Origin of the sequence: Spirillospora sp. NPDC049024 (genome assembly GCF_040649235.1) — a bacterium.
GTDB lineage: Bacteria > Actinomycetota > Actinomycetes > Streptosporangiales > Streptosporangiaceae > Spirillospora.
In genome coordinates this window covers 279380-335873 of the sequence record NZ_JBEZFD010000008.1, presented here as the reverse complement: position 1 = coordinate 335873, position 56494 = coordinate 279380, and the positions used below count along the sequence as shown (strand labels likewise).

Here is a 56494-nt window from a genome sequence, read left to right as displayed (position 1 = left end):
ACGCCCGCCACCACGTGACCGCGCGCGTCTGCCAGATGGAGCTGGCCGGCCTGACGGCCGAGCACTACGACGAGATCCTGGAGCTGCGCCACCGCACCAACGGGTTCTTCCGTGACGCGGTCGCCCGCGGAATCAGCGACGGGTCGTTCGCGGACATCGACGTGAAGCGGGTCACCCGCGCGATGCTGTCGCTGAGCATCGACCTCGTCCGCTGGTACCGGCTCGACGGTCCCGACTCTCCGGAAAGGCTCGGTGAGTTCTACGCCGAACTCGCGCTGAAGCTGGTCGCGGAGTAGCCCCTGCCCCCGTTCCTTCTCACCTGTCGACAAGCGATCGCCACCCTGACTATGCGCTTAGTAAGCACAGTTCCCGCCGCGATGCCGGAGGTTCCATGCACGGTCTCATGCAGGAGCGGTCTCTCGACGTCTCGGTGCTCATGCGCCGCGCCGAGCAGATGTTCGGCCACAAACGGGTCGTCACCGCCACGGCGGACGGTGAGGTTGCGACGACCTGGCGACACGTCGTCTCCCGCGCGCGCCGGCTCGCGGCCGTCCTCGACGTCCTCGACGTGCCACCGCACGCCCGCGTGGGTACGTTCGGCTGGAACTCCCAGCGCCATGTCGAGCTCTACCTCGCGGTACCGAGCGGCGGCCGCGTGCTCCACACCCTCAACCACCGGCTGTTCGCCGCCGAACTGACCTACATCCTCCACGACGCCGAGGACGACGTCCTGTTCGTCGACCGCTCCCTCGTCGCCACAGTGTGGCCCCTGGTGGAAGAGGCCCCGACCGTGCGGCACGTCGTCATCATGGACGATGGCGGCACGGAGGAGATACCGGACGACCCCCGGATCGTCGACTACGAGTCGCTGCTCGCCGAGGCGCCCGACGCCGCACCGCCCATCGCGATCGACGAGAACGACGCGGCCGGCCTCTGCTACACCTCGGGCACGACCGGGGCGCCCAAGGGCGTCCTCTACAGCCACCGCTCGACCGTCCTGCACGCCCTGCTGCTCCTCGGCGCCGACAGCTTCGCGATCAGCGAGCGCGACGTCGTGATGCCGATCGTGCCGATGTTCCACGTCAACGCGTGGGGCCTCCCCTACGCGGCGATGCTCGCCGGTGCCGACCTCGTGCTGCCGGGGCCCGCGATGAACCCGGCGGCGCTGGCCCGCCAGATGTCCCGGCACCGCGTGACGTTCACGGCCGGGGTTCCGGCGATCTGGCGCTCGCTCATCCCGCTGCTCGGGGAGGTCGACGTCTCGTCCCTGCGCAAGGTCGTGTCCGGGGGCAGCCCCGTGCCGGACGCGCTCGCACGGGAGTGGCACGAGGCCGCCGGCGTCCCGCTCAGCAGTTCGTGGGGCATGACCGAGACCAGCCCGCTGGTGGCCGCGTCCCGGCTCGGGACCGTACACGACGGGCTCGGCGCCGACGCCCGGCGCGCGGTCCTCGCCACTCCCGGCCCGTCCGTTCCGCTCACCGAACTGCGGCTGGTCGACGCGGACGGCGACGTCGTCGACCACGACGGCGTGACACCCGGCGAGCTCCAGGTGGCCGGGCCCACGATCGCGTCCCGCTACTTCGGCGCCGATGCCGGCGAGTCGCAGTTCACCGAGGACGGCTGGCTGCGCACCGGCGACGTCGCCACCATCGACCGGTACGGCTACGTCCGCATCGTCGACCGCACCAAGGACCTCGTGAAGTCGGGCGGTGAATGGATCTCCTCCGGAGCCCTCGAAAACGAGATCATGGCCCATCCCGACGTCGTGGAGGCGGCGGTCATCGGCATACCCGACCCCCGATGGGGCGAGCGCCCGCTCGCCTGCGTCGTCCTCGCCCCCGGGCGCAGCCTCGATGAGACGGGCCTGCGGGCCCACCTGACCGGCCGGGTCGCCTCCTGGTGGATCCCCGAGCGGCTCTGGACCATGCCCGCGATCCCCAGGACCGCGACCGGCAAGTTCTCCAAGAAGGCCCTCAGAGAGCAGTTCGCCGCGCACCAGAAGGAGCGGAGCTCCGACGCCGGCCAGTAGCCCTCCCGGCGTCGGACCGCACGATCGGCAGCGGCCCGCCCTCGTGCTCGGGGTCAGGCCAGGCTGTCCACAGGCTCCTCGGTGTCGGCCGCCGCCTCGCCGGACGCGGCCTTGCGCCGGGATGACAGCAGGTGGCGGGCCGTGCCCCAGATGCCCCGGCGGAACAGCAGGACGATCACGATGAAGATCGAGCCCGTGACGATCCCGGTCTCCTGGAACCCGGCGGTCGCCAGGAAGTCCTGGAGCTGGACGACCAGGGCCGCGCCGATGGCACCGCCCCAGAGCGTGCCGATGCCACCGAGGATCACCATCATCACGGCCTGCCCGGAGGTCGTCCAGTAGACGCCTTCGAGCGAGGCGAAGCCGTGGCCGATCGCGAACACTCCCCCGGCCAGTCCGGAGAGCCCGGCGGACAGGACGAAGGCGAGCAGCCGGTAGCGGTCGACGGGATAGCCGAGGGCGCGGGCCCGGGCCGGGTTGTCGCGGATGGACACCAGCACGCGGCCGAACGGCGAGCGGACGATGCGCCACGCGGCGAACAGTCCGGCCAGCACGAACGGCAGGCCCGCGTAGTAGAAGTAGAACGGCTCGGACAGGTCGAGGCCGAACAGCTCCCGCGGGATGCCCTGCAGCCCGTTCTCCCCGCCCGTGACGTCCCGCCACTGGTTGGCGACGTAGTAGATCATCTGGGCGAAGGCCAGGGTGACCATGGCGAAGTAGATGCCGGTCAGCCGGACCGAGAGGAAACCGATCGGCAGCGCCAGCAGCGCCGCGAACGCCGCGCCGCCCAGGATCGCGACCGGGAACGGCATCGCGGTGTGCAGCGCGATCAGGCCCGTGCAGTAGGCCGACCCGCCCCAGAAGGCGGCGTGCCCGAACGACAGCAGCCCGGTGAAGCCGAGCAGCAGGTCGACGGCGGCGGCGAACAGCGCCCAGCAGGCGATGTCCAGCGCGACCGGCGGGTAGATCATCCAGGGCAGGGCCAGGGCGGCCAGGAGCCCGATCACCAGCAGCAGCGGCCCGCCCCGGCCCGAGCGGGCCAGCCTGGCGAGGATCATCGCAGCGCCTCCTCGCGTCCGAACAGGCCGGCGGGACGCCACAGCAGCACGGCGGCCATCAGGATGAACACCAGCGTCTGCGACAGCGACGGGATGTAGTAGTTGCCGAGCGCCGACAGCAGCCCGACGGCGAAGCCCGCGGCGACCGAGCCGAACACCGAGCCGAGGCCGCCGATCACCACCACCGCGAACACCGTGATGATCAGGTCGGCGCCCATCAGCGGGTTGACCGCCCGCATCGGCGCGGCCAGCACGCCCGCGAACGCGGCCAGCGCGATCCCGAACCCGAACACCGGCGCCACCCACCGGCCGACATCGATCCCCAGCGCCCGGGTCAGCTCGGGCCGCTCGGTCGCCGCCCGCACGATCACGCCCATGCGGGTGCGGGTCAGGACGACCCACACCACGGCGCACATGAGCACCGACACCGCCAGCACGAACACCTGGTAGGCCGGGTAGGTGAACAACCCCAGGTCGACCGTCCCGCCCAGTTGCGACGGCCGGGGGTACGGCTGGGAGTTCACGCCGTATCGCCGCTTCACCAGGTCCTGCAGGATGAGCGCCAGGCCGAACGTGAACAGGAAGTTGTAGAGCGGGTCCAACGGCGTCAGCCGCCGGACGAACAACCGCTCCAGGACGACCCCGGCCGCACCCAGCAGCGGCGGGACCAGCACCAGGGACACCCAGAAGTTCAGGCCGAAGGAGTCAAGGGCGATGAAGGCCCCGAAGGCGCCGAGCATGTAGAACGCGCCGTGGGCGAGGTTGACCACGCCCAGCATCCCGAAGATGACGGCCAGGCCGAGGGCGAGCAGGGCGTAGAACGCCCCGCCCACCAGCCCGTTGAACGCCTGCTGGAGCACGCCGGCCGCCTACAGCCTGCAGGACGGGTCGGCCTGCTGCTGGAACGCCTCCGCGGCCGGGATCGTCTTGAGGACCTTCACGTAGTCCCAGGGCTCCTTGACCTCGCTGGAGGGCTTCACCTGCGACAGGTACGAGTCGTGCAGCAGCAGGTGGTCCTGGGCGCGGATGGTGCCGTTGCGGGCGAACATGTCGTCGATCTTGGCGCCCTCCAGCTGCTTCACCACCTCGTCGGGCCTGTCGGTGCCGCCGCGCTGCACGGCCTCCAAGTACTGCAGGGCGGCGGAGTAGTTGGCGCCCATGTTGGCGGTGGGACGCTTGCCGGTCTTGGCCTGGAACCTGTCGGCCCAGGCGCGGCTCTTGGCGTCGAGGTTCCAGTACCACATGTCGGTGTAGCGGGTCCCGGCCAGCGCGTCCGGTCCGAGCGAGTGGATGTCGCTGAGGGCGAGCAGGCCGACCGCCAGACCGACGCCCTTGTCGCGCAGCTTGTACTCGTTGTACTGCTTCACCAGGTTGACCAGGTCACCGCCGGCCTGCATGGTGCCGAGCACCTGCGGCTTGGGGCTCAGGCCGGGCGCCTTCAGCAGGAACGTGGAGAAGTTGTCGTTCGGGAAGGGCGTCGGGTCGCTCTTGACGACCTGCCCGCCGGCCGCCTTGATCGCGGTGCCGAACGTCTTCTGCATGTCCTGCCCGAACGCGTAGTCCGGGTAGACGATGTACCAGCTCTTGGCACCGTCCTTGGTGACCTCAGTCCCGGTGCCGTGCGCCAGCATGTAGCTGTTGTAGCCGTAGTGGAAGGTGTACTTGTTGCACTGCTTGCCTTCCAGCTCCGTGCTGGCGGCACCGACGTCGATGAACACCTTCTTCTTGTTCTTGGCGACGGTGGCGACGGCGAACGCGGCGGACGAGGTGGGCACGTCCACGATCAGGTCGGCCTGCTTGCGGTCGTAGAGCTCCTGCGCCTTGGAGTTGGCGATCTCGGGCTTGTTCTGGTGGTCGGCGGCCTCCACCTCGATCTTCTCCGCCACCGCCCTGTCGCCGTACTCGGCCTTGAAGTCGGCCACCGCCATCTTCACCGCCTCGACCGTGGAACGGCCGGAGGTGTCGGCGTAGATGCCCGACGCGTCGTTCAGCACGGCCAGCACCACCTTGCCGTCGCTGATCTTCCCACCGCCGCCGCCAGGACCGCCCCCGCACCCGGCCAGCAGCAGCCCCGCGGCGACCAGGCCACCGCTCCAGCCCATGACTCTCATTCCGGCGTCTCCTCTGGTCTCCAAGAACCCGGCCGTCGTCAGATGCCGAGGTAGTCGAGCAGCTCGTGCTCGCGTTCGCGGACTTGGTCGTTGTCCAGCGATTCGACGATCCGCCCCTCGGCGAGCAGATAGTGGCGGTCGGCGACGGTGGCGGCGAAGTGCACGTTCTGCTCCACCAGCAGAACGGTGACCCCGGCCGCCTTGACCTCGCGGAGGATGTCGCCGATCTGCTGGACGATCAGCGGCGACAGGCCCTCGGTGGGCTCGTCGCACAGGAGCAGGCGGGCGCCGGTCCGCAGCACCCGGGCGAGCGCGAGCATCTGCTGCTCGCCGCCCGACAGCTTCGTCCCGGGGAACCGGCGCCGCTTCCGCAGCATCGGGAACGTCTCGTACACCCGCTCCAGCGACCACGGATCGGCCCCCATCTCGGGAGGCAGCGTGAGGTTCTCCTCGACGGAGAGCGAGGCGAAGACGCCGCGGTCGTCCGGGATGTAACCGAGCCCGCGGCGAGCCCTCCGGTGGGGGGCCAGGCCGGTGATGCCGTCGTCGAAGAGCGAGACCGTCCCCGCGGTCCTGCCGTACGCGCCGTGCAGGCCCATGAGGCAGCGCAGCAGCGTGGTCTTGCCGGCGCCGTTGCGTCCGACGAGCGTGACGATCTCCCCCTCGTCGACGTGCAGCGACACCTCGCGCAGAGCCCGCGCCTCGCCGTACCAGGCGGACAGTCCGTCAATGCGCAGCATCGGAGTCTCCGAGGTAGGCGGTGACGACGCGCGGGTCGTGGCGGATCTCGGCGTACGGGCCCTCGACCAGCACCTTGCCGTGCTGCAGGACGGTCACCCGGTCGGCGAGGCTCGCGACCACGTTCATGTTGTGCTCGACCAGCACCACGGTGCGGCCCGCGCGAATCCCGCGTACGAGCTCGATGGTCCGGTCCACGTCCTCCACGCCCATTCCGGCGGTCGGCTCGTCGAGCAGCAGCACCTTGGGGTCCAGGGCCAGTGCGAGCGCCAGCTCCAGCGCCCGCTTGCTCCCGTAGGACAGCGAGCCCGCCGGGACGTCGGCGCGGTCTGCCAGCCCGACCTCGTCGAGCAGTTCCCCCGCACGCCCCGCGAAGCGGCCGAGGGCCTTCTCCGAACGCCAGAACCGCCAGCCCAGGCCGGTGGGGCTCGCCAGCGCGAGCTCCACGTGCCGGCGCGGGGTCAGCTCGGCGAACAGGCTGGTGATCTGGAAGGAGCGCGCGATCCCCAGGCGGGTGATCGATTCGGGAGCGCGTCCGGCGAGTTCGCGCCCGCCGAGCCGGACGCTGCCCGCGGTCGGCTTCAGGAACCCGGTGAGCAGGTTGAACAGCGTGGTCTTGCCCGCGCCGTTCGGGCCCACCAGCGCGTGGACGCCGCCCTCGGCCACGTCGAGGTCCACATCGTCCACGGCCCGGAAGCCGCGGAACTCCCGGACCAGGCCTCGCGCCTGGAGGACGGGGGCGGCCCGCTCCGGGGCGGCGTTCTCGGAAGCGGCACCGTGCCCGCTCCCTGCGAAACCCCCTCCCATGCACCCTCCTCACGCGTCAGGGCGTGACCCGGGCCACATCGGGGACGCCGTGACCGTGAACGCTAGGCGGGAGCCGGCCCGGCGAACCAGGTGACTTCGACACACAATGTGGCGGCCCGCTATGAGCCGGCGCACACCGCCCGATGAAGCCACCACAGGAAGCGGCTGAAGAGTGTGCTCGCCGACGTGGCTCGTCCCGCCACCGGTCGATCAGCATGGCGAGTCCCACGGGTCTGACCGATGAATCCCGTTCCCACCCCAGGGAGCCGCACATGCCCTTCTTCCGCAGATCCCCCGTCCTCCCGGCCCTGCTGGGGTCGCTCCTGGCGCTTCCGCTGGCCATGGCGGTACCGCCGGCCCAGGCGGACACCCGCTGCGCCCACATGAACCGGGTCGACGTCCCCGGAGCGGAGCACCAGGTCGCCGCCTGCCTGGACGATCTGACCACGGCCGGCACCGTCGCCTCGGGCCACACCGTCAAGTCCGACTGGGACGGGCTGCATTCGGCGGCCACCCGGAACCCGAGCGGAGTGCCGGGAATCCAGATCGACGGCTACTTCCAGGACGACTCCACGTTCAACACGACCCACGGCTGGAACCACGACTCCCAGTTCGTGATCCGCCTCCCGGAGCGGTGGAACGGCGGTCTGGTGGTCTCCGGGGCGCCGGGGACGCGCCGCCAGTACGCCAACGACTTCACCATCTCCGACTGGGTGCTGGCGAAGGGATACGCCTTCGCCTCGACCGACAAGGGCAGCAACGGCAACCAGTTCTACCGGGACGGCGAGCGCCCCGGCGACGCCATCGCGGAGTGGTACCGCCGGATGATCCAGGTGACCGCGGCCGCCAAGGCGACGGTGGCCCGCCACTACGGCGGCCGCCTGCGCAGGACGTACGCGATGGGCATCTCCAACGGTGGCCAGATGGTGCGCTGGGCCCTGGAGAACCACCCCGAACTGTACGACGGCGGCGTGGACTCCGAAGGCACGTACTGGCCGCGGGACGACGGGAACAACGCGCTGGTCTACCTGCCGGAGGCACTGCGCAACTATCCCCGGTACGCGGCGACGGGCGACCCCGAGGCGCATGCCGCGATGCTGAGGGCCGGCTTCGCCCCCGGCTCGGAGTTCCTGTGGGACTTCAACTACCGGATCCTCTGGGACGGCACGCAGCGCATCTACCGTGAGGAACTCGACCCGGCCTACGACGGCGACCTGGAGGCGGGCGTTCCCTACTGCGAGAGCGGTACGCCGAACTGCGACACCGACTACCGCTACTACTCGCGTCCCGCGAGCGTTCACCGGACGGTGAGGCGGCTGGGCATGACCGGCCGCATCGGCAAGCCGATGATCACGGTGCAGGGCACGCTGGACACACTCCTGCCGATCAAGGTCCACGGCGACGCCTACGCCCGGAAGATCCGCGCGCAGGGCCGGGGCGGGCTGCACCGCTACTACCGGATCGAGGGCGCGTCCCATCTCGACCTCGAATACGACATGTTCCCCGGCAGGATGCGGCCGCTGCTCCCCTGCATGCGAACGGCCTTCGAGGCCCTCGAACGCTGGACTGCTCCGCGCGGCGGGCAGGCGCCCCCGCGCAGCGCCACCATCCCCCGCCCGGCCACCGGCGACGTCGTGAACACCTGCTCCATCAGCTGACCGGGGCGGGCCGGCCCCCGGCCGCCGACACCTCCCGTCCGGCCGGCTCGTCGGCCTCGGCCCTGACGAGCCGCCGGACGATGAGGGCGGACCGCGAGGGCCGGCCGTCCCACCGCCGGGTCGGGCACAGGTGGACGGGAGGCGCGTCGCGCAGCGGGAGCCGAACCAGGTCGGCGATGCCGGCCGAGGCGCCCTCGCGGACGGTGAACCGCAGCCCCGGGCGCCGCTCCCGCAGCCGGCCCACGGCTTCAGCCCAGCAGGTGGCTGAGGATGGCATCCGCACGATTGTCGCCGGGGGCGTAGCGCCGGCCCTCACCCACGCTCAGCGGCCTGTCCGCGTCTTGCAGCACGGCCGGCACTCGGGTCCGGCCTCAGCTCAGTGGGGGGCTCGCGCGCCACCAGGTGCTGCCCGGGGACGACATCGGCGCTCGCAACGACCTGCGGCGCCGGCTCAAATTCCCAGAGGGAGCCGGGTACGACGCTGTGGCCGGCCTGTCTCGCCGCTGGTGGCCCTACGGCGGGCTGGTCTACATCAGTTGTAGAAATCTCTCCCGGAGAGACCATCCGAACGAGCCGACCGCACCAGTAGACACTGGTGTTTTTTTAAAGTTCGTTGGATAGTGCTCGCATGAAACGTGCCATCACGGCCGCCATCGCCGTCGCCATCGCGTCTCTTCCCGCACCCGCCCTCGCGGCCGCCCCCGAACTGCGCCCGGTCTCCCTGCCCTTCCTGTGGCCGACGGCGCGGCTCTACGACGTCACCGCCGACGGCGCGGGCGGAGTCTGGGTCGGCGGCGTGCAGGGCAAGTACTGCCTGCGCTGGGGTGATCTGTGCCCCGTGTACAACGACGGGAACCCGGTCGTGCGGCGCTGGGCGGGCTCGTCGTGGCAGGAGTATCCGCTCAACGGCTGGACGGGCCAGGGCGAGATCGCGCGCATCGCCTCGGGCGCGGGCGAGACCTGGATCGCCGGCGGACTCGGCGCCGGCGGGGGTTCGAGCACCTACGTGGCACGCTTCGACGGCTCGGCGTTCCAAAAGGTCGCGGCTCCGGCCAAGTACATCACCATGCTCGCCACCGGCCCGGCGGGCACCTTCGCCGGCGCCTGGGAGCTGGGCGGGAGCGGGCTGTTCAAGCGCACCGGCGACACATGGACCGCCGTCGACGTGCCCGGGATCGACTACGTCGCCGACCTCGAGGCGCTCACCGCGTCCGACGCATGGGCGGTCGGTTACAAAGACGGCCTGCAGCAGGTGCCCGCCGCCGCGCACTTCGACGGCGCGGTCTGGAAGAACGTCCCGCTGCCCGAGGTCAACGACTGGTTCCGCAAGGTCGTCCCGGTCACCGCGAACGACGTCTGGGGGATCACGGCCAAGCGTTTGGCGCACTGGAACGGCACCGCATGGAGCTACATCGCGCCCCCGGCGGGGTACCCCGACCTCGGCGACCTGACCGTGGACGCGTCCGGGAACCCCTGGGTCGCGCCGGAGGCGTCCGCGCCGCCGGAGAAGCCCCCGTACCGCTACAGCGGCGGCCAATGGGAGCCCGTGACGATCCCGGCCGGGACCGCGGTGTACGACCTGGCCGCCGTACCCGGTGGCATCTGGGGAGTCGGAAGGCAAGGAGAGGACGACCCGGCGGCCCTCAACGGCTCCTAACGGCCCCTGAGTGGGGCCGTCACCGAGGACACACCGCGCCGGACGACCAGCCCCCCCAGCCTCTCGTGCGCGTTGGAAGGTCGGGTGGAGGGCAGGCTGCGCGCCGCGGGCGCATGGGACGGGCGGTGGACGTTCTTGGCAGGCGGAGCCCGGACGTCGGTCGGCACGGGAGGCGATATCGCCTGGCCGACCCGGATCCCCGCGCGGTACGGCGAACACGTCCTTCGTTGCGCGCCAGCAGCGGCTCGGCGCCCAGGTCGGCGGCGAGGGCGCGTGCCTCGCGCAATCGGGACCGGGCGCCGGGACGGTTGTTCGACGCGAGCGCGACGGCCGCGGCCTCCGCCAGCACCACGGCGGTCTCGTGGCCGTTGCCGAGGTCGCGCCAGGCCGCGGCCGCCTCGTCCCAGGCGGGCAGTTCGCCGCTCCCCGTCAGCGCGCGGAACGTGAGGCGGACGGCATCGATCACCGGTGTGGTGGTGCGCACTGAGCCGAGCATGCGGGCGAGGTCCACGAGCCGGTCCGCGGTCTCGGCCTGGACCCGCCGGTTCCGCGGCGCGGCCGCGCGCCGGGCCCGTTGCGCGCGTGCGCCGAGCACCGCGAGCCGTGCCGTCTCCTGCGGCGGCCAGGCGTCGGGTGCCGTCGCCATGTGCTCGCCCACGATGTGGTCCGCCGCGTCGGGGTCGTCCCCGTCGAGCGCGCGGGCGATGCGCAGGAGGGTCAGCCAGGACTTCGCCTCCGCCGCGCCGACGGTGTGCACGGCGAACTCGGTGATCTGGCGCAGGAGCGTCCCGGCCGGTTCGGTCTGACCGCGCCGCAACGCGATCTCGGCGGCGATCAGGCGCAGGAACGCCGCGTAGAGCGGGGGCGGCGCCAGGGCGAGGGCCTCGTCGACGACGCGCAGGGCCTCATCCCAGCGCCCCAGGAACAGCAAGGGGACACAGCGGGCGTGGGCGAGCATGCTGCCGCGGGACCGGGCCTGGCCGAGCCGTTCGGCGGCCGACTCCCCGGTGCGGGCGAGTTCGACGGCCTCTTCGTACCGCCCGCTGTCGCTCAGGAAGGTCGACTCCCACTGGAAGGTGGTCAGGAATGTGTGCGCGTCACCGGCCGCATCGGCGGCGCGGCGGGCCTCGGCGAAGGCGTCGGCCGCGGAGTCCAGGTCCCCGCGCGTGCCGTGGAGCGCGCCCAGCACCAGCAGGGCGGGCGCGCGCAGGGCGTCGTCGCCGATGCGGTCGGCGATGTCCAGGGCCTGAGCGGCGTGCTCCTGGCAGTCGTCGAGGTCGAGCGCCATGAACTCCACGAACGCCAGGGCCGACAGCAGCCGGGCGCGCAAGTCCTGCGACGCCCCGGGCGGCGCCAGCGCGACCGCCCGCCGAAGGTCGTCGCGTCCCCCGCCGTCGATGCGGCTCTGCAGCCGGCCGCGCAGGCCGAGCAGCCGGGCCGCCCGCTCCGGTTCCACCGCCGGATCCACCTCGTCCAGCGCCGCGGTGCCGTACCCCACGCCGGCGGCCGACCTGCCCGCGTTGAACGCCGCCGTGGCGGCGGTTTCCAGCACGACCGTCCGGTCGACGCCGATGGTCTCGACCGGCTCCGGCACTTTCGGCCAGTGGTCCAGGACGAGTTCCAGCTGGTGGAGCTGCTCGTCGTAGGCGTTCTGGCCGCCGGCGCGGCAGGCGGCGCGCCATGCGGCGGGCAGCGCCCGCTCGAACTCGCCCGCCGCCGTCCAGTGCTGGGCCAGGGCGGTGGCGCTCGCGGTGGGATCGGCGGACGCGGCGCGGTCGGCGAGAGCGGCGGCGTACCGGGCGTGCATGCGCCGCCGCCGGGGCGGCGGTAACGCGTCGTACAGCGCCTCGCGGAGGAGGTCGTGGCGGATCGCGTACCCGTTCTCCCGCGCCACCACCAACTCCCGCGCGGTCAGGTCGCCGAGGGCGTCCCCGAGCTCGCGGGCAGGGCCGCCGGCGACCGCGCGGACGAGTTCGTCGTCGAGTTCGGCCCCCGCCACCGCCAGGGCCTCCAGCGCCTCGCGGGCCAGGTCCGGCAGGTCGGTGACCCGGGCGAGCAGGAGCGTGCGCAGGTCCCCCGGCGGCGTCTCGCCCGCGGCGCTCAGCGCCTCGACGAACAGCGGGTTCCCGCCGCTGCGCCGGTAGACCCGGGCGCTGCGCGCCGGGTCGGGCGGCCGACCGTCCACGGCCGCCAGGAGCGCGGTGACGTGCCGGTGCTCCAGCGGGCCGAGGTCGATGCGCGACACCGCGCCGCCGCGGCCCAACTCGGCCAGCATCCGCGAGTTCGGATGCCGGGCGGCCAGTTCGCCGGTTCGGACGGTGCCGACCAGCAGCACCGCGGCGCCCGTCAGGTTGCGGGCCAGGTAGGCGAACAGCTCCCGGCTCGACGCGTCCGCCCAGTGGAGGTCCTCGACCAGCACGACGACGGGCTGCGCCTCCGCCGCCCGGGCCAGCAGCGTCAGCATCTCCTCCAGCAGCCTGGCCGGTCCGTACCGCGCGGGCGCCGGACCCAGGTCGGGCAGCAGGTCGCCGAGCGCGGCCCCGCCCGGCGGAAGCAGCGCCGCCACCCGGTCGCGGCCGAGGCGGCGCACCAGATCGCGCAGCACGGCGACGAACGGTACGTACGGGGCGCCCTCCGAGCCGAGTTCCAGACATCCTCCGGACAGCACCAGCGGATCGCCTGGCAACGTAGGCCGCCCGCAGCACGGCGATCTCTACGACATGAGCTGGATCGTTCCCCACGCCATGTCGTCCGCGTCCCGCGACCACATGGTGGCGGTCACCGGCACGGCCACCACCGCCCTGCTCGGCCGCAAGAACTTCGAGGGTTTCGCCGGGTTCTGGCCCGCCGTCGCCGACGACGAGAGCGCCGACCCGCGGGACCGGGAGTTCTCCCGCTGGCTGAACGAGGTCGAGAAGGTCGTCTTCTCCACCACGCTCACGGAGGCCGCCTGGGACAACGCGCGCATCGCCGGCACCGACCCCGTCACGGCGGTCAAGCAACTGCGCGAGCAGGAGGGCGGCGACATCACCGTCCTGGCCAGCTCCAGCGTGATCCGCAGCCTCCTTCAGGCCGGGGAGGTGGATCGGCTGAGCATCACGCTGTGCCCCGAACTCGTCGGCGGCGGCGCCCGGCTGTTCCCCGACGGCCTGTCCGCGTCGTGGACGCTGGCCTCCAGCCAGGTCACCGAAAGCGGCGCGATCTGCCTCCGCTACGACCGGGCCGAACGCTGAACCGCCTCGAACCACACCAACACCAATAAGCAGGGGTTTCACGCCCACGCCGTCTCAGTGGACGGCTAGATAAGGCTCGACCTGCTGCCCGGACTGCGGAACGGCCCCGGTGAGGACCCCTACCTCGCCATCGCCCAGCTCACAGGCGGCACCGGTTTCACGCCGGAGTTCGAGGTCGCGGGGGCGGTCGCCGACTACGTCGCCTGGCGCCCCGCCACCCCCCGCTGACGACAGGCCCAGCGGCACCCGGCCCGCACCTCGCATAGGACGGGTCGGGTGCCGCCTGGTGGGCTCACAGACCGCGTCAGGGCATCTGCACCCGAGGGCCGCGCTGCGAGAAGAATCTCGCCGGGAACGACCGCGGGCCGCACCTATGCGCAGATCGGCGCCGAGCTGGAGGCGGTGAAGGCGGACGGCCTCGACGAGAAGCCGGCCGACCTCCAGCGGACCGCTTTCACCGGCGAGATGCTTCGGGCGTCGTTGATGTCGGCCTGTCAGGCGTGGCAGGTCACCCTGCTGGCCGGTGGTCTGGGCGTCCTGTTCACCGGACTCGGTGCGGCGCTGCCGTCCGCCAGAGGCTCCGCGGGCCCGCGGCTGGGATGACCTCGGCGTGCGGGCTTTGGTCCCCGCACGGTGGGACCTTCGTCCCTGGGACGCCCTGTCGAATGACCGGAAGTGTGGCGCTGACAGCGGCAGCATCTGGAGGAGGGCCCATGCCTCACCCCTTTGCGACGCACGCGGGGGTCCGGCGCCTGGTGACGGCGGCCGTCGCGGCTCCGTCGGTGCACAACACCCAACCGTGGCGCTTCCGGCTCAACGGCGCGGCGGCCATGGAACTGCACGCCGACCTGGACCGCAGGTTGACCGTGATCGACCCGCGCGGCCAGGCCCTGCACATCAGTTGCGGGGCCGCCCTGCTGAATCTGCGGCTGGCGATCCGCATGACCGGTCATCGGTCGCAGATCGAGTTCTTCCCGGAGGCTCTGGGCCCGCTGCTGGCGTCCGTCCGGGCCGTGGACGCGCCCATGCCATCACTGGACCAGGCGGAACTGTACGCGGCGATTCCGCATCGGCGCACCAACCGGCACCCGTTCAGCAAGCGCATGGTGCCGCAGCCGGTCCGCCGGGAGATGGTGTCCGCCGTGCGGACCGAGGGAGCGGCGCTGGCCCTGCCGGGCCCGCAGACCACGGCATACCTGCTCAGCCTGGTCGCCGCCGCGGACGAGCGGCTGGCCTCCGCTGACGGGTACGTCGCCGAGCTGGCCCGGTGGACGCCGGACCGCGCCTGCGGGGACGGTGTCCCCCGGTACGCCTTCGGGCCTCGCCCGAGCGGGCGCGGTGTCCCCATGCGGGACTTCGGCCTGGCCGGGCCGGTGCCCAGACGGAAGGCCGAGCACTTCACCGCCCGGCCGCAGCTCGGCGTGCTGCTCACGAAGGGCGATGGCCCCGCGGACTGGCTGCGGGCCGGGCAGGCGTTGCAGCGGGTTCTGCTGACCGCCGAGCGGCACGGGGTGTCGACCTCGTTGCTGTCCCAGCCCCTGGACATGCGCGTTGGGGCGTCCACCGCCACGGCCCCGGCATCGCATGGCCACATACAGGCGATCATCCGGTTCGGGTACGGGCCGCCGGTCCCCGGCACGCCGCGCCGACCGTTCCCCGAAGTGCTGACCCGCACCTGACCGCCACAGCACCCGAAGACCCGCACGACCCGAACACTCGCGATCCAGAAAGGCGGACCATGACCGTCGTGGATGAATTCACCGAGGCGCTCCGCACCGAGCACCGCGGTGTCCGTGACCTGCTCCTCGACCTGGTGGAGGCTCGGGGCCGTGATGTCTGAGCAGCCTTACCCTCTCATCATCCAAGGCGGCATGGGCGCGGGCGTGTCGGGATGGCGGCTGGCACGCGCCGTGGCCCGGACGGGTCAGCTCGGTGTGGTCTCCGGAGTGGCACTGGACGCCCTGCTGGCACGCGGGCTCCAAGCCGGAGACGAGGGCGGCCACCTGCGCCGCGCGCTCGCCTCCTTCCCGCTGCCGGACGTGACCGAGCGGATCCTGCGGCGCTACTACGTTCCGGGTGGGATCGAGCCGGGCCAGCGTTTCCGGCCCGTACCGAAACTCGGCCTCAACCCGAACAGGATCCGCGACGAACTGACCGTCGCAGGGAACTTCGCCGAGGTCTGGCTGGCCAAGCAGGGACATGACGGCCCGATCGGAATCAACTACCTGGAGAAGATCCAGCTCGCCACCCCAGCCGCCGCCTACGGGGCGATGCTGGCCGGGGTGGACTACGTCCTGATGGGGGCGGGCATCCCCAGCGAGATCCCCGCGCTCCTGGACGCCCTGGCCGCCGGCTCCCCCGGCCACCTGACGATCAGCGTCGCCGGCGCCGACGACGGCCGCACCCTCACCTTCGATCCGGGGTCACTGGCCGGCCCCGCACGGGCTCGGCCACGCCTGCTCGCCATCGTCTCTTCGTCCGTTCTCGCGATGTACCTGCACCGGACGCCGACCACCCGACCGGACGGGTTCGTCCTGGAGACGGCGATCGCGGGCGGACACAGCGCGCCGCCTCGCGGACGGATGCGCCTGGACGACGACGGCGAGCCGATCTACGGGCGGCGTGACCGGATCGATCTCGAAAAGGTCGGCGCGCTCGGCCTGCCGTTCTGGGTGGCCGGAGGATACGCACGGCCCGGCACGCCGGCGGAGGCCCGCTCGGCCGGGGCCGCGGGCATCCAGGCCGGCAGCATCTTCGCGCTGAGCCGAGATTCCGGCCTCGACCCCGGACTGCGGCGACGGCTGGTCCAGGAGGCTCTGAACGGTACGCTCCGGATCCGCAACGATCCCTACGCCTCCCCGACCGGGTTCCCGTTCAAGGTCGCCGCGCTGCCGGGAACCCTCACCGACGACGACGTCTACGAGAAGCGGCCCAGGTTGTGCGACCTGAGCTACCTGCGGACCCCTTATCTGAAACAGAACGGCGCGGTCGGCTACCGATGCCCCGCCGAACCCGTTGACGCCCACATCCGCAAGGGCGGGACGCTCGAAGACACCGTCGGCCGCCGCTGCCTCTGCAACGCGCTCGTCGCCGACGTCGGCCTCGCACAGCACCGGCCGGACGGCTACGTCGAACCGCCCCTCCTGACGCTCGGCCAGGATCTCGGATTCCTGCCCGGACTCGTTCACAAGGTCGGCGCCGACTACGCCGCCGCCGCCGCCGTCGACTACCTGCTGAGCTCATGAAACAGATCCGCACCCCTCGCCAAGATCCCGCCGACCGGCCGTTCATCGTGATCTGGGAGGCCACCCAGGCGTGCCCGCTGGCCTGCCGGCACTGCCGCGCCGAGGCCCGACCCGACCGCGATCCGGGCGAACTCACCACCGTCGAGGCCTGCGGCCTGATGGCCCAGGTGGCCGAGTTCGGGTCCCCGCCGCCGCTGTTCGTCATCACCGGGGGCGACCCGTTCCAGCGGCCGGACCTGTACGAACTCGTCCAGCACGGCACCCGCCTCGGCCTGCCGGTCGCGGTCTCGCCGTCCGGCACACCCACGCTCACCAAAGACGGTCTCACCGGGCTGAGGGAGGCCGGCGCGCGAGCCATCTCCCTCAGCCTGGACGGCTCGGACGCGCGCATCCACGATGCCTTCCGCGCCACACCCGGCGTCTTCCGCTGGACACTGGACGCGTGGCAGGCAGCCCTCGACCTCGGGCTCAAGGTGCAGATCAACACCACCGTCAGCGGGCACAACCTGACCGACCTGCCGGAGATCGTCCGCATCGTCCAGCAGATGGGAGCGCTTACCTGGAGCGCGTTCCTGCTCGTCCCGACCGGGCGAGGAAAGCTGCTGCCCGGGCTCGACCCGCACCAGGTCGAAGACGTCCTCAACTTCGTCTACGACGCCGGCGCCTTCGTCCCCGCCCGCACCACCGAGGCGCACCACTTCCGCCGCGTCGCCGTCCAGCGGGAGGTCCTTGAGCGGCACGGTGCTGACCACGTGGCCGTTCTCGGCCTGGGAACGCTCTACCGGACCCTTCTCGATCGGCTGACCGAACTCGATCTCCCTCTGCGGCGGGCACGCCGCCCACCCATGGACGTCAACTCCGCGCGCGGGTTCGTCTTCGTCTCCCACAGGGGCACGGTGCACCCCAGCGGCTTCCTGCCCACCCCGGCGGGCAGCGTCCGCCACGACCGGCTGACCGAGATCTACCGGACCTCTCCCCTGTTCACCGGCCTGCGCGACCCCGGCAACCTGACCGGACGCTGCGGCGCCTGCGAGTTCAGGACGATCTGCGGCGGCTCGCGCTCACGTGCCCTGGCCACCTCGGGCGACCCGTACGCGGAGGAGCCCTGGTGCGCCTATAAGCCCGGCTCCTTCCCATACCAGGACGACCTCGTCTCCTACGGACTGAAAACGATCGCTTCCTAGGGCCGGACAGCAGATCAACGAGGCCCCGCGCTGGAACGGGCCTCGGAGCTGACCGGCCAAGGGCCCGCTGGTACTGCTGACCGGCTCCCGTGCCGTGCTGCGCGAGATCGGCATCGACGGCCTGATCTTGGTGGTACTCATCGAGGACCGGTCTCGCCGCCGTCCGTCCGCCGAGGTGATCTTCAGCATGCCCGGCATCGGGGTTCTGCGCCGGACGCGGGACTCCTCGCCGCCACCGGCGGTCACTGGGCCTCCTCCGGCTCCGCCGCCGCGATGGGCCGGGACGCGGCCGCAGGCGGAACGGCAGGGCGGCGGGACCCCGCACCCGCCCCGGCGGTGCATTCCGGCAACGTCCAGGTCGGTTCGAAGCGGAGGATGTCGGCGGTGGCGGCGCCCTGGGTGATGAACGGGTCGGACGCGACGGCCGCCTCGATCGCCGACGGTTCGCCCTCCGCGATGATCAACCCGCCGGTGCGGGGCTCCAGCGGGCCCGCGAAGCGCACCATCCCCTTGGCGAACACGCCGGCGGGGTTGGCGTAGTGGTCGTCCTTAAGGGCATCGATGACGTCCAGGGGCGCGTGGTACTTGAGCACGATCACATACATGCCGCAAGTCAACGGCAGGCGGCCCCGGCAGGGCCAAGACCGGCTTGCCGGCCCTCTATAGGCTGGCGCCTATGGACGCTGATCAGAGTGGGTGAGCCGGGCGGCGACGAGCTTTCCGGCGTGGAGTTGCGCCACCTCCGGTACTTCGCCACCGTCGCCAAGGCCGGCACCGTCACCGAGGCGGCCCGGCGCCTGCGCATCTCCCAGCCCAGCCTCAGCCAGCAGATCCGGATGCTGGAGCGACGCATCGGCACACGGCTTTTCCTGCGCCTGCCCCAGGGGATGGAACTGACCGAGGCGGGACGCGTCCTGCTGGACGGCGTCCACCGGGCGCTGGGTGAGTTGAGTTCGTCCATCTCGGCAGCACGCGCCGAAGTGCCGACGGCGACCCTCGGCGTGTGCCGGGGCGTGCCGCAGACCGTGCTGGCCACAGCCGAGCAGGCCATCGCGCCCGACCACCGGTTGCGACTCGCCTACCGGCGGATCGACTCCCACCTCCAACGCGATCTACTACTCGCGGGCACCCTGGCCTTCGGAATCCTGCGCATGCCCGCGGACACCTCGGGTCTCCGGCTGCACACGGTCGGCAATGAGCCGCTAGGCGTGGTACTGCACGGCCGCCACCCCCTCGCCGAGCGGCCGACGCTGACCTGGTCCGACCTGCAGGGTCAGCGATTGCTGTGGTTTCCGGCGGAACGCGCCCCCGGGTACGCGGCCGCCGTCCTCACAAGCCTGGGCGAGCACGGCTGGACACCTGACACGGTTTCCGATGATCACGACAGCCATACGCTGTTCCGCCACCGGCTGATCGGCGATGACGCTCTGGTCGCTCTCCGAACCCGGAGCAGCTCAGCCGGTGATCCGGACCTCGTCTGGCGCCCGGTCGGACCGGAACCGCCCAAGGAACACCTGGTGCTGTCCGCGGCCGCCGGCACCTCCTGGGCCCGGCGTCTGGCGGCACAGAGCGACCGCACCGCGACCTGATCGTTCTGCGGTGGCGGCAGCCCGCTGTTCACTCTGCGGCGGAGCTCACGTTGACCAGCGGAAGTCGTGTGAGGCCGGCTCGCTCCTCCATGAGGATCTCGGCGCGGCGGTGCGCGCCCAGCTTGGTGTTCCGGACCTTGTCGTGCAGTTTGACGATGGCGTCGAGCAGCATCTCCGGGCGAGGCGGGCAGCCGGGCAGGTAGACGTCGACCGGCACGATGTGGTCGACGCCCTGCACGACGGCGTAGTTGTTGAACATGCCGCCGGACGAGGCGCACACGCCCATCGCGATGACCCATTTGGGGGCGGCCATCTGGTCGTACAGCCGCCGCAGTACGGGGGCCATCTTCTGGCTCACCCTCCCCGCGACGATCATCAGGTCTGCCTGGCGGGGTGTTGCCGAGGCACGCTCCATGCCGAACCGCGAGAAGTCGTGGCGCGGGTCGCCGACGGCCATCAGCTCCATGCCGCAGCAGGCCAGGCCGAAGGTCATCGGCCACATCGACGACTCGCGCGCCCAGTCGGCCATCGTCTCGACGGTCGTGAGCAGGAAGCCGCCGGGAAGGTGTTCTTCGAGTCCCATAGTTCCTCCAGGCTGGTTGTGCGCGGAGAGGTGATCAATGCCGGATCGCGCCATGATCGTTAAGTGGGGCGACACAATGAGCACATGGAGATACGCGAGATAGAGGCGTTTTTGCAGGTCGCCCGGGAGTTGCATTTCAGCCGCGCGGCCAGGCGACTGGGCGTGTCCACCCCTCGCGTGAGCCAGGCGGTGCGTGCGCTGGAACGCCGGGTCGGCGCTCCGCTGTTCGAGCGGACGAGTCGGCAGGTCCGGCTGACGCCGCTGGGCGAACGTCTGCTCGCTGAACTTCGGCCCGCATACGAGCGGATGGAACGAGCGCTGGAGGAGGCACGAGACAGCGCGAGTACGCAGGTACTGCGCGTCGGGGTGGCGACCAGCCTGCTGAGCGCCGTGGCCGACGGGCCGATCCAGACCTTCGAACGGGCACGTCCGCACTGCGCCGTGGTGCGTTCCGCGCATCCCAACAGCGACCCGTCGTACTGGGGGGAGGACTGGCCGGTAGACGTCTTCGTCGGCTGGCTGCCCGCCGAGCCTGCGGAAGTGAAGGCCATGGGGTTGAGCATCGGTCCGGCGTGGCTGGTCCAGGAGCGGGCGGCGCTGGTGCCGACCGGGCACCCGCTGGGGCGGCGCACCACCATCGACGCTGAGGAACTGGCCGATCACGACATCTTGTATCCGAGCACCATGCGGCGGCAACTCGCCGATCTGTGGATACCCCCCGCCACTCCTGGTGGTGTCCCGCTGCGGCGGGTGCCCCGGAACAGGTCCGCGTCACTTGAGGAGGCGATCGTCCTGGTCGCCAAAGGCGATGTGATCCACCTGACGCTCGCCGGGGTGCGCCCGGACAACCCGCACGTCGTCACAGTGCCGGTGTCGGGCCTGCCACCGATGATCTGTGCCCCCGTCTGGTCCGCCGGCACCGACAGCGCCATGATCCGCGACTTCGCGCAGATCGCGGAAACGAGCGGCTGTGCAGCCCTATCGGCTATGGACCGTATACGTCGCGAAATGTGGCCAGGCCCTGGGAAGGCTGCCCCTTTCCCGCCACGCGTCCCGCTTGAATAATGATCAATATGCTCGCCCGACAGTACGGATACGCCGTCACTCCTCGGCCTGCCGCCGAGGCAGCCCCATGGGCCGCCGCCGACCTTCCGTCATCACGCTGGATGCCTGTTCCGCCGACGGTCGCGTTCCTGCCCATCCCCCCGCTGCTCGTGCTCGTCGTGGCCGGCTGGGCCTGGTCTGTGGGCGGCGCGGGCGGCAGCCTCTTCCTTGCCCTCGTCGCCTACATCGGGCCTATTCTGCTGCTGATTACCAGTTTCTTTGTCTGGACATCGGCTCTCGCGAACAAGCGACTCACACGCGAGATGCAGGAATTGCTCCAGCGGGAACCGTGGCAGGCGTGGCCGTGCCGCGTTGAACGCCAGGATGAAGGCGGGACGACCCGCATCGACGTCATCGTGTCCCTGCTGGCCCCGGACCATAGCGTGGCCGGTCAGCACAAGGCCGTCGTCCGCCCCGAGACGTGGCGAGCGATGACCGATGGGTACGGTGTGCTGTTGTTCGCGGGCGACTTGCGCTTCAACGGCGTCATCGCCGACCCCCGAACGGAGACCGCCTACCTCGCCGTCCCGGTAACAAATCAGGATTTGCAGCAGAACCAGAGGAACTCGGCTGTTGAGGACGAACTGACCCGCCAAGCGATCGGCTGGTTCTTCTCCCAGTGATGGCCAGCCCGGCTTGCGCCCGCGTCCTGCTGGGCGCCGCGGAGGCCGGGTTCTCGCCGGAATGCTCTACTTCGTGTCGCGGTGGTTCCCGCGGCGCGAGCGCGGGCGGGCGATGGCGTGGATCGTCGCGTTCATCTGCCAGTCAATCGTCCGAGGTGCCTCGCGCGTCGTGGTCACAGCCCCCCGTCCTTCGCCCGCCGGTCAGGTCGTGGACCGTGCCGCGCAGCGGTCCCGACACCACAGCCCGGCCTGGACGGCGCACCAGGCGGGCGCTCTTCCAGTTCATCTGCCGCCGAGGCTGTTAATGCAAAGAATTTCGCGTTACTCTGTGACGTGGGCCACAGGGAAGGGGTGCCGCATGGATGGGGAGCCGCGCGCGGCGGGGGCCGTGCGGCCCGGCGGCCGCACGGCGCGCACCCGTGCGGCGGTGTTGGCGGCGGCCCGGGAGGAACTGGAGGCCGCCGGGTACGCCGGGCTCACCTTGGAGAAGGTGGCCGAGCGTTCGGGCGTGCATCTGGCCACGCTGTACCGGCGATGGCGGACGGTCGAGGGACTCGTCGTCGACCTGCTGGGCGAACTGGGCAAGACCGAGATCCCGATACCGGACACCGGCTCGTTGAACGACGACCTCCGGGCGCTCGCGCTGGAGATCGCCGCCCTGTACCAGCAGCCCAGGGCCCGGGCGCTGGTCGAGGGCGTCGTGGCCGCCGCCGTCCGGTCCCCCGAGGCGTCCACCGCCTGGGCGACAGTGATCGCTGAGCGCAACCGCCTCGCGTCCCGGATCGTCGAACGGGCCATCGGACGCGGCGAACTGCCGCCGGGGACCGACGGCATCGCGGTCATCAGCGCCGTCGGCGCCCCCATCTACTACCGCCTGCTCGTCGCTCGCGGGCCTGTGGACGACGCGATCGCCGAGAGCGCCGCCGCTGCCGCGCACGCCGCTGCCCTCAGCGGCGCCTTCACCCCCGGTGACTCCCCCGACCCTCCATAGGCCGCGGCGTACACCCGCCGCACCAGCGAAAGGACCCGCAAATGCGCCAGGACATCGAGTTCGTCTCGGCCGGGACGACCCTCCGCGGATGGTTCTACACCCCCGACGGCACCTCTGGCCCGCACCCGGCCGTGGTCGTCACCCACGGGCTCGGGGCGGTCAAGGAGCAGTACACCGACGACATCGCCGAAGCGCTCGCCGCGGCCGGGCTGGCGGTCGTCCTCTACGACCACGCCTCGTTCGGCGCGAGCGACGGCGAGCCGCGCCAGGAGGTCGACCCCTGGACGCAGATCCAGGGATACCGGGACGCCATCACCTTCCTGTGCACGCGTCCCGAGGTGGACGCCGAGCGCATCGGGGTGTTCGGGTCGAGCTTCTCAGGCGGGCACGTGCTGGTCGCCGGGGCCGTCGACCGGCGGGTCAAGGCCGTCTACTCGCAGGTGCCGGTCATCAGCGGCGGGACGACCCTGTCGCGGTTCATCCCCAGCGAGGCGCTCGCCGAGGTACGCAAGAGCTTCGACGCCGACCGGCTCGCCCGGTTCAACGGCGAGGCGCCGGCGATGATCCCCCTCGTCACCGCGACCCCCGGGGAGCCCGCCGCGATGGCCGACCGGGAAACCTACGAGTGGTACCAGACGATCGAGCCGGAGCGCCTGGCGACGTGGCGCAACGAGGTCACGCTCCGGTCGGTGGAGGCGATCGCCGGCTACGAGCCGGGCGACTACATCGCCCGCATCTCCCCTACACCGCTCATGCTCGTCGTCGCCCAGCACGACATCCTCACTCACAGCGACCTGGCCTTCGCCGCCTACGAACGGGCCCTGCACCCCAAGCAGCTCGTCACCCTGCCCGGCGGCCACTTCGTCGTCTACAACCAGGAGTTCAAGAACACGCTCGCCCTCATGACCGGGTTCTTCCTCCAGCATCTCGCCCCCCGGATGGCCGCCTGACCGACCCCATCGGCACGCGGTGACACTGGCCGGCGCCAATATCGGTCAGAGCGCTGGTTCTGCGGTTGGCGTGCGGTCGGGCGATGGCTGACCGCGTCGATGCGTTTGGTCCGCCTGCCTCAGCTCGTTCCGCAGCGCGGCGAGTGACACGGCTCCGACGAGGACGGTCCCGTCCGGAAACCGGAAGACCGGCACTCGCGGGGCGGACACGCGAGCCGATCGCGCAGGTTCCGCGCGGGGCCACTCGCCCTCCTTCTCGCTGTTCCATCTGACGCCGATCGCGGAGGCCAAGGCCCGCAGGACGTTCGCGTCCCCGATGTCCATACCGTCGCTGAAGTAGGCGCGGTACAGGCGGGCGGCCATGTCCTCGGCGACGCCCTGCGCGGCCGCCAGCGCGATGAGCCGGTGCGCGTGGACGGTGTGGGCGGGCACGATTCGGTCGAGGTCCACCACCAGGCCGTCGACCGCCGCCGCCCGTGCGATCTGCTCGACCCGCACGGCGGGGACGAGTTGGACAGGGCCGGAGCCCGGCGACGTTCCCGCTGACGAGCCCGCCGTCTGGTACGGCCTGAAGACGACTTCCAGTTCGCCGCCACCTGCCCGGTGCTCCTCGGCGGCCCGCTGGAAGCGGGCATAGCCGAGCGCCGACCACACGCAGGCGATGTCGTGGGTGAACTCAACTTTCATGGGTCGTCCTTCTGAGACGGCACGGACCGTTCCGTGTCGCCTCAGCATGCCCGGCGGCATGGCTCTCGTCAATACGGAACGTTCCGTGCCGCCTGGGGGCTATGCTGTCCGCATGTCACCCAGACGTCCCGAGCGCCGAAGTGAAGAGGCCGCCAACGCCGTCATCAAGGCCGCGATGGACCTGTGCCAGGAGGTCGGGTACCGCAAACTCAGCATCGAGGGCATCGCCGCCCGCGCCGGCGTCGGCAAGAACACCATCTACCGCTGGTGGCCGTCCAAGGCCGCCGTGCTGCTGGACGGCCTGCTGTCCACATGGAAGATGGACGCGACCTTCCCCGATACCGGTGACTTCATCGCCGACATCAAGGCACAGATGGCGGCGGCCTCTCGCATCCTCGGCGACCCGGACGTCTTTCCGCATTACCGAGCACTGATCGGCGAAGCCCAGCACGACCCCGACCTCCACCGGGCCCTGTGGGACAACTTCATCGGCCACCTGGCGGGCGCCGCCGCCGAACGCATAAGGACGGCGCAGCGCGAAGGCCAGATCCGCTCCGACGCCGACCCGGTCCTCGTCACCGAGCTGCTCTACGGCGCCGCCTACTACCGCCGGCTGCTCACCCCGCGCATAGCCGACACCGACCACATCAACGCCATCGTCGACCTCGCGTTCACCGGCCTCGCCCCGTCAGCCGACAAAGCCGCCCGGTAGCAGGCTCACCGGTTCCCGCCGCCCCTGCGCTGCCGAATTCACCTCCCTCACGGTGAGAGGCCTACACGCGGGCTCGATTCTTCAAGGCCGAGTAGCGGACTCGCCGGCTTGAACCGGATGCCAGTCATGGACGACTCAGCTGGCGGTGATGCCCCGGATGTGTGGAATTCCCGCCGGGGGTGAAGGGGCCCCGTTCGAGGGACGGCCAGGTCAACGTCCTTGGTAGGGGCGAGGGAGGCTTCCGGTGCGGGCCTTGAGGTGGTTGAGGTAGGCGGGCCCGAGGACCGCAGCGCACATCGCGAACTACCGAGTGACCATCAACCCAGCTCGCGGATCCACGGGTCCAGGAGCGCGACCGCGCCGTCTCGCGCACCGCCGCCGACCGGGTTGCCGTAGTGGTCCGCGGCGATGCCGGCGATCTGCTTGTCCGAGCTGCCGATGGCCGCGACGATGCCTTCGAAGTCGCTCGGGAAGACGCAGTTGTCGGCGGTGTACGTGACGAGCAGGGTCGGCAGGACCATCTCCGGACCGGCCTTCTCGATCGTCGCATTGGACGACAGCGCGGACCAGGTCGACAGCCATGCGTCAGGGGTGGCGAGCCGACCGAACCCGACGATGCCGTAGTTCGTCTTCTCCGGGTCGGCGCCGTAGACCGAACCGTAGGCGCGGTCGGACTTGTCCAGGCTCTGATCCATCGCGCGGAGGTCGGCGTCCGTGCGCCACACCGTGATCAGCCGTGCGGTGCCCGCGCGTCTGCGGTCCTCGGCGGTTCCGTCCCCGTGCTTGATCGCCGTGCGGGCGGCCGCGGCGTCCGCGACGCATGCCCGTGCCTTCTCGTCGATCCGGGCGATCCGCTCCAACTGGGCCGCGCGGTAGCGGGTCACGAACTCCGGGGGGTAGGCCGAGCTCTCCGGGGCCGGCCGGTAGCCGTTCTCCTCTGCGAAGGGATCGAGCGCGGGGTCGACGGAGAACGCGTCCTCCTCGTCGGTGACCGACGGGTCGATGCACCGCGCGAGGAGAGGGCCCTGTCCTGGATGCGGAGCGAGGTAGGCCAACGCGTCGAGTTCGGGCAGGACCGCCTTGTCGAGCGCGCTCGGCCGTCCGGCCGGGGTCCTGGCGACCCGGTTCTCCGGCGCGCGCAGTGACTGCTGCACGTAGTAGGTCAGGAGTCCGCCGCCCCCGGAGTTGCCGACCCCGACCGTTCGCCGGAAGCCCACGCCGTGGAGCCATTCCAGGCCGGCGGCCAGGTCCAGCAACGTCTGCTCGTGGACCAGGCGCAGGTCGTTGCCCGCGTCCCTGGCCTGCTGGGCGAACACCGCGTGACCGGCCTCGATCAGCGCCGGGATCAGGTAATGCCGGGAGAAGTCCACCCGCGGATGCATCAGCACGACAACGGTCGTTTCACGCGGCTCGCGACCCGTCGGCGTGTACAGCGTGCCCTTCGCCGCGTTGCCGTCGGCCGTCACGGCTGTCCGTTGGAGAATGCCGGTGCCTGTGGGCAGGGAGGCCGGATGCCAGTCGACGTTGAGACCCGGATTCTTCCTGGTCGCGGCGGCCATCAGACGGCACCCAGTGTCGCGTCGCGATTGAGCAGCCGCCCCGCGCCCGGCAGGGCGACCGGCAGGCCCAGCTCTTCTAGCAGGGTGAACGCGCCGGCGGTCGCGGCGGAGAGCACGGGAAGCCCGAACTCGTCCTCGGCGGCCTGGACGAGCGGCAGCGACGGCATCTGCACGCACGCCGAGATGATCAGTGCGTCCGCTTGGCTCAGATCCAGTGACCGCGCCGCGCCGAGCACCCTGTCGCCCGGGATGCAGCCGACCTCGGCGTTGTCGCCGACCTCCAGTGCCCGCCAGTCGGCGACCGTGACGCCTTCCGCCTCAAGGTAGGCGACGACGTGTTCCGCGACCGGCCGAAGGTACGGCATCACCACGGCGACCCGGGTCGCGCCGGCGGCCCGCAGCGCGTGGACCAGGGCACCGGCACTGGACGTGACCCGCGGGGTGAGGCCGCGTTCGGCGAGCTGATCCCGCACCGCTTGTTCGGCCGTGATGTGCTCGGCGATGCCGTCCGTATGTCCCTGCGCCATCAGCGCGACGAGGCAGGCGTACAGAATCGCGTCGACACCCGCGTCGCCGATCTCATCGACGCAGCGGCCGCGCTGGGCGTTCATCGCGCGGAGCTCCTCCGGCGACACCGTGTGCATCCGCATCCGGGTCGAGTGGAAGGAGAACGTCGCGTCGCGGTGCCGCTGGAGCAGCGCCGGCATCTCGGTCTCCACGGTGATGTTCGAACTGGGCACCACCAGCCCGATCCTGTAGTGGGCCCTCTGGCTCGCGGCCGTCGCTCTGCTCATCGTTGCTCCTCACCCCTCAGACGTTCGAATTGATTCGGGCGCGGCGTCAGCCAGGGACGACGCGCAGGGCGTTCTTGTCGTGCTGGACGATCCGGGCGCCCTGCAGGCCGGCGATGGCCGAGTACCACACCGCGTGCCGGCAGGCGGTCGCGCGCCGGTCGATGACGATCTCGCCGGTGGTGCTGCTGTGCCCGGCCCCGAGAGGCTCGTCGCCTGAATCGCCGGCGCTCTCCCCCGTGGCAGAGATGCGGAAGTAGGGGCCGACCTCGTCCACGGTCAGCAGCGGGTCCTGCCCGGCCACCTCGATCACGCCGCGGTTCTCCGGGACGTCGAGGACGAACACGGCGGTCACGGCGCTACCGTCTCGGTGCCGGGCGCAGCCGTCCGGGCGCGCTCCCATGCCTCGGCACGCTCCACGATCAGCTCCGCCTTGCGGGTGAGCAGCTTCTCCAGCGTGGCCTCGGGACCGGACGCCACCTCGCAGAGCGCGTCGACCGTGAGCGCGGCGTCCAGATCCTCCTGCGGCGTGACCGGACGCAGCGCCCGGGTCAGCTCGATCATGTAGCCGTTCGGGTCGTGGGTGTAGATCGATTCGATCGTCTCGTGCATGACCTGCATCTCGCAGGGCCACTCGCTCTCGTCCAGGCGGCGGCGGTATTCGAGCAGGTCCTCTTCGGAGTCGACGTGGATCGCAAGGTGCCGGGAGTTGGCGAAGAACTCCGGCGTCCCCTCGGGGAGCCGGGCCCAGGCGTCGCCGCGGGCATCCGGGGCGCCGGCCGGTTCGTGACCGAAGTAGTAGAAGAAGGCGATCCGGTCGTCGTTGCCGATGTCGAAGAAGAAGTGGATGAAGTCGGGGTGCCGGTCGGGTCCCCAGCCCGCCGCGCAGATCGAGTGCACTACCGGGAACTTCAGCACGTCCCGGTAGAATCGCACGGTCGCGGCCGGGTCGAAGGTCGGGAACGCGGCGTGGTCGACGCCCCGGGCCCGGTGCTCTTCCTTGATCATCTCAACTCCGCATCTCTTCGGGTTCGCGGCGCGGGTCCCAGGTCGCGCCGTCCTTGTCGTGGCCGGATCTCACGTTCGTGCCGTGATGAGGCACGCGAGGTCCGCGCGGCCGGAGGCGATGCCTGCGGCCAGGTCGTCCGTGCAGGACGGCGGGCCGTCGACCACCACGAGCGCACCGGTCTCGTTGCGCAGCCGTTCGCCGATCTCGAGCCTGGTCAGAAGGGGGCCGCGGTCCTGCGGTCCGGTCAGCCAGCAGCCCTGCCAGCCCTTCTGCACGAGATCGTGCGCCCGTTTGACGAGCGCGTCGCCGTGCCCGTCCCACGGATCGGTGAGGACGATCTCCATGCGGGCGAGGTCGGCGACGCCGGCCGGCCCGCCGTCACCCGGCACGGCGGAGAGGGTCTCGCGGGAGCCGGCGTCGAGCAGCCGGGAGTCCCAGCGGCGAGTGCCGTGCGCGAACGGTCGCGCGAGCACCCAGTCGACGACTCCGTCGACGGGGACACCGCTCGGGTCGACGCCCGCGAACTGGGCGAGCCCGCGGCGGACGACCTCGGGGTTCGTCCCGGCGAAGCGTTGGAGCGCGACGTTGCCGGTGCGGGTCATGTAGGCGACCATCAGCTGGTCGACCGGAAGATGCATGCGGTGCGGGAACGAGTCCCACCACAGCCTGCTGCGCCGGGCGAGTTCCTGCAGCCGCTCCACCTGCGGTCGGCGGGCCCGCTCGTAGGCGGCCAGCGCGGTCGGCAGGTCCGGTGCCGCGGTGACGGCGTCCCGCAGGGCGATGGCGTCCTCCATCGCGAGCTTGGTGCCGGAGCCGACGGAGTAGTGCGCGGTGTGCGCGGCGTCGCCGAGGAGCACGGCGTTGCCGTGCGTCCACCGCTCGCAGTGGACGGTGCGGAAGCGCAGCCAGCGGGTCCGGTTGCCGATCAGCCGGTGCCCGCCGAGGTGCTCGGCGAACGTGTCGGCGAGGTAGTCCAGGGCCGCGGTGTCGGACTCCTCGGGCGGGGTCGCCTCGGACGTGGCGTCGAAGCCGGCCGCGCGCCAGGTCTCCTCGTCGGTCTCGATGAGGAAGGTGCTGCGGTCGGGCGAGTACGGGTAGGCGTGGGTGACGAAGGTCCCGTGCGCCGTCGTCGCCGGAGCGAAGATCGCCGTGTCGAGCGCGAAGTCCGCGCCGGCCCACAGGTACAGGCCGCCGGCGACGTCGACGTGCGCACCGAACTCGGCGGCGAGTCCGGTGCGGGTCTGGCTGCTCACCCCGTCCGCCACGATCACCAGTTCCGCGTCGAGATCCGCGAGGGACGCCCGGGACCCGTACCGGATGTCGACACCCGCGGCTTCGGCGTGCCGGCTGAGGATCGCCAGCAGTTCCGGCCGGGCGATGCCGATGAGCGCCCCGTTGTGCACCCGCGCGGCCCGGCCGCCGACCAGCATCCGCATGTCGTGCGGCCGCCCCGCGGCGATGATGTCGGCCTGCGTCACCGGATCGGCGGCCTCCAGGTTGCGCTGCGTCCGCGCGGCGACGGCGACGCCGAACCCGAAGGTCCGCTCCGGCCTGCTCTGCTCGTGGACGGTGACGGTCGCCCCGGGATTCGCGAGCTTGAACAACCGGGCCGCGTAGAGGCCGCCGGGGCCGCCGCCGAGGACCGCGATGCTGTCGAGCCTCATGTGGGAGCGTTCTCCTTCTCGATCTTGCGTTCTATGTCGGCCCGGAGGTCCTTCTTGGACACCTTGCCGACGTGGGTCAGCGGGAACGCGTCGACGATCTCGAGGCGCTCCGGCAGCTTGAACCTCGCGAGGCCCTGGTCGAGCAGGAAGGAGTTGACGGTGCCGAGGGTGGGCGCCTCGGTACCGGCCTTCGGGACCACGTACGCGCAGATCCGCTCGCCCAGGACCCGGTCCGGCATCGCCACCAGGGCCGCGCCGTCCACCGCCGGATGGCGGCCGAGCAGCTCCTCGACCTCCTCGGCGTGGATCTTCTCCGCGCCGCGGTTGATGACGTCCTTGATGCGGCCGTCGATCGAGTAGAAGTCCCTGCCGCCGACCACGTGCCGGGTGACCAGGTCGCCGGTCCGGTAGAAGCCGTCCGAGGTGAAGGCGGAGGAGTTGTGCGCGGCCGCGCGGTGGTAGCCGGGGATCGTGTACGGCCCGCGGCAGGCGAGTTCGCCGAGCTCCCCGTCCGGCACCTCCTCCCCGGAGGCGATGTCGAGCACGCGCACCTCGTCGGCGGAGCAGATGCGCGTTCCCACCGTGCCGCGCCGCACCCACTCCGGCGAGTCCGGCGGCGTGTACAGGAACATCCCCTCGGCCATGCCGAACATCTGCTGCGTCGGAACGCCGAGTTCGGTCTCCAGGCGCTCGACCAGGTCCGCGGAGGGACGCTGCCCGCCGAGGACGAACCGGGTGAGGCTGCTCAGGTCCAGCTCGCGGGCGGCGGGATGCTCCAGCATCCGGATCGCCACCGCCGGCGGGACGACCGGCATCGTGGTGACCCGCTCGCGTGCGATCAGCTCCAGCACCGGACCGGCGTCAGCGGCCGGCGCGAGCACGAAGGCGCCGCCCACGAGATGGGCCGGTTGCAGGGCGGCGGCGGTGCCGGCGTTGTGCATGATCGGCAGCGGATGCAGGACCACGGCGTTCTCGTCGAGCCCCAGCGCCTCGGCCCACAGCCTGGAGTTGCAGGCGTATTCGGCGTGCCGCCGGGGAGCCACCTTGGGCAGGCCCGTCGTCCCGCCGGAGAGCTGGAAGGCGACGATCCCGTCCGGGTCGATCTCCAGCGAGCGCAGCCGCGCACCGGCGTCCGCGTCCGACCCGGCGTCGAGGACGTCGTCGAACGAGAGCGCGCCGGGAGGCGCCTCACCGCGAGCGACGATCAGTGTGTCGAGGACGGGGACGGCCTTGCCGAGGCGGCCGCCCAGCCCCACCAGGTCCCGGTTGCGGAAGTCCGCCTGGACGATGTGCCCACGGGCCCCGGTGTGCTCCGCGAGCTGGCCGATCTCGCGCTCGCCGTGCTGGGGAAGGGTGCAGACGGGGATGATCCCGGCCTTGACGGCGCCGTAGTACGCGACGACGGTCTCGGCGACGTTGCCGAGCTGGAACATCATCCGGTCACCGGGACGCAGGGTGGTCGCGGCGAGGAGCCCCGCCGCGAAGGCGTCGCTGCGCTCGTCGAGCTCGCGGTGGGTCCATCTGATCTCGGTGGTGACCAGGGCGAGGTGCTCGGGACGGCGGGCCATGGCGCGCCGCAGCACGTCCCCGAGCGGCTCTCGCCGCCACAGGCCCTCGCGGATGTAGGCATCGGCCCGATCGGGCGGGAAGGGCGGCGACGGAAGGGCGGCCTCATCGGCCACGGCTGCCTCCTCTGAACATAAACGTAGGATAATCGACAGTTCTGTCAGCGCCAAGCGTGCGCGACCGACGTCGGGTAGCACGTCGGTGGGATTCGTCGAACGGCGGTGGAGTGGCCGGAGGTCAGTCGGATTCGGCCGGCAGGGCCCGCCGCATCGCGCTCTCCAGGTGGGCGATGTCTTCCTTGAGAAGATCGAGGGCCGCCCACGGGCCGGGGGCGAGGGTGCGGTCGTCCGCCCGGCGGACGCCGGTCATCGCGACGTCGACGAGGACGTCCGCCACGGCCTCGGCATCGCCGCCCGTCTCGGGCCGGTACCACCAGGCGATCCAGTTGACCATGCCGAGCATCCCGAGCGCGACCGTCCGAGCCGGAAGCGGGCGGAAGACTCCGGCCGACTCGGCGTCCTCGATCAGGCCGGTCAGCAACTCGAGCACCCGGTGCCGGGCCCGGCGGTGCATCTCCGCGATCTCCGCCGGAAGATCCGGTTCGCTGCGGTCGAGCAGCCGGAAGCGCGTGGTGTTGCGGGCGTTGTTGACCGCGATCTCGCGCAGCGCGGTCTCGACCCGCGCGTCCGGGGCGAGGTCCTCGCGACCGCTGATCCGCTCCAGGATCTCCACGACGCGTTCCAGGACATCGCGCACCAGCGCGGCGAGGAGCTCTTCCTTGTTGCTGACGTAGTGGTAGAGCGCCGGGCGGCTGATCCCCATCGCGTCGGCGATGTCCTGCAGACTGGTGTTGGCGAAGCCCTGCTCCGCGAACAGCCGAGCGGAGTGCTCGAGCAATTCGTTGGACACCAGGCGCCGGCGGGTCGGCTGCCGGGCCATCGCCACCTCGCCTCGGTCTAGGGTCCGCGGACGCGCCTCATTCTGCCGCATGGCCGCCGTCACGCGGGCACCCCGTCCCCGGCCGCCGGGGAGGCGAGCACCTTCGCGGGAACGGTCCCACTGACGGGGCGTGGGACGAATGCGCACGCGACCGCACCGACGACCGCGACAGCGGCGAACACCGCGACGTTTCCACCGAGGCCCACGCCGGCCGAGAGCAGGGCGCCGCCGAGCGTGGGGCCCGTGACGGAGCCGAGCCGGCCGACGCCGCTGCTCACGCCGAGGGCGGTCGCCCGGTTCCCGGCGGTGTAGTGCGCGGCCACGTAGCCGTAGATGACGATCTGGTTCCCGGTCGTCGCCGCACCGGCGATGAAGGCCAGGGCGTACAGCACCGCGGTCGGCAGCGGCACGGCGATCAGGCCGAGCGAGACGACGGCGACGACGAACAGCGTGGTCGCGACCCAGCGGCTGCCGTAGCGGTCGGCGAGAGAAGAGCCGACGAGGCCGCCGACGACCGCCCCCACGTTGAGCAGAAGCAGGAACACGAGCGCGGACGACAACTCGTAGCCGGCCTTGCGCATCAGCTGCGGCAGCCAGGTGTTGAGCCCGAAGACCAGCAGCATTCCGCAGAAGTTCGCCACGACGAACAGGACGGTGGCCACCGCGGCGCGGCCGGTCAGCAGCCCGCGCAACTCCCGGCGGACGGCGGCCCGGGTCGAGCGCGCGAAGTCCGGCGACTCGGGGAGCAGCCAGATCGCCAGCGGGACGAGCGTGACGAGCGGGAGCGCACCGAAGGCGAACAGCACGCGGAACCCCGCCGGCTCCAGGAGCACGAGCGCGAGGACCGAGGCGAGGATGCCTCCAGCGGGGAAGCCGCACAGCATCAGGCCGTTGACCACGTGCCGGCGGCGCTCCGGCGCCACTTCCATGACCAGGGCGATGGCCGTCGGCGGGATTCCGCCGAACCCGAGGCCCGCCAGGAACCGGAACAGCCCCAGCGACCACGGGTTGGGGGCGAGGGCGACGAACAGCATCATCAAGGAGAACCAGGCGAGCGAGACGATGAAGAGCCGTCGCCGCCCGAGAAGGTCGGTCAGGGACCCGGACGCTATGGCGCCCAGGAACGCCCCGACGAGGGCGTAGCTCCCGATCGCCCCGACCTCTGCCGGCGACAGCGCCCACTCCTTGTGGGCCAGCAGCGCGGGCACGGCGGAGCCGTAGACGATCAGGTCGTAGCCGTCGAACACGATCGCCCCGAAGCCGATCGCCACGGCCGCGACGGCGGCCAGTGGGCTCACGGGACGGGGGTGGGCGGGCATCGTCATCCGAGCCTCCTCACTCTTCCGGTCACCCGCTCCAGCGGGTGTGGCGAAGAACATACGAAGGCGCTGACATCACTGTCAAGCTTTCGACATCGATGAAAAATCAGCCCTGGCGTGCGGCGATGCACCGGGCGCTCGACTTCGGCGGGCCGATCAGGGGGCCCGTAGCAGCAGGACGGCGAGGGCGGGCGTCACATCTGGCCGGGCGGGTCCTGGGCGCCCCTCAGCGGCCACCGGTGCGGCGCCGCGCAGCGGCAGTCCGCGACCGTGTCAATGGTCAACGGGGCCAATGTGGCAGACGACACAGACCCGGAAGCGAAGTTCCTGAAATGCTGCCATGCGACCTGTTGGCACGGTTCATTCTCCGTAATGGAGGCACCCGAAATGATCACTCGGAGCCCTTCCACGAGCACCTGAGCAGCGAGGGGTCATCGTCGTGGCGGAACGCAAGCCGGCGGCTCCGTGGCAGCGCGGGCGACTCGTCTTCGGCGGGCTGCTTTCGGTCGGGCTCGGAACAATGACCGTAGTGGCCGGATTGGGAGGCATTCCCGGACGGCTCGCCCTGCTCGTCACCCTCGTCGGCGTTATTCTCACCCTGGTCATCGACGCTTTCTTCCGCCGCGAGGAGAGCATCCACCACGACCAGAGCCGGCTCGCAGAGATCTCCGCCGCGCTGGCCATCACCAAATCGCTGACCGACGCCCCCTCCGAGTGCCAGGCATTCGTCCGGGAGATCGCGGAGCAGTGGATCCGGATCGACGACCGCAACAGCGCGATCCTGCTGAAACTGCGCGAGGCGCGGCAGCGAGCGTTCGCCGAGGACATGCGCGACCTCGCCAACGGGCAGTCGTCACTCGGACGCCGCCAGGAGTTCCGTCCCGGAATCCTGCCCGAACTGACGAAGATGACCGCCCTCAGCGCGACCGGCAACGATTACTGGTGGACCGGACGCGATACCACCTATCTAGCGGCGGAACGGTCCGCGGTCACCGATGGCGGCCTGACGCTGCACCGGATCCTGGTGCTGTCGAATTCCGAGATCGACGACGCCATGCTCGAGGTCCTGCGGGAGCAACTGGACGCGGGAATCGTGCTGGACGTGGTCATCCGGGAGGAGGTGTCGCCGCTGGACCAGAGATGTCTGACCGGTGACCGCGCCCTGGTCACCGACAAGGGCGGCATCGTCGGTGTGGTCATCCCCGGAAACGACGGGGACGACGCCATGGTCGACGCGGGCCATTTCACCATCAACGAGGACAGGATCGAGAACACCCGGGACATCCTGCAGACCCTCGCCCCCTATAGGACTCCCGCCGCCGACCTCCTGAAAAAGGCACGCGGACCCCGGCCACCGCTGCCGCCACCCCCGCCGGAGGCCGGCAGGCCGGAGGAGCTCACGGCGAGAGGCGCCGATCACACGCCCACAGATGGCGTTCATCCGCCGCGTCCGCAGCAAACCCCCTGACGTCCGTAGCCCTTGTCTGCCGCACTCCCCAGGTTCCCGCCTCCCTGACTCCTCAAGGCGGTCGGCGGAAGCAGTCCGGCCCCCGCGCATCTCCGAATCCGAACACACCTGTACAGTTTCTGTCGGCGGCGGCCCTCCCTCTCATCGCCGCGACGGAGTGCCCGTTGCCCTACCCCTCCCCAGCGCTGCACGCCGGACACGACGTCGGCTCCGGCCTTCACCGCAATGCCGCCGATGATGGAGAAACAACGATGGAACTGGGCACCGACACCAAAGTCGTCATGTTGGCGGCTGGGCTGATATTCCTGTGGGCGCTGGCGCTGGGCGTGTGGAAGTACATGCAGATGGCCCGGTCCGAGGGGCATGTGGCCCATCCATATGTGGACACGGCGCATCGTGCCGCTCTGCTCTACTCGTTCGCCACGCTGCTGGTCGCCGCGTTCGTCCAGTTCAGCGGCTGGAACGCGACTGTGAACCTGCCGGCCGCCGGAGTGATCGTGCTGTTCTTCACGGCCGCCATCGGCACGTACGTCTATCACGGCTGGCGCCGGGACACCGACAACCAGTTTCGTGACCGGGTCCGCGGCACGACCGCTTTCATGATCGCCCTGATCGTTGCCGAGATCGGCGGTTTCGCCGTCCTGCTCCTCGGCTTTGTGCGGGCGCAACTGCTCTGAGCCGGGATGCGGCCGACCGGATCCCCTTGCCCACGGCAACGGGGACCGGCGAGGCCGATCCCCGTTTCGTCGTGCGTCCCCGTAGGCCTGTCGAAGCTCGGGGCACTATGGCGAGCTTCCGGGGCCAACGCCTAGTGGGCGTGCGGGGTGCCTGTCATCTGGGGCTTGCCTGGGGGGACCAGCCAGAGGGACGTGATGGCGGCGGCCGCCGCGGTGATGGCGAACACGGTGAACGCGGTGGTGAAGCCGTCGATGGACGGGACGTTCGCGAGGCCCGTGGCGGCGATGGTGGAGGCCACCGCCACGCCTATCGCCGCGCCCAACTCGTGGAAAGTGTTGATCAGGCCGGAGGCGAGGCCTGCCTCCGCGTGCTCGACGTGGGCCAGGGCGGAGGTGCTCGCCGCGACGAAGACGGGACCGACGCCCGCGGCCGCGATCACGATCCCCGGGAGCAGTTCCAGCCCGACCCCGCCGTCGGCCGACAAGCCGGTCAGGAGGCCGGAGCCGACGGCGACCAGGGCCAGGCCCGCCGCGGCAACGGGGCGGGTGCCGATGGAACCCACGAGCCGTCCGGCGATATGCGCTCCGACACCGGTCCCGAGTGCGGCGGGCAGGAACAGCAGGCCCGTCTCCAGAGCGCTGATGTCGCGCGCGTGCTGCAGATACTGCGATCCGAGGAAGAACAGGGAGATGAGCAGTCCAGAGGCGACGAGCATGAGGAAGGCTCCGGCGGCCACGGGACGGCGAGCCAGCATGGTCACGTGCATCAGCGGGGTCTTCACCGTGCGCTCGATCCAGCCGAAGGCGCCGTACAGCAGGACGGCGGCGGCCAGCGGGACGAGGGTGCCGGCGGCGGACCAGCCGTCGTCACCGGCGTTGATCATTCCGTAGATGAACGCGGCCGTGGCGGCGGTGACCGTACCGGCGCCGAGCAGGTCGAGCCGCCGCCCGACGGGACGGGCGGCGTGGCCGCGCACCACCATCGGCAGTGTTCCCAGCAGGACGAGACCGACGGGGACGTTGACGAAGAACACCCATCGCCAGCCCGGTCCTGCGGTGAGGGCACCGCCCAGAAGCACGCCCGCGGCGAAGCCCACTCCCCCGAGCGCGCCCCAGATGCCGAGAGCCTTGTTGCGTTCAGGGCCGTGGAAGGTGGTGGCAACGGTGGACAGCGCCGCCGGTGACAGCAGCGCCGCGCCGACACCCTGCGCGATCCGGCCACCGAGCAGCAGCGCCTCGTTCTGGGCCAGGCCGGTGGCGAGGGAGGCGGCGGTGAAGACGGACAGGCCGATCAGCATCATGCGCCGGGCGCCGAAGGTGTCGGCGAGCCGTCCGCCGAGCAGCATCAGGCCTCCGAAGAACAGCGTGTAGGCCGTGACCGCCCACGTCAGGCCGGACCGGCCGAGCGCGAGGTCGACGCCGATGTCGGGGAGCGCCACGTTCACCACCGTGACGTCCAGGATCAGCATGAACTGGGCCACGCTGATCAGCGCGAGCGCCGTCCAGCGTCGTGGATCCGGCGGTGCCGCGGAAGCCGCGACGTGGTGGTGGGTGGACGAACCGTGAGCCATGAAGGGCCTCCAAGCCCGGCGGCACCAGACCGCCGCCGTTAACTCGAACAGCAGTGTTCGGGTTAACGTATACCCGCCGGGGGCATAAAGCGAACAGCGGTGTTCGACTTGTTGTTAGAGTGGTGGACATGGGAGCCAGGACGGGCGGCCGCGCGGGGGCGAAGCCGGAGGCCGGAGGCCGTCGCCGGGCGGACGCCGAACGCAACAGCGCCGCCATCATCACGGCGGCGACGGACCTGTTCGTCCGCGACCCGGACGCGAGCATGACCGACATCGCGCGCGCCGCGGGCGTCGGCAGGGTCACCCTCTACGCGCACTTCCCGTCCAGGGAGGACGTCCTCCGGGCCGTCCTTCGGCAGGCGATCGAGCAGAGCACGGAGGTCATCGAAGGCGCGCGAAGCACCGAATTGCCGCCGGCGGACGCCTTCGCCCACCTCATCCGCACGGCCTGGCCGCTCATCGGCCGGTTCGGCAGCTTGTACAACGCCGCACGGCGGACGCTTCCGGCCGAGGAGGTCCGGCAGCTGCACGACCCGCCGATGGCGCACGTCCGGGAGCTGATCGTCCAGGGGCGGGACGCCGGGGGTTTCCGCACCGACCTGCCCGTGGAATGGCTCGTCAGCACCGTCTACGCACTGCTGCACGCCGCGATGGAAGAGGTCTCCGCGCGACGCTTCGACCAGGTCGAGGCCGGCGAGGCCCTCGTGCGAACCCTGCTGGGCGCCCTGCGCGCCGAGTAGGCGGCGACGGCCGCCACGACGACCTCGCGGGCGAGGAGTCGCCAGTCATCTCCCGCGATAGGCGGCGCTCGCCTGGCGACGCTTGGGCCGGCGCCCCGGTGCCACCGCGTCTCGAGCCGTCCCGGCGGCGTCCGGTCGGTCGCGGTGGCGGGCCAGGGGTCGCCGCCTTGGAACGGATGCTCGCCTCTTTCGAGCCGGGACCGGCCTGACGACCGCGCCGCGAGCGATCCCATGGCCGCCGCGACGAGCGCGGCGGCCAAGTCGTCCGGTGAACGCCGATCTCTACAGAGGGTTGGCCCGCAGCCAGGTCAGGACCTGACCGGCGTGTTCGCCCGGCGGGAAGATCGGATAGAAGACGTGCTCGATCACACCGGCGCGGATGATCAGGGTCAGCCGCTTGTACAGCGTCAGCCCGCTGACCTCGAAGGTGGGCAGATCCAGCGCCTGACCCAGGCTGCGCGCGGGGTCGGAAAGCATGGGGAACGGAAGGTGGAGCCGTTCGACGACCTCGCGCTGGTAGTCGGTGTCCTGGCTCGACAGGCCGAACACATCGGCCGCGCCGGCGGCGAGGAGGTCCTGGTAGTGGTCGCGGAAGCCGCATGCCTCGGGTGTGCAGCCGCGTGCTCCGGGGATCGAGTCCCAGCCGTCGGGCATGTCGGTGCCGGGGCGGCCGGTGAGCGGGTAGACGTAGACCACCGTCCGGCCCGCTCCGAGCGCGTCAAGGCTGATCGTCGCGCCGCCGGTGTCCTGGAGTTCCAGGTGCGGCACCTTGAGGCCGGGCAGATGGGCGGCGGCACCGTCGTCCTCGGGGACGGGCAGGTCAGCGGGCAGGTTCGTGTAGTCGGCCATCAGGTCCTCTCCTTCGTTGGAAGGTGAGACGCGGCTGTTGCGGTGGGCGGCCTCTTGCAGGTGCGCGACCAGCGCCGCCCGGCGGGCGGTGAGCCCCTCGATCCGCCGCGTGAGCTCGTTGATCGCGTCCCGGTACCCGGCCAGTGATGCCGGGCAGTCATCGGCGTGCCGATGGCCGGTCGCGAGGCAGTCAAGGAACGGCCTGGTGCGCTCGACGGGGATGCCGAGACGGCCGAGCGCCCGGATCTCCTGGGTGAGCCGGACGTCGTGCTCGTCGTAGTCCCGGTAACCGTTGGCCAGACGCTCGGGCGTGAGCAATCCCAGCGATTCGTAATAGCGCACCGCCTTGGTCGTCACGCCCGCCCGCCGGGCCAGCTCGCTGATCCGCATGCATCTCACCTCGGAGAACGCTAAACCTTGCCCTTGAGGGTAAGGTCAAGCCGAATCGAGGACGGCGGCCCTTATCCGCCGGGCGGAGAACTGTGCCGCCGGGACGCGGGGCCATAGACCGCCGAAGCTCTTCCCGCGGCCGAGTACGGCGCGGAGGTGGCCTTTCAGAGGCACGCACGGCACCTGAGCCCGCGCGGCTCACGTCGTGAACGCGGTGAGGGCGGCGAGTGCTCCGTAGGCGGTCGCCGGGTCCGGTTTCACCGGGTGCTGCGGCGGGCCGTGTCGACGATGTGCAGTGGCACGTCCCGCTCGATCCGTTCCAGGACGGCAGTCGCCCTGCCGCCCTTGGCCGCGGCGTACTCTGCCTCGGTCAACGCGGCGACCTGGAGGAATGTCACCTGGCCGTGGGGGGTGTCCAGGACGGCGAGTTGCGGGTCGACGGCGAACGCGAGGGCCGCGAGCTCGGTCGGGGTGCCCGAGTCCTGGTCCGGCCGGTCGCCGAACGTCCCCCGGGCCACGTGGATGGTGTGGCCGGGCGCGAACGGCCGCTCCGCGAAGACGTATCTGGCCAACTGCTGCAACAGCACGGCCGACCATTTCGGCGGCGCTTCGTCCTGCGGGCCACGGGCTACCCGGAGGCTGAACTCGATGCCGAAGCCCGACATCTCCAGATCGTCGGTCACCTTCTCGTAGAGTTCGGACATCCCGAAGCTCACGAGGTGCCAGTGCGGGCGGGGCTCGTCCGGTGCATAGATCTGGATCGCGTCCAGCGGATCGGGTCCGCCCGCCGAGTACGGCACGTGGGGCGCGTAGGTGCCGACGGAGCCGGCGCCGCCGTAGAGATCACGCAACGCCGACTCGATCGCCGCCCAGCCGGGCTCCTCCAGGTCCGTGGAGATGGAGATCTCGGCTCCTTCCGGCAGATCCTTCACCTGTCCGTGGATCTGCCCCGCGATGTTGACGCCGACCACGAAGTCGATGACCTGGAGGTTGTCGACCGTGAGCGAACCACCGGCGACCGGCGGGTGCCTGAAATCGTAGATCTGCTTGGCGTCGGGGACCATCCCGGTATGTTCGGCTTCCGAGGCCAGGCCGGCCATCAGGTACCGGTCCCGGCCCTCCGGCGTGTCCAGTTCCGCTCGAAGCGCCTCGATTCCGTTCCAGCACCGGGTCAGCGTGCCGTCCACGACGCTGAGAAACCAGCAGCCGTCGTCGGACCCTAGGAATACGTCTCCGAATGGGGATGCGAAGAGCGGGACTTTGCCTTCGAGCCCGGTCCACTCCCACGCGTCCAGAGCGTCGGCGTACTGTTCCGGCGAGAATTCTCGGATCAGGTCCATTGTGGAATCCAACCACGGACGGATCTTCCGCCGCCGAGCTGCGAACAATCTTCGTGCGGGTGGCGGCGCGTCCAACGCGGGAGAGCGGTCGCCGGCGGTGGTCCTGTACCGGGTGCTCGGGGAGCACCCGGTACCGCGTGGGGCGTGCGGGGTCTGCGGTCAGGCGGACTCGCGGACGATCAGTTCGGTGGGGAGGATCTTGTAGCGTTCCCGGTCCGGTGGCCGGCGGCCGGCGGCCAGGGCCAGCAGGAGGTGGACCATCGCCGCGGTCTGCTCGCTCACCGGCTGCCGGACGGTCGTGAGCGGCGGCTCGCAGTAGCGGGCCGCCTCGATGTCGTCGAACCCGACGACGGCGACGTCGTCCGGAACCCGCCGGCCGGCGGAGCGCAGCGTGCGCAGCGCTCCGATCGCCATCATGTCGTTGGCGGCGAACACCGCGTCGAGCTCCGGGTCGTCGTCCAGGAGCTGCCGCATCGCCTCCGCCCCGGACTCGCGCGTGAAGTCGCCCAGCGCGATGATCGGCCGGAGCCCGGCGCCGCGCAGGGCCTCGCGGTACCCGGCGAGCCGGTCCTGCCCGGCGATCATGTCGAGCGGGCCGGTGATGGCGGCGATCCGCCGGCGGCCGGTGTCGAGGAGATGGCGCACGGCGGCGGCCGCGCCGCCGCCGTTGTCGTTGTCGACGTACGGCAGGTCGACCGGGACCGTGGGCCGGCCGTAGGACACGACCGGGACGCGCAGCCGCGAGAGGGCGGCGGGCAGCGGGTCGGCGCCGTGCATCGACATCAGCATGACGCCGTCCACGTGCCCGCCCGCCACGTACCGCTCGACCCGCGCGTGCCCGCCCGGCGACCCGGCCAGCATGAGCACCACCTGCTTGTCGGCGGCCTCCAGCTCGACGCTGGCCGAGCGGATCACGGTGGAGAACATCGGGTCGTCGGAGAACACCCGGGTGGGCGGCTCGGACACCACCAGGGCGTAGGAGTTGGTCTGCCGGGTGACCAGGCTGCGCGCCGCCGGGTTGGGCACGTAGCCCAGCTCGCTGATCGCCTGCTCGACGACCTCCCGGATGCGCGGGTTGACGGTCGCCGACCCGTTCACCACCCGGGAGACGGTGGCCCGGGACACGCCGGCGCGCGCGGCCACCGCCTCCAGTGTGGGCCGGCTCAATCTCGCACCCCGTTCCTGCGGATCACGTCGCGGAACCACAACGCGCTGTCCTTCACGATGCGGCGCTGAGAAGCGTAGTCGACGTAGACGATTCCGAATCGGCGCCGGTATCCCTCGGCCCACTCGAAATTGTCCAGCAGCGACCAGACGAAGTACCCGCGCAGGTCCGCCCCGGCCTCGATGGCGGCGTGGGCGGCGGCCAGGTGGCCGCTGAGGTAGGCCAGCCGGTCGGCGTCGGCGACGCGGTCGCCGTCCGGCTCGTCGGGGAACGCCGCCCCGTTCTCGGTGACGACCAGCGGGACGTGCGGGTGGTCGCGGGACAGCCGGGTGAGCAGCGCGGTCAGCCCGGTCGGCTCGATCGGCCAGCCCATCTCGGTGGTCACTCCCCGGGCGGGGAGGAACGCGACGCCCTCGCTGCCGGGGTAGGCCGGATCGGCCGGAGCGCCCGGCGCGGCCGCCACGTACGTGGGGTTGTAGTAGTTGACGCCGAGCAGGTCGATCGGCTGGGCGATGGCCCCGTCGTCTCCGTCCAGGACGTGGCCGAGTCCGGCGTGCCGCGCCACGATCTCCCGCACGTCGGACGGCATGGCGCCAGTCAGCACCGGGTCGAGGAACTGCCGGTTGACCAGGCCGTCCACGAGGCGCACCGCGTCCTCGTCCGTCCCCATGACCGGCGAGAGGTTGAGGGTGAGGCAGATCTGCGGCGCGCCGCCGGCCCGCAGCGCGGCCGTGCCGAGCCCGTGGGCGAGCAGCAGGTGGTGGGCGGCGCGGAACGCGGCGGCGGGGTCCCGGCGCCCGGGCGCGTGCAGGCCGGAGGCGTACCCGAGGAACGCCGCGACCCATGGCTCGTTGAGCGTGGTCCAGACCGTGACCCGGTCGCCGAGCCGCTCGTGGACGGCCGCCGCGTAGTCGGCGAACCTGAGGGCGGTGCTCCGGTCGGCCCATCCGCCGCGCTCCTCCAGCGCCTGGGGAAGATCCCAGTGGTAGAGGGTGGCGTACGGGTCGATCCCGTGCGCGAGCAGTTCGTCGACCAGGCGGTCGTAGAAGTCCAGGCCGCGCGGGTTGACCCGGCCGGACCCGTCGGGCTGCACCCGCGGCCACGCGATCGAGAAGCGGTAGGCGGGCAGCCCCAGCTCGGCCATCAGCGCGACGTCGGCGGCGTACCGGCGGTAGTGGTCGCAGGCGACCTCGCCGGTGTGGCCGTCGGCGACGGCACCGGGCCGGGCGGAGAAGACGTCCCAGATCGACGGGCCGCGCCCGTCGTCGCCGGTCGCGCCCTCGATCTGGTAGGCCGCGGTGGCGGCGCCCCATACGAACCCGGGTGGGAAGGCGAGCGTCCGTCCGGACGCGCCGGTGTCGGTGTCGGTGTCGGTGCGCGTGCTCATCCCTTGACCGCCCCCTGCATGATGCCTCCGATGATGCGTTTGCCGAGCAGGGCGAAGACCAGCACCAGTGGCAGCGTGGCCACCGCGGTGCCGGCCAGGCCGAGCGTGAAGTCCTGGACGTAGCCGCTGGCGAGGGCGGACAGCGCGACCTGGACGGTCGGGTCGTCCGGGGTGAGGACGACCAGCGGCCAGAAGTAGTCGTTCCAGGCCGTCATGAACGTCAGCATGCCGAGGACGGCGGCGGCGGGGCGCGCCACCGGCGCCACGACGTGCCAGAAGAGCCGCCAGTTGCCGCAGCCGTCGACGCGTGCGGCCTCCAGCAGCTCGGTCGGCAGCGCCCGGGACAGGTACTGGGTCATGAAGAAGACCCCGAACGCGTTGACCAGGGCGGGGGCGATGACCGCGTACAGGGTGCCGGTCCAGTGCAGCTTGATCATCAGCATGTACAGCGGGATGATCCCGAGCTGGGTCGGGATCATCATGGTCCCGATGGTCAGCCCGAGCAGCAGGTTCCGCCCGCGGAAGCGCAGCTTGGCGAACGCGAAGCCGGCCAGCGTCGAGAAGAACACCACCGACGCGGTGATGGAGCCCGCCACGATCAGGGAGTTCAGCAGCGCGAGCGCGAACGGCGCGGTGTCGAAGACCTTGGCGATGTTGGCGAACAGGTTGCCGCCCGGGATCAGCGGCGGCGGCACCTCGGCCATGGCGCTGTTGTCCTGCGAGGCGACGATGACGCTCCAGTAGATGGGGAAGGCGGAGAAGAACGCCACCCCGATCAGCGTGAGGTGGGTCAGCCTGTGGGTCAGCAGGCCGCGGGTGCGGGATCCGGTCATGACAGGCCCCCCTTCATGCGGCGGGCGAGCAGGAAGTTGACGCCCACCGCGACCATGACGAGCAGCAGCATCAGCCAGGCGGCGGCCGACGCGTAGCCGAAGTCGAAGTTGCGGAAGCCCAGCTCGTAGAGATAGAGCGACAGCGTCTGGAACTTGCGGCCCGCGCCGCCGGTGGCGATCGCGGCGGGTCCGACCTGGGCGCCGAACAGCATCGGCTCGGCCATGATCTGCATCGAGCCGATGGTGGACACGATCATCGTGAACAGGATGGTCGGCTTGATCATCGGCACGGTGATCGAGCGCAGCTGCTTGAGCCGCGACGCCCCGTCGATGGTGGCCGCCTCGTACAGCTCCCGCGGGACGGCCTGCATCGCGGCCAGGTAGATGAGGGCGTTGTAGCCGGTCCAGCGCCAGATGATCATCAGGGCGATGGCCACGTGGCTGGAGGCGGTGCCGGCCTGCCAGTCGACGCGGTCGGCGCCGAGGTGGGTCAGCACCATGTTGATCAGGCCGTAGTCGCGGCCGAACAGCTGGCTGAAGATGACGACGACCGCGACGACGCTGGTGACGTTGGGCAGCAGCAGGGTGATGCGGTAGAAGGTCTGCGCCTTCAGCGGCCGGTTGAGCAGGTGGGCCAGCCACAGCGCGAGCAGCAGCTGCGGCACCGCCGACAGCACGCCGATCGACGCCGTGTTGAACGCCGCGTTCCAGAAGTTGCCGTCGGACAGCAGGGTGCGGAAGTTGTCGAGGCCGACGAAGCCCTGGTCGCCCTTGAGCAGGCTCCAGTCGTGCAGCGCGACCCAGGCCGTGTACAGCAGCGGGAACAGCCCGAACACGGCGAAGATCACAAGGAAGGGCGAGACGTAGGCGTACGGGCTGACGGTGCGGTCGAACCGGTTCCATCGTGAGCCGCTCGGCCGGTGCCGGGCGTGGGTGGGGCCGGTTCGCCGCCGGCCCCTGGTCGTGGGGAGCGAATCGGTCTGGCGCAGGGCCATGGAAGATCCTTTCGTGAGCCCGCCCGGGCGCGGCGCGGGCTCCGGGATCGGCGCGTGCGGCCGGCGGATCCCCGGGGAACCGGGGACCCGCCGGTGCGCCGTCACGCCGGCGGGCTACTTGACCTTCGACACATCGTCGAGGGCCTGCTTCCAGGCCTGGTCAGGGGACTGCTTGCCCTGGTCCACGCGGGTCAGGCCGTTGCCGATCGCGGCTCTGACCTGGCCTTCGGCCGGACCGAGGTGCTGCGGGTCGAGGCTCTTGGCCGAGTCGGCGTAGATCTTCCCGACCGGCGCCCCGTTGAAGAACGGGTTGGTGTAGTCGCGGACCTCGGGCTTGTCGTACAGCGCCGGGAGCGAGGGGAAGTTGCCGATGGCCCTGAACACCGCCTCCTGCTGCGGCGCGGCGGAGAGGAACTGCACCAGTTCGGCGGCCTCCTTCTGGTGCTTGCTCTGGGTCGGCACCGTGAGGTGGGTGCCGCCCGCGCTGCCGCCGCCGCCCGGGATCGCGGCGATGTCCCACCGGCCGGAGGAGCCCGGTGAGTGCTCCTGGATGTAGGCCATCATCCAGGCCGGGCAGGCGACGGTCGCGAAGGAGCTCTTGGCGAAGCCGGTGTCCCACGCGGGGGTGAAGGAGGTCAGCTTGGCCGACAGGCCGTCCGAGACCATCTGGGTCGACAGGTCCCACGCCTGCTTGACGGCGGGGTTGGTGGCCGCGACGACCTTGTCCTGCCGGTCGTACACGCCCTCCGGGGCCTGGGCCACCATCGCGCGGAAGAACTCGCCGGGCCCGTCCACGAACTTCGCGCCGGACGGCGCCTTCGCGGCGAAGCGCCGGCCCGTCGCCAGGAACGCCTGCCAGTCAGGCCAGAGCGCGGACACCTTCTCCCGGTCGGTCGGCAGCCCGGCCTTCGCGAACAGGTCGCGCCGGTAGCACAGCGCCAGGCCGCCCACGTCGGTGCCCAGGCCGATCACGGCGCCGTTCGCGGCGACGCCCTGCTGCCACTTCCAGGGCAGGTACTCGCTCTGCCGGCTGGACGCGCCGTACTTGCGCAGGTCCACGAAGCGCTGCGGCTGCGCGGTGTAGGTGCCGACGAAGCCGACCTCGATCGCCTCGACGTCGGCCGCGCCGCTGCCGGTCGCGATGTGCGCGGCCAGGTTGGTGTGGTGGTCGTCGTAGGTGGCCTGGCGCTCCTTGATCCGGACGTTCGGGTGCGCCTGCTCGAACTGCCGGTAGAGCGGCTCGAACCCGAAGTCGCCGAACAGGCCGACCGACAGCGTGATGTCCTCGTCGCCGGAGGCGGACGATCCGCCGCAGGCTCCGGTGAGGAGCAGCGCGCCGGCGGTGATGGTCGCGGCGAGGGCCCGTGCGGGCGCTCCTCCTCGCGTGCGGGGACGGGCGCGGTGGCCGCCCAATGCCGATCTCATTAACCCTCCCGGGCCGAGTGTGCGTCTGTGGTTGAGAGAGCGCTCTCCGAGGAGGATGGAGCGTCCTCTCACCGGCTGTCAACGGGTTCGCCTAAAAGAAAGCGGGCTCAGTGCCTCATCGTGCGTCTCCCAGATTCGCTATTGACGGCGTCGCAAGATTGCGCTCTTCTGTGTGAGAGCGCTCTCTCAAGCGCCGTTCGCGAACTCCCGCTTGCCTGCCCTCCAACCCACCCCCCTCCGCGGGGCGTCCGCGTCCACCGGACGCCCCGCGGAACAGATCTTGGGAGGCGTCAACGATGAACGCGTCCGACATGTCCCGGCCACCAGGTCGCCGGCGGCCGAGCCGCGCCCGCGCGCACCTGCTCGGTGCGCTCTCCGCGCCCGGCCGCGCCCCCGCTTCCGGACCGCCGCCGGGCACCGCCCGCGGCGGCGCCGGTGCGAGGCGGCCGTACCAGGCCCTGCTCGCCGCCGGCGTCGCCGTGCTGGTCGCCGGAGTCCTCTGCTTCGCGGCCCTGCGTCCCGGCGACGCCGCCGCCGACACCGTCGGCGCCGGCAGCTACACCACCACCCAGGTCGGCCCGCTGCCCTCCGGCTGCGGTCAGATCTCGACCAACCCGCGCCAGTGGGTCACGGCCAACGCCCCGTCCGGCGCCGTGCCCACCAACGACTGGTGGTCGTCCATCCTGTGGAAGCGCACGAACTGCGCGTACGGCGAGCCGCTGGCCGCCAACCCGCTGACCTTCCGCGCCCAGGCCGGCGGCCTCGGGTTCTCCTACACCACGACGCCGTCGATCAGCGGCTCGGCGACCGGTCCCGGCGAGTACCACTTCCCCTACCGCGAGGACTTCGTCGCCGGAGTGGCGCAGCTGAACGCCCCCGACGTCAAGGTCGACGGCTGGAGCGACTGGACGGTCAGCCCGTACCTCAGCGACGGGGCGCGCTCCCTGCGCGCCACGGTCGGCAAGGGCCTGCCGTTCGCGTACTTCCGCACGTCCGGAGGGAACGCGCAGCTCACCGCCTCCGGCGGGGCCGCACCGACCGTCTGGTCCAACAGCGGATCCTGGATCGGCTACACGATCAACGGCCACGACTACGCGGCCTACGCCCCGTCCGGAGCGACCTGGACGGTCAGCGGCTCGACGATCAGCTCGTCGCTCGCCGGGAAGGACTACTTCTCCGTCGCCGTCCTGCCGACCACCGCGTCGAGCAGCGACGACGACCGCAAGAGCCTGGCCGCGACCTACGGAAAGTCCGCATACGACCACGTCACCGGCACCAAGGCCTCCTACCGGTACGACGAGGCGAAGAGCACCGTGACGACGACCTACACCTACACCACCACCGCCTTGGAAGGCGGCGGCACGGGCACGGTCGCTGCGCTGCTCCCCCACCAGTGGCGGTACCTGGCGTCGGGCACCCCGCTGCCGCAGACGTACGTCTCGCCGCGCGGCGCTCTCAAGGTCCTCACCGGGATCGAGTCCTTCACCACCTCGATGGTCTTCCACGGGGTGCTCCCGGAGGTGCCCGCGGTCGCGGACTCCGGCGGATCCGACGCGACCACGCTGCAGAACTACCTCGCCGCCGAGAAGGCCGACCCGACCAAGCAGGTCAGCGACGACACGTACTGGACCGGCAAGGGCCTGGGGCGCGCCGCCCGCCTCGCGGAGATCGCCGACCAGACCGGGAACACGGCGGTGCGGGACGCCGCCCTGTCGGCGATCAGGTCCAAGCTCACCGACTGGTTCACCGCCTCGCCGGGGAAGACGGCGCACGTCTTCTACTACGACCGGAACTGGGGCACCCTCATCGGCTACCCGGCCTCCTACGGGTCGGACCAGGAGCTCAACGACCACCACTTCCACTACGGCTACTACATCGCCGCCGCGGCCACCCTGGCCAAGTTCGACCCCCAGTGGGCGTCCGAGGACCGGTACGGCGGAATGGTCGACCTGCTGATCCGCGACGCGAACAACTACGACCGCGCCGACACCCGGTTCCCCTACCTGCGGGACTTCGACATCTACGGCGGACACGACTGGGCGTCGGGGCACGGGTCGTTCGCGGCCGGCAACAACCAGGAGTCGTCGTCGGAGGGCATGAACTTCGACAACGCCCTGATCCAGTGGGGCCAGGCCACCGGGAACAAGGCCGTCCGCGACGCGGGCATCTACATGTACACGACGCAGGCGGCGGCGATCCAGGACTACTGGTTCGACACCAAGGACCAGGTCTTCCCCCGCGACTTCCCGCACAACGAGGTCGGCATGGTGTGGAGCGACGGCGCGGCGTACTCCACCTGGTTCTCCGCCGATCCCGCCAAGATCCAGGGCATCAACCTGCTGCCCGTCACCGGCGGCCACCTGTACCTCGGATACGACCCCGACTACGTGCTCACCGACTACAAGGACATGCTGACCAACAGCGGAGCCACCCAGCCTCCCTCCTGGACCGACATCTGGTACGAGTTCCTCGCGCTCGGCGACGGGGACAGGGCACTGGCCGACTTCCGCGCGAACAGCGGCTTCACGTCCGAGGAGGGTGAGAGCAAGGCGCACACCTTCCACTGGATCCGCAACCTGGCCGCGCTGGGGCACGTCGACACGAGCGTCACCGCGGACAGCCCGCTGAGCAGCGTCTTCACCAAGAACGGCGAACGGACGTACGTCGCGTCCAACATCACCTCGACGGACCTCACCGTCCACTTCTCCGACGGCACGACCCTCGCGGTGCCGCCCGGCAAGACCGTCGCCTCCGGCGCGAACGAATGGAGCGGCGGCAGTGCGACCGGAGGCGGCGACGATGGCGGGACGCCCACGCCGACGATCACGCCGACGGTCACGCCCACGGGGACGCCCTGGAAGCCGACCCTGTACCCGCAGAGCGACGGGAGCGTGCTGCCGGCCCCCGGCACGACCGGCACCGCCACCCTCGCGTCCGCCGGCGGGCAGACCCACGACGGGACGCCGACCGACCCGGTGACCTTCACGGCCAAGGGGGTGACCCTCAAGTACAACGGCGGCGCCACCGCCCTGGATCTCGCGGTCGACGCCGGCACCGCGGTGGGGAACGGCCCCCAGGTACGGGTCTCCTATGACCGCACCGGGGACGGAACCTGGGACAGGGTGGAGACGTACCACTACTTCGCCACCGACCCGGTACCCGGCTACGAGCACTACACCCAGCGCACCGGCCTGGAGTCGGCGACCGGGTCTCTGGGCGACCTGGACGGCGGCACCGTGAGGATCGAGGTCTGGAACGCCATCGGCACCAACCCGACCACCCTCGGCACCGGCGACAAGTCCGTCGTCACCCTCCCCTACAACTGACCGCACTCCCCTTTCGGCGGCGTCACGGCTCGGAGCGGATCGCCTGGACGACGGCACCGTCCACGACGCAGTACACCGTGCCGCCCATCGCGGTGTAGTACTGCGCCGAACCCACCGTGCGAAGGACGTCCTCGAACTCGAAGCGGCGACGTAGGCGGCCTGTCGGCAGATCAAGCACCGACAGGCCGTCGACGGCGCCGTAGTACACGAGCGATCCCAGGATCAGCGGCCGTTCGCGTTGCCCCTGGCCGACTCCGCGCTCCCAGCGGGGCGTGCCCGTGGCGGCGTCCAGGGCGACGATCCGGCCGTCGTTGTCGGTGACCACCGCGAGCCCTCCGCCCACCGCGGGCACCAGGAAGTCGCGCGACCCCTCATTGCCGGCCGCGCCCGTGACGGAGCGCTTCCAGCGCAGGCGCCCGGACGCCGGATCGATGGCGTAGAGGGTCCCGTCCTGGCCGCCGACGAACACGGTGCCGCCGGCGACCCCCGCCGGGGCTCCCTTCCCCAGCTCGGACGCCGCGGCGCCGCCGAGGGCGACGCTCCACCGCTTCCGGCCGGTCGCCGCGTCGAGGCCGACGACGGAGCCCTCCTCGGTGATGACCACCACCACGTCGCCCGCCGCCATCGGCGTCGTGCTGGAGCCGGCGCCCGTCCGCACCTGCCAGCGCGCGTTGCCGGTGACGAGGTCGATCCCGTAGACGAAGCCCTTCCCCGTGCCGAAGCAGCACATGCCGCCCGAGAGCACCGCCTGGGTCTGGAGCAGGCCGTCCACGCGGTACTGCCAGCGCGGCCGGCCGCTCGCGGCGTCGTACCCGTACAGCCCGTACTCCCCGGTGCCGCTGCTGCCGGTGAGGCAGACGACCCCGGACGCGGCGACGAGGGCGGGCGCGAGCCCGAAGGTCTTCAGCGGCTGGGTCCAGAGGGTCTTGCCGGTCGCCTCGTCGAACCCGACCACGGCCTCCCGTCCCGTGGAGTCGTAGAGGAAGCCCCGGCCGCCGAGCAGGGCCGGTGACGACTCGCGGGCCGCCGTGAAGTCGGCCTGCCACCTCTGCTTCCCGGTCCGGGCGTCGAGCGCGAACGTGCGGCCGGCCAGCCCGGCGGAGCCGAACGCGTACACGGTCCGGCCCGACGCGACGAGCCGCGTCCTGATGTACGTGCTGTCGGGCAGCTCGAACGTCCAGCGGACCGGGGAGTCCTCCCGTCGCAGGAGGAAGGCGCCGGTCCCGCCGGCGGCCAGGGCCGCCAGGACGCCGCCCGCGCCGAGGACCAGGAAGGCGCGACGGCCCGGGGCGCGGGGGGCGGCGGGCTCGCCCCGCCGGGCGACGTCGTGCGCGACGGGCGGCGGGAGCCATTGCGTGCCCTGCGCGGCGGCGGCCGGATCGTCGGACAGCTGCGCCAGCAGCCGGCCGGCGCCGGGCCTGCGGGCGGGGTCCTTGTCCATGCACGCCGCGATCAGCCCGCGCAGACCGGGATCGGCGACGCCGTCCAGGTAGGGCGGCAGGTGCATGACGCGGTACACCAGCTCGTGGACGGCGCCCCGCCCGAACGGGCCGGCACCGGTGGCGGCGTAGGTCAGGACGGCGCCGAAGGAGAACACGTCCGACGGCGGCCCGACCGCCTCGCCGGCGGCCTGCTCGGGGGACATGTAGGCGGGGTGCCGAGGGCCACGCCGGTCCGCGTCAGCGCGGTGGCCTCGCTCGGGCGGGCGATGCCGAAGTCGATGACGCGCGGGCCCTCGGGCGTGAGCATCACGTTGGACGGTTTGAGGTCGCGGTGCACGATCCCGGCGCGGTGGATCGACACCAGCGCCTCGGCGAGCCCGGCGCCGAGCGCGCGGACCGCGGGGGGCGGCAGCGGCCCGTGCGCCGCGACGGCGTCCTCAAGGGACAGCCCGCGCAGGAACGTCGTGGCGAGCCACGGCGGCGAGGCGTCGGGGTCGGCGTCCACCACCGGGGCGGTGTGGACGCCGCCGACCGCGCGGGCCGCCGTGATCTCGCGCCGGAACCGGGCCCGGAAGTCGCCGTCCTCCGCCATGGCCGGATGAATGATCTTGATGGCGACCGTCCGGCCGGCGGGCGAGCGGCCGAGGAAGACCTGCCCCATGCCGCCCGCGCCCAGCCTGGCCACGACGCGGTAGGGCCCCACCTGCCGCGGGTCTCCCGGACGTGTCGCGGACATCGGTTCTCCGTCTCTCAGCCGGTCGCGGTGCTTGATCCACCGCGCGCGTCGAGAGCGTACAGGTACCCGTCCTTGCAGCCGGCGTAGATGATCCCGTCCCCGACGGCCACACCGGACTCGATGCCCTCGTCGGTCTGGAACCGCCACACCTTGCGGCCGGTGGCGGCCTCGACCGCGTACACGCATCCGTCCGAGTAGACCCCGCTCGGGACGTACAGGACGCCGCCGGTCAGGACGGGGTTCTCGTGGACCTGCCCGTCCAGTTGGACCTGCCAGCGCATCGTCCCCGTGGCGGGATCCAGAGCGGAGACCTTCCCGCCGTAGTCGCACACGTACACCAGGCCGTCGGTCACCACCGGGCGGGAGGTGGCGGTCTCGCCCATGTCGAACGTCCAGCGCCGCTTGCCGGTACGGGCGTCGACCGCGTGGACCTTCTCGCCCTGGAAGTCGGCGAAGCAGACCATGCCGTTCGCCGCCGCGGTGTCCTGGACGCCCTGGGGGGACGGGTACGTCCATCGGGGCCGGCCGCTGGACGCGTCGTAGGCGGAGAGGCTCTTGCGGCCGGGAACGTGGACGGCCCCGTCGGCGACGGCGGGCGTCCGCTCGGCCCCGCCGCGCCGCCATCGGACCGCGCCCCCGGACGCGTCGAGCGCGTAGAGGGCGTCGCCGCCGCAGTAGACCAGCCCCCCGGCGACCATGGGGTCCGCCTGGGTGCCCCCGACCGTACGCTGCCATCTGAGCCTGCCCGTGCGGGCGTCGACCGCGTGCAGGACACCGTCCTGGGAAAGCGCGTAGACGAGGCCCGCCGCGACGGCGGGGCCGGTGACGATCCGCCGTGCGGTCCGGTACTTCCACCGCGGTTTGCCGGACTTGGCGTCGAATGCCAGCAGCCCCCCTTTCTCGCTGCCCACGAAGACGTGTCCGCCGGCCACCGCCGGTGTGGAGATGAGGTACTCGTCGCCGGAGAAGCGCTTCCACAGCACCTTGCCGTCTCGCATGGGAGCGGGCGCGGACGGCACGGAGGACGCGGCGGACGGCACGGTCGGCGTCCGCGCGCCGGGCCCGTCCGAAGGCTCCTGGAGTGCCCGGACCAGCGCCACGACTCCCCCGGTGCCCAGCGCGACGCCCGCGGCCGCCCCGCCCAGGAGCAGGAACCGCCGCCGCCCCGGCGCCCCGCCCGTCCCGGGCACCGTGCGCGGGAGGTCGGGCACGTCCGTTCCGGCCTGGAGGACGCGAGCGGCGACGGTGTCCGGCAGCCAGCCGACGCCGTGCAGGTCGGTGCTCTGCGGCACGAGAGGGGCGAGCTGGTGGAGCAGCCGGTCCGGGGTCGGCCGCCTGTAGGGGTCGGGGTCCAGGCAGGCCTCGACCACGGCCCGCAGCGCCGGGTCGGTGACGGCGTCGAGCCGCGGCCGCTCGTGCACGGCGCGGTAGATCAGCACGTGGGGCGGCCCCTGCCCGTAGGGGCCGGCGCCCGTCGCGGCGAACACCAGCACCGCGCCGAGGGAGAAGACGTCGGCGGCCGGCCCCGTCGGCGCTCCGCGGGCCTGCTCCGGCGCCATGAAGCCCGGGGACCCGACGGCGAAGCCCGCCTGGGTGACGGCGGCGGCGTCCGCGGCGTGGGCGATACCGAAGTCGATCACCTTGGGCCCGTCGATCCCCAGGATGACGTTGGACGGTTTGAGGTCGCGGTGCACGACGCCGGCGCGGTGGATCGACACCAGCGCCTCGGCGAGCCCGGCGCCCAGCGCGACGGCGGCGGGGGCCGGCAGCGGTCCCGCCAAATCCAGCGGGACGCCCGGCAGGTACGCGGTCGCCAGCCACGGCAGGGCGGCGTCGGGATCGGCGTCGACGACGGGCGCGGTGAAGGCGCCGCTCACGGCCCGGGCGGCGTCGACCTCGCGCCGGAACCGCGCCCGGAAGCCGGGATCCTCGACCAGTTGGGGGTGGACGAGCTTGACCGCCACCAGCGTCCCGCCGGGCGAACGCCCCAGGAACACCTGGCCCATGCCGCCGGTGCCGAGCCTGCCCAGCAGCCGGTGGCCGCCGACCCGCCGTGGATCACCGGACCGCAGCGGCTCCATGCCCGCCCACCCTCTCTCCCCGTCCCGCGCCCTCCGCGGACCGCATGATCGTCCGTGGAGTGAGATGCCGGTGCGCACCGCCCCGTTCGCACGGATCGGCGGTGAGACCGGTGGATTCTCCCAGACGGAGCGGACTTTCGCCGGGCCGTTGCGCCCCCTGCCCGAGCCGGGGAGAAGGGCGCCCGTCAGCCGGTGGTGTAGCAGGGGGCGTTCAGCTGGTAGCTCCGGGCGGTCGGGCCTGCCGCGAAGTCCGTCATCACCTTGATGCCGGTGAACTCGTGCTGGTCCGGCCGGCCGAGCACCGTCTGCCGGAACGCCGAGGAGTTCGGGGAGCCGGAGGAGTTCCCGGCCTCGGCGGGCAGGATGCCCTCGTAGTCGACGAACCTGATGGAGCGCACGGCCTTCATCAGTCCCTCGCGGCTCAGGTCCTTGTCCTCGATCGCCCGCTGAAGGGCGGCCTTCAGCGGGTAGGACAGGACCCATCCGGTGGTGTAGGCGTCGTCCGGCTCGACCCTGCCGACCGCCTGCCGCATCGCGGCGTGGCCGGGCGAATCGGTCGCGAACGGCTTCCACGGTGCGACCTGGATGTACCGCTCCTTCATCGCGTCGATCGCGGGGCTCTGCAGCAGGCCCTTCGACCACGTGGGGTTGTCGCCGATGAAATGCCCCGGGTAGCCGCCCCGGACGGTCTTGCCGATGATGGTCGCCGCGTCGACGGGGCTCGTGGTGAGGATGACGAGGTCGGGCTTCTTCCTGAGGATGGCCCGCACGGCCTCCTCCTGTTCCGCGCTGCTCTTGCCGGGCTGCCCCTGGGCGGTCGGCACGTCGGTGAAGGAGAGCCCGCGCGCCGCGGCGGCGATCCTCGCCCCGGCGGCCGCGTCGTCGCCGTAGTCCCCGGCGTAGTGGACCGCCATGACGCTCTTGGCCCTGAGGTGGTCGGCGCCGTAGTCGACGCCGTTCATCGCCTCGAAGCAGTACGAGGCTCCCGACTCCAGGATGTTGTCCTCGAACTCCCACTTCGACGTCCAGGACACGGGCAGCGCGACCATCGCGTCCGCCCGCAGGGAGCCGAGGATCGCGTCGGTCACCGGCGATCCGAGCGTCTGCGCCAGCGCGAGCACCTTGCCCTTGATCTCGTTGTAGGCCCTGGCCTGCACCCGCGGGTCGTAGTGGTTGTCGCGGACGTAGGTGACCACGTCGATGTCGTAGCCCGCGATGCCTCCCTGCCGGTTCACGCGGTCCCAGAAGGCGCGCTGCGCCCGGGTGACCGGGACCCCCAGCGCCTTGAAGGGCCCGTCGCTCAGATCCGACAGGGTGCCGAGGTAGATGCAGCCGTGCCCCTCGTTGACCGCGTGCGGGCAGGGCTCGCGGGTCACTCCCGGCGCGCTGGACGCGAGCAGGCCGTCCGAGTCGCCGCATCCGGCGGTCCCCAGCGTCGCCAGCAGCACGGCGCTCGCCAGCAGGGCCTTGACCCGCGGCAGGTCACAGCGCACGGAGACCATTGATCACTTCCTCCAGAAGACGCCGGTCGGCGGGCCCCGTCCGGGGCGCCGCCGGCCGCTGTACGGTCACCAGCCCGCGGTCCAGCAGGTCGCTCAGCAGCACGCGGACGACCCCGACCGGCAGCCGCAGGTCCGCCGCCAGGTCGACGACGGTCCGGGGCCGCAGGCAGCGTTCGAGGATCTGCTCGTCCTCCGGTCCGAGCGTCCGGGGGTCCGGCATCGGCACCTCGGCGGTGACGACCACCGCGATGAGGTCCAGCGCGGCGCCCCGCTGCCGCGTCCTGCCCCTCGCCACCGCGAAGGGGCGGACGACGGGCCCGGCCTGCTCGTCGACCCACAGTTCGTCCGGTTCCCCGGGCATTACTCACCGCCGGAGCCGGGCGGCGGCTGGGTCCCGGGGACGGCCGGGCCGGCGTCGCCGCCGGCTTCGGCCCGGCCGCGCCGCCAGCCGCTCTGCATCTCGGCCAGCAGGTGCCCGGCGGCCTCCGGGGGCCGGTCGACCGGTGCGGCGCCGCCCGGCTCGGCCGGTGCCTCGCGGAGCTGCGGGGCGAGGCTCCGCTGGCGCTGCCGCCTGGGCAGTCCGTGCTCGCCCTCGGCCTCCTGCTCGGTCCCCGCGCCGCTCTCCTCGCGGCCTCCCTCCAAGGCGAGCGGGTCCGGGGCGGCCGCCCCCTCGACGGCCGGGACCGGTCCGGAAGCGGACCGGGCCCGATGCCCCTCCCCGGCCGCCTCCGCCATGCCGGACACGGCCACCAGCGACCTGT

Annotated in this window: 51 protein-coding genes (2 of these 51 cut by a window edge); 19 read left to right on the top strand and 32 right to left on the bottom strand. The window is 71.5% G+C overall.

Going from position 1 to position 56494, the window contains the following annotated elements:
* Together AB0C21_RS17985 and AB0C21_RS17980 are read left to right on the top strand one after the other, a co-directional pair.
* Positions 1-296, top strand: the final stretch of a protein-coding gene (locus AB0C21_RS17985; protein WP_500205323.1) for a TetR/AcrR family transcriptional regulator. 364 nt of this gene lie to the left of the window's left edge; the window shows 296 of its 660 coding nt (coding positions 365-660); the start codon falls outside the window, past its left edge; the stop codon is at positions 294-296.
* 95 nt (positions 297-391) lie between these two features.
* Positions 392-2029 (top strand): long-chain fatty acid--CoA ligase, encoded by a 1638-nt coding sequence (locus AB0C21_RS17980; RefSeq protein WP_500205321.1) that lies wholly within the window; start codon positions 392-394, stop codon positions 2027-2029.
* A 53-nt stretch (positions 2030-2082) separates the two neighbouring features.
* Here the strand turns inward: AB0C21_RS17980 and AB0C21_RS17975 are convergent, their stop codons facing one another.
* Genes AB0C21_RS17975 through AB0C21_RS17955 form a run of 5 tightly spaced genes read right to left on the bottom strand, consistent with a single transcriptional unit; the run spans position 2083 to position 6743 of the window.
* Positions 2083-3087, bottom strand: a complete 1005-nt coding sequence (locus tag AB0C21_RS17975) for a branched-chain amino acid ABC transporter permease (protein ID WP_500205319.1) — start codon at positions 3085-3087, stop codon at positions 2083-2085.
* Positions 3084-3947: a branched-chain amino acid ABC transporter permease gene (locus tag AB0C21_RS17970; RefSeq protein WP_500205317.1), complete on the bottom strand. Its 864-nt coding sequence runs from the start codon at positions 3945-3947 to the stop codon at positions 3084-3086. Before AB0C21_RS17970 ends, AB0C21_RS17975 begins: the two co-directional genes overlap by 4 nt.
* A 9-nt stretch (positions 3948-3956) precedes the next feature.
* Entirely contained in the window at positions 3957-5198 is a 1242-nt protein-coding gene (locus AB0C21_RS17965; protein ID WP_500205316.1) for an ABC transporter substrate-binding protein, read from the bottom strand.
* 38 nt (positions 5199-5236) lie between these two features.
* Complete coding sequence (locus tag AB0C21_RS17960) at positions 5237-5938, bottom strand: ABC transporter ATP-binding protein (RefSeq protein ID WP_500205315.1); 702 nt, start codon at positions 5936-5938, stop codon at positions 5237-5239.
* Positions 5925-6743: an ABC transporter ATP-binding protein gene (locus tag AB0C21_RS17955; protein ID WP_500205314.1), complete on the bottom strand. Its 819-nt coding sequence runs from the start codon at positions 6741-6743 to the stop codon at positions 5925-5927. The genes AB0C21_RS17960 and AB0C21_RS17955 overlap by 14 nt, the downstream gene beginning before the upstream one ends.
* Positions 6744-7015: 272 nt before the next feature.
* On the opposite strand from AB0C21_RS17955, the gene AB0C21_RS17950 reads away from it, so the two are divergent.
* A complete protein-coding gene (locus tag AB0C21_RS17950) occupies positions 7016-8401 on the top strand; it encodes a tannase/feruloyl esterase family alpha/beta hydrolase (protein ID WP_500205313.1) in 1386 nt (461 codons plus the stop codon).
* Here AB0C21_RS17950 and AB0C21_RS17945 read toward each other — a convergent pair.
* A complete protein-coding gene (locus AB0C21_RS17945; protein ID WP_500205312.1) occupies positions 8394-8678 on the bottom strand; it encodes a hypothetical protein in 285 nt (94 codons plus the stop codon). The genes AB0C21_RS17950 and AB0C21_RS17945 overlap by 8 nt on opposite strands.
* A 351-nt stretch (positions 8679-9029) precedes the next feature.
* Here AB0C21_RS17945 and AB0C21_RS17940 point away from each other — a divergent pair, with 351 nt between their 5' ends.
* Complete coding sequence (locus tag AB0C21_RS17940) at positions 9030-10058, top strand: hypothetical protein (protein ID WP_500205311.1); 1029 nt, start codon at positions 9030-9032, stop codon at positions 10056-10058.
* A gap of 19 nt (positions 10059-10077) precedes the next feature.
* Here the strand turns inward: AB0C21_RS17940 and AB0C21_RS17935 are convergent, their stop codons facing one another.
* The gene (locus AB0C21_RS17935; RefSeq protein ID WP_500205309.1) at positions 10078-12744 is read right to left on the bottom strand and encodes an ATP-binding protein; all 2667 of its coding nucleotides are present in this window, start codon (positions 12742-12744) and stop codon (positions 10078-10080) included.
* Between the two features lie 34 nt (positions 12745-12778).
* On the opposite strand from AB0C21_RS17935, the gene AB0C21_RS17930 reads away from it, so the two are divergent.
* The 5 genes from AB0C21_RS17930 (at position 12779) to AB0C21_RS17910 (ending at position 17720) form a co-directional block, all read left to right on the top strand.
* A complete protein-coding gene (locus AB0C21_RS17930) occupies positions 12779-13291 on the top strand; it encodes a dihydrofolate reductase family protein (RefSeq protein ID WP_500205307.1) in 513 nt (170 codons plus the stop codon).
* Between the two features lie 276 nt (positions 13292-13567).
* On the top strand, positions 13568-13894 hold the full coding sequence (locus tag AB0C21_RS17925; protein ID WP_500205306.1) for a hypothetical protein: 327 nt from the start codon (positions 13568-13570) through the stop codon (positions 13892-13894).
* Between the two features lie 110 nt (positions 13895-14004).
* A complete protein-coding gene (locus AB0C21_RS17920; protein WP_500205304.1) occupies positions 14005-14970 on the top strand; it encodes an Acg family FMN-binding oxidoreductase in 966 nt (321 codons plus the stop codon).
* 192 nt (positions 14971-15162) lie between these two features.
* A complete protein-coding gene (locus AB0C21_RS17915) occupies positions 15163-16536 on the top strand; it encodes a beta/alpha barrel domain-containing protein (protein WP_500205303.1) in 1374 nt (457 codons plus the stop codon).
* Complete coding sequence (locus AB0C21_RS17910; RefSeq protein WP_500205301.1) at positions 16533-17720, top strand: TIGR04053 family radical SAM/SPASM domain-containing protein; 1188 nt, start codon at positions 16533-16535, stop codon at positions 17718-17720. Before AB0C21_RS17915 ends, AB0C21_RS17910 begins: the two co-directional genes overlap by 4 nt.
* A gap of 242 nt (positions 17721-17962) precedes the next feature.
* Here AB0C21_RS17910 and AB0C21_RS17905 read toward each other — a convergent pair whose 3' ends face one another.
* Positions 17963-18325 carry a YciI family protein gene (locus AB0C21_RS17905; RefSeq protein WP_500205300.1) on the bottom strand — a complete coding sequence of 121 codons (363 nt, stop codon included), beginning with the start codon at positions 18323-18325 and terminating at the stop codon, positions 17963-17965.
* A gap of 87 nt (positions 18326-18412) precedes the next feature.
* On the opposite strand from AB0C21_RS17905, the gene AB0C21_RS17900 reads away from it, so the two are divergent.
* On the top strand, positions 18413-19309 hold the full coding sequence (locus AB0C21_RS17900) for a LysR family transcriptional regulator (RefSeq protein ID WP_500205298.1): 897 nt from the start codon (positions 18413-18415) through the stop codon (positions 19307-19309).
* Positions 19310-19337: 28 nt separating this feature from the next.
* On the opposite strand, the gene AB0C21_RS17895 is transcribed toward AB0C21_RS17900, so the two are convergent.
* Positions 19338-19892, bottom strand: a complete 555-nt coding sequence (locus AB0C21_RS17895) for a NuoB/complex I 20 kDa subunit family protein (protein WP_500205296.1) — start codon at positions 19890-19892, stop codon at positions 19338-19340.
* A gap of 84 nt (positions 19893-19976) precedes the next feature.
* Here AB0C21_RS17895 and AB0C21_RS17890 point away from each other — a divergent pair, with 84 nt between their 5' ends.
* The 4 genes from AB0C21_RS17890 (at position 19977) to AB0C21_RS17875 (ending at position 23560) form a co-directional block, all read left to right on the top strand.
* The gene (locus AB0C21_RS17890) at positions 19977-20957 is read left to right on the top strand and encodes a LysR family transcriptional regulator (protein ID WP_500205295.1); all 981 of its coding nucleotides are present in this window, start codon (positions 19977-19979) and stop codon (positions 20955-20957) included.
* A complete protein-coding gene (locus tag AB0C21_RS17885) occupies positions 20957-21619 on the top strand; it encodes a hypothetical protein (RefSeq protein WP_500205293.1) in 663 nt (220 codons plus the stop codon). The genes AB0C21_RS17890 and AB0C21_RS17885 overlap by 1 nt, the downstream gene beginning before the upstream one ends.
* 358 nt (positions 21620-21977) lie before the next feature.
* Positions 21978-22610 carry a TetR/AcrR family transcriptional regulator gene (locus AB0C21_RS17880; protein WP_500205292.1) on the top strand — a complete coding sequence of 211 codons (633 nt, stop codon included), beginning with the start codon at positions 21978-21980 and terminating at the stop codon, positions 22608-22610.
* 41 nt (positions 22611-22651) lie between these two features.
* The gene (locus AB0C21_RS17875) at positions 22652-23560 is read left to right on the top strand and encodes an alpha/beta hydrolase (RefSeq protein ID WP_500205290.1); all 909 of its coding nucleotides are present in this window, start codon (positions 22652-22654) and stop codon (positions 23558-23560) included.
* Positions 23561-23605: 45 nt separating this feature from the next.
* Here the strand turns inward: AB0C21_RS17875 and AB0C21_RS17870 are convergent, their stop codons facing one another.
* Positions 23606-24247, bottom strand: a complete 642-nt coding sequence (locus AB0C21_RS17870; RefSeq protein WP_500205288.1) for a DsbA family oxidoreductase — start codon at positions 24245-24247, stop codon at positions 23606-23608.
* A 112-nt stretch (positions 24248-24359) separates the two neighbouring features.
* Between AB0C21_RS17870 and AB0C21_RS17865 the strand changes: the two genes are divergently transcribed.
* Positions 24360-24959, top strand: a complete 600-nt coding sequence (locus AB0C21_RS17865) for a TetR/AcrR family transcriptional regulator (RefSeq protein WP_500205286.1) — start codon at positions 24360-24362, stop codon at positions 24957-24959.
* Positions 24960-25276: 317 nt separating this feature from the next.
* Here the strand turns inward: AB0C21_RS17865 and AB0C21_RS17860 are convergent, their stop codons facing one another.
* The 8 genes from AB0C21_RS17860 to AB0C21_RS17825 all read right to left on the bottom strand — a co-directional run bounded on the left by AB0C21_RS17860 (position 25277) and on the right by AB0C21_RS17825 (position 33812).
* Positions 25277-26425, bottom strand: coding sequence for a hypothetical protein (locus AB0C21_RS17860; RefSeq protein ID WP_500205285.1), 1149 nt, complete (start codon positions 26423-26425; stop codon positions 25277-25279).
* A 92-nt stretch (positions 26426-26517) separates the two neighbouring features.
* Positions 26518-27312, bottom strand: coding sequence for a maleate cis-trans isomerase family protein (locus AB0C21_RS17855; protein ID WP_500205283.1), 795 nt, complete (start codon positions 27310-27312; stop codon positions 26518-26520).
* Positions 27313-27358: 46 nt separating this feature from the next.
* Positions 27359-27664, bottom strand: coding sequence for a hypothetical protein (locus AB0C21_RS17850; protein ID WP_500205281.1), 306 nt, complete (start codon positions 27662-27664; stop codon positions 27359-27361).
* Positions 27661-28317, bottom strand: coding sequence for a VOC family protein (locus tag AB0C21_RS17845; RefSeq protein ID WP_500205279.1), 657 nt, complete (start codon positions 28315-28317; stop codon positions 27661-27663). Before AB0C21_RS17845 ends, AB0C21_RS17850 begins: the two co-directional genes overlap by 4 nt.
* 69 nt (positions 28318-28386) lie before the next feature.
* Entirely contained in the window at positions 28387-29982 is a 1596-nt protein-coding gene (locus tag AB0C21_RS17840) for an FAD-dependent monooxygenase (RefSeq protein WP_500205277.1), read from the bottom strand.
* On the bottom strand, positions 29979-31664 hold the full coding sequence (locus AB0C21_RS17835; RefSeq protein ID WP_500205276.1) for a (2,3-dihydroxybenzoyl)adenylate synthase: 1686 nt from the start codon (positions 31662-31664) through the stop codon (positions 29979-29981). Before AB0C21_RS17835 ends, AB0C21_RS17840 begins: the two co-directional genes overlap by 4 nt.
* Before the next feature lie 121 nt (positions 31665-31785).
* Positions 31786-32487, bottom strand: coding sequence for a TetR/AcrR family transcriptional regulator (locus tag AB0C21_RS17830; RefSeq protein WP_500205275.1), 702 nt, complete (start codon positions 32485-32487; stop codon positions 31786-31788).
* Positions 32488-32546: 59 nt separating this feature from the next.
* Positions 32547-33812: an MFS transporter gene (locus tag AB0C21_RS17825; protein WP_500205274.1), complete on the bottom strand. Its 1266-nt coding sequence runs from the start codon at positions 33810-33812 to the stop codon at positions 32547-32549.
* 433 nt (positions 33813-34245) lie between these two features.
* Here AB0C21_RS17825 and AB0C21_RS17820 point away from each other — a divergent pair, with 433 nt between their 5' ends.
* Positions 34246-35274, top strand: coding sequence for a hypothetical protein (locus tag AB0C21_RS17820; RefSeq protein ID WP_500205272.1), 1029 nt, complete (start codon positions 34246-34248; stop codon positions 35272-35274).
* Positions 35275-35525: 251 nt separating this feature from the next.
* On the top strand, positions 35526-35951 hold the full coding sequence (locus tag AB0C21_RS17815) for a hypothetical protein (protein ID WP_500205270.1): 426 nt from the start codon (positions 35526-35528) through the stop codon (positions 35949-35951).
* A gap of 131 nt (positions 35952-36082) precedes the next feature.
* Here the strand turns inward: AB0C21_RS17815 and AB0C21_RS17810 are convergent, their stop codons facing one another.
* Positions 36083-37522 carry an MFS transporter gene (locus AB0C21_RS17810; RefSeq protein ID WP_500205268.1) on the bottom strand — a complete coding sequence of 480 codons (1440 nt, stop codon included), beginning with the start codon at positions 37520-37522 and terminating at the stop codon, positions 36083-36085.
* Between the two features lie 128 nt (positions 37523-37650).
* Between AB0C21_RS17810 and AB0C21_RS17805 the strand changes: the two genes are divergently transcribed.
* Positions 37651-38262, top strand: a complete 612-nt coding sequence (locus AB0C21_RS17805; protein ID WP_500205266.1) for a TetR/AcrR family transcriptional regulator — start codon at positions 37651-37653, stop codon at positions 38260-38262.
* 282 nt (positions 38263-38544) lie between these two features.
* Here AB0C21_RS17805 and AB0C21_RS17800 read toward each other — a convergent pair whose 3' ends face one another.
* The 7 genes from AB0C21_RS17800 to AB0C21_RS17770 form a co-directional block, all read right to left on the bottom strand.
* On the bottom strand, positions 38545-39501 hold the full coding sequence (locus AB0C21_RS17800) for a redoxin family protein (protein ID WP_500205264.1): 957 nt from the start codon (positions 39499-39501) through the stop codon (positions 38545-38547).
* Between the two features lie 257 nt (positions 39502-39758).
* The gene (locus AB0C21_RS17795) at positions 39759-40916 is read right to left on the bottom strand and encodes a suppressor of fused domain protein (RefSeq protein ID WP_500205262.1); all 1158 of its coding nucleotides are present in this window, start codon (positions 40914-40916) and stop codon (positions 39759-39761) included.
* Between the two features lie 84 nt (positions 40917-41000).
* Positions 41001-42008 (bottom strand): LacI family DNA-binding transcriptional regulator, encoded by a 1008-nt coding sequence (locus AB0C21_RS17790; protein WP_500205261.1) that lies wholly within the window; start codon positions 42006-42008, stop codon positions 41001-41003.
* Positions 42005-43393, bottom strand: coding sequence for a GH1 family beta-glucosidase (locus AB0C21_RS17785; RefSeq protein ID WP_500205259.1), 1389 nt, complete (start codon positions 43391-43393; stop codon positions 42005-42007). The genes AB0C21_RS17790 and AB0C21_RS17785 overlap by 4 nt, the downstream gene beginning before the upstream one ends.
* Positions 43390-44226, bottom strand: a complete 837-nt coding sequence (locus AB0C21_RS17780) for a carbohydrate ABC transporter permease (protein ID WP_500205257.1) — start codon at positions 44224-44226, stop codon at positions 43390-43392. The genes AB0C21_RS17785 and AB0C21_RS17780 overlap by 4 nt, the downstream gene beginning before the upstream one ends.
* Positions 44223-45221, bottom strand: a complete 999-nt coding sequence (locus AB0C21_RS17775) for a carbohydrate ABC transporter permease (RefSeq protein ID WP_500205255.1) — start codon at positions 45219-45221, stop codon at positions 44223-44225. The genes AB0C21_RS17780 and AB0C21_RS17775 overlap by 4 nt, the downstream gene beginning before the upstream one ends.
* A gap of 114 nt (positions 45222-45335) precedes the next feature.
* The gene (locus AB0C21_RS17770; RefSeq protein ID WP_500205253.1) at positions 45336-46646 is read right to left on the bottom strand and encodes an ABC transporter substrate-binding protein; all 1311 of its coding nucleotides are present in this window, start codon (positions 46644-46646) and stop codon (positions 45336-45338) included.
* A 296-nt stretch (positions 46647-46942) separates the two neighbouring features.
* Between AB0C21_RS17770 and AB0C21_RS17765 the strand changes: the two genes are divergently transcribed.
* Positions 46943-49972: a glycosyl hydrolase gene (locus tag AB0C21_RS17765; RefSeq protein ID WP_500205252.1), complete on the top strand. Its 3030-nt coding sequence runs from the start codon at positions 46943-46945 to the stop codon at positions 49970-49972.
* Between the two features lie 22 nt (positions 49973-49994).
* Here the strand turns inward: AB0C21_RS17765 and AB0C21_RS17760 are convergent, their stop codons facing one another.
* From AB0C21_RS17760 to AB0C21_RS17735, 6 genes are all read right to left on the bottom strand, one after another.
* Complete coding sequence (locus tag AB0C21_RS17760) at positions 49995-51617, bottom strand: outer membrane protein assembly factor BamB family protein (RefSeq protein ID WP_500205250.1); 1623 nt, start codon at positions 51615-51617, stop codon at positions 49995-49997.
* Positions 51545-52150, bottom strand: a complete 606-nt coding sequence (locus tag AB0C21_RS17755) for a serine/threonine-protein kinase (protein ID WP_500205249.1) — start codon at positions 52148-52150, stop codon at positions 51545-51547. The genes AB0C21_RS17760 and AB0C21_RS17755 overlap by 73 nt, the downstream gene beginning before the upstream one ends.
* Positions 52151-52164: 14 nt before the next feature.
* Positions 52165-54231: an outer membrane protein assembly factor BamB family protein gene (locus tag AB0C21_RS17750; protein WP_500205247.1), complete on the bottom strand. Its 2067-nt coding sequence runs from the start codon at positions 54229-54231 to the stop codon at positions 52165-52167.
* 185 nt (positions 54232-54416) lie between these two features.
* The gene (locus AB0C21_RS17745) at positions 54417-55733 is read right to left on the bottom strand and encodes an ABC transporter substrate-binding protein (protein ID WP_500205245.1); all 1317 of its coding nucleotides are present in this window, start codon (positions 55731-55733) and stop codon (positions 54417-54419) included.
* A complete protein-coding gene (locus AB0C21_RS17740) occupies positions 55714-56094 on the bottom strand; it encodes a DUF742 domain-containing protein (RefSeq protein ID WP_149256921.1) in 381 nt (126 codons plus the stop codon). The genes AB0C21_RS17745 and AB0C21_RS17740 overlap by 20 nt, the downstream gene beginning before the upstream one ends.
* Positions 56094-56494, bottom strand: the 3' portion of a protein-coding gene (locus tag AB0C21_RS17735; RefSeq protein WP_500205244.1) for a sensor histidine kinase. 1930 nt of this gene lie beyond the right edge of the window; only the last 401 of its 2331 coding nucleotides appear in the window; its start codon lies off the right edge, out of view; the stop codon is at positions 56094-56096. The genes AB0C21_RS17740 and AB0C21_RS17735 overlap by 1 nt, the downstream gene beginning before the upstream one ends.

Excerpts from the sequence above, each read along its gene's own strand:
- AB0C21_RS17980 (WP_500205321.1), top strand. The coding sequence starts at position 392 with ATGCACGGTCTCATGCAGGAGCGGTCTCTCGACGTCTCGGTGCTCATG.
- AB0C21_RS17975 (WP_500205319.1), bottom strand. The coding sequence starts at position 3,087 with ATGATCCTCGCCAGGCTGGCCCGCTCGGGCCGGGGCGGGCCGCTGCTG.
- AB0C21_RS17965 (WP_500205316.1), bottom strand. The coding sequence starts at position 5,198 with ATGAGAGTCATGGGCTGGAGCGGTGGCCTGGTCGCCGCGGGGCTGCTG.
- AB0C21_RS17960 (WP_500205315.1), bottom strand. The coding sequence starts at position 5,938 with ATGCTGCGCATTGACGGACTGTCCGCCTGGTACGGCGAGGCGCGGGCT.
- AB0C21_RS17955 (WP_500205314.1), bottom strand. The coding sequence starts at position 6,743 with ATGGGAGGGGGTTTCGCAGGGAGCGGGCACGGTGCCGCTTCCGAGAAC.
- AB0C21_RS17950 (WP_500205313.1), top strand. The coding sequence starts at position 7,016 with ATGCCCTTCTTCCGCAGATCCCCCGTCCTCCCGGCCCTGCTGGGGTCG.
- AB0C21_RS17945 (WP_500205312.1), bottom strand. The coding sequence starts at position 8,678 with ATGCCATCCTCAGCCACCTGCTGGGCTGAAGCCGTGGGCCGGCTGCGG.
- AB0C21_RS17940 (WP_500205311.1), top strand. The coding sequence starts at position 9,030 with ATGAAACGTGCCATCACGGCCGCCATCGCCGTCGCCATCGCGTCTCTT.
- AB0C21_RS17930 (WP_500205307.1), top strand. The coding sequence starts at position 12,779 with ATGAGCTGGATCGTTCCCCACGCCATGTCGTCCGCGTCCCGCGACCAC.
- AB0C21_RS17920 (WP_500205304.1), top strand. The coding sequence starts at position 14,005 with ATGCCTCACCCCTTTGCGACGCACGCGGGGGTCCGGCGCCTGGTGACG.
- AB0C21_RS17915 (WP_500205303.1), top strand. The coding sequence starts at position 15,163 with ATGGGCGCGGGCGTGTCGGGATGGCGGCTGGCACGCGCCGTGGCCCGG.
- AB0C21_RS17910 (WP_500205301.1), top strand. The coding sequence starts at position 16,533 with ATGAAACAGATCCGCACCCCTCGCCAAGATCCCGCCGACCGGCCGTTC.
- AB0C21_RS17905 (WP_500205300.1), bottom strand. The coding sequence starts at position 18,325 with ATGTATGTGATCGTGCTCAAGTACCACGCGCCCCTGGACGTCATCGAT.
- AB0C21_RS17895 (WP_500205296.1), bottom strand. The coding sequence starts at position 19,892 with ATGGGACTCGAAGAACACCTTCCCGGCGGCTTCCTGCTCACGACCGTC.
- AB0C21_RS17890 (WP_500205295.1), top strand. The coding sequence starts at position 19,977 with ATGGAGATACGCGAGATAGAGGCGTTTTTGCAGGTCGCCCGGGAGTTG.
- AB0C21_RS17885 (WP_500205293.1), top strand. The coding sequence starts at position 20,957 with ATGATCAATATGCTCGCCCGACAGTACGGATACGCCGTCACTCCTCGG.
- AB0C21_RS17880 (WP_500205292.1), top strand. The coding sequence starts at position 21,978 with ATGGATGGGGAGCCGCGCGCGGCGGGGGCCGTGCGGCCCGGCGGCCGC.
- AB0C21_RS17875 (WP_500205290.1), top strand. The coding sequence starts at position 22,652 with ATGCGCCAGGACATCGAGTTCGTCTCGGCCGGGACGACCCTCCGCGGA.
- AB0C21_RS17870 (WP_500205288.1), bottom strand. The coding sequence starts at position 24,247 with ATGAAAGTTGAGTTCACCCACGACATCGCCTGCGTGTGGTCGGCGCTC.
- AB0C21_RS17865 (WP_500205286.1), top strand. The coding sequence starts at position 24,360 with ATGTCACCCAGACGTCCCGAGCGCCGAAGTGAAGAGGCCGCCAACGCC.
- AB0C21_RS17855 (WP_500205283.1), bottom strand. The coding sequence starts at position 27,312 with ATGAGCAGAGCGACGGCCGCGAGCCAGAGGGCCCACTACAGGATCGGG.
- AB0C21_RS17845 (WP_500205279.1), bottom strand. The coding sequence starts at position 28,317 with ATGATCAAGGAAGAGCACCGGGCCCGGGGCGTCGACCACGCCGCGTTC.
- AB0C21_RS17840 (WP_500205277.1), bottom strand. The coding sequence starts at position 29,982 with ATGAGGCTCGACAGCATCGCGGTCCTCGGCGGCGGCCCCGGCGGCCTC.
- AB0C21_RS17830 (WP_500205275.1), bottom strand. The coding sequence starts at position 32,487 with ATGGCCCGGCAGCCGACCCGCCGGCGCCTGGTGTCCAACGAATTGCTC.
- AB0C21_RS17825 (WP_500205274.1), bottom strand. The coding sequence starts at position 33,812 with ATGACGATGCCCGCCCACCCCCGTCCCGTGAGCCCACTGGCCGCCGTC.
- AB0C21_RS17815 (WP_500205270.1), top strand. The coding sequence starts at position 35,526 with ATGGAACTGGGCACCGACACCAAAGTCGTCATGTTGGCGGCTGGGCTG.
- AB0C21_RS17810 (WP_500205268.1), bottom strand. The coding sequence starts at position 37,522 with ATGGCTCACGGTTCGTCCACCCACCACCACGTCGCGGCTTCCGCGGCA.
- AB0C21_RS17805 (WP_500205266.1), top strand. The coding sequence starts at position 37,651 with ATGGGAGCCAGGACGGGCGGCCGCGCGGGGGCGAAGCCGGAGGCCGGA.
- AB0C21_RS17800 (WP_500205264.1), bottom strand. The coding sequence starts at position 39,501 with ATGCGGATCAGCGAGCTGGCCCGGCGGGCGGGCGTGACGACCAAGGCG.
- AB0C21_RS17785 (WP_500205259.1), bottom strand. The coding sequence starts at position 43,393 with ATGAGCACGCGCACCGACACCGACACCGACACCGGCGCGTCCGGACGG.
- AB0C21_RS17780 (WP_500205257.1), bottom strand. The coding sequence starts at position 44,226 with ATGACCGGATCCCGCACCCGCGGCCTGCTGACCCACAGGCTGACCCAC.
- AB0C21_RS17775 (WP_500205255.1), bottom strand. The coding sequence starts at position 45,221 with ATGGCCCTGCGCCAGACCGATTCGCTCCCCACGACCAGGGGCCGGCGG.
- AB0C21_RS17770 (WP_500205253.1), bottom strand. The coding sequence starts at position 46,646 with ATGAGATCGGCATTGGGCGGCCACCGCGCCCGTCCCCGCACGCGAGGA.
- AB0C21_RS17765 (WP_500205252.1), top strand. The coding sequence starts at position 46,943 with ATGAACGCGTCCGACATGTCCCGGCCACCAGGTCGCCGGCGGCCGAGC.
- AB0C21_RS17760 (WP_500205250.1), bottom strand. The coding sequence starts at position 51,617 with ATGTCCCCCGAGCAGGCCGCCGGCGAGGCGGTCGGGCCGCCGTCGGAC.
- AB0C21_RS17755 (WP_500205249.1), bottom strand. The coding sequence starts at position 52,150 with ATGTCCGCGACACGTCCGGGAGACCCGCGGCAGGTGGGGCCCTACCGC.
- AB0C21_RS17750 (WP_500205247.1), bottom strand. The coding sequence starts at position 54,231 with ATGGAGCCGCTGCGGTCCGGTGATCCACGGCGGGTCGGCGGCCACCGG.
- AB0C21_RS17745 (WP_500205245.1), bottom strand. The coding sequence starts at position 55,733 with ATGGTCTCCGTGCGCTGTGACCTGCCGCGGGTCAAGGCCCTGCTGGCG.
- AB0C21_RS17740 (WP_149256921.1), bottom strand. The coding sequence starts at position 56,094 with ATGCCCGGGGAACCGGACGAACTGTGGGTCGACGAGCAGGCCGGGCCC.